At 54.5% G+C, this 57,671-nt stretch carries 51 protein-coding genes and 1 pseudogene (1 of these 52 running past the window's edge); 46 read left to right on the forward strand and 6 right to left on the reverse strand.

Annotation, left to right across the window (positions count from 1 at the left end; translation table 11 throughout):
* The first annotated feature begins 771 nt into the window (after window positions 1–771).
* The 6 genes from WEB64_RS06660 (at window position 772) to WEB64_RS06685 (ending at window position 7,979) form a co-directional block, all read left to right on the forward strand.
* Window positions 772–1,824 carry a type IV toxin-antitoxin system AbiEi family antitoxin gene (locus WEB64_RS06660; RefSeq protein WP_368057879.1) on the forward strand — a complete coding sequence of 351 codons (1,053 nt, stop codon included), beginning with the start codon at window positions 772–774 and terminating at the stop codon, window positions 1,822–1,824.
* Window positions 1,790–2,020 carry a hypothetical protein gene (locus WEB64_RS06665; RefSeq protein ID WP_368057881.1) on the forward strand — a complete coding sequence of 77 codons (231 nt, stop codon included), beginning with the start codon at window positions 1,790–1,792 and terminating at the stop codon, window positions 2,018–2,020. The genes WEB64_RS06660 and WEB64_RS06665 overlap by 35 nt, the downstream gene beginning before the upstream one ends.
* Complete coding sequence (locus WEB64_RS06670) at window positions 1,972–2,634, forward strand: nucleotidyl transferase AbiEii/AbiGii toxin family protein (protein ID WP_368058113.1); 663 nt, start codon at window positions 1,972–1,974, stop codon at window positions 2,632–2,634. Before WEB64_RS06665 ends, WEB64_RS06670 begins: the two co-directional genes overlap by 49 nt.
* Before the next feature lie 869 nt (window positions 2,635–3,503).
* Window positions 3,504–5,240 carry a DEAD/DEAH box helicase family protein gene (locus WEB64_RS06675; protein WP_368057883.1) on the forward strand — a complete coding sequence of 579 codons (1,737 nt, stop codon included), beginning with the start codon at window positions 3,504–3,506 and terminating at the stop codon, window positions 5,238–5,240.
* 292 nt (window positions 5,241–5,532) lie between these two features.
* Window positions 5,533–7,674, forward strand: a complete 2,142-nt coding sequence (gene ppk1 / locus WEB64_RS06680; protein WP_368057885.1) for a polyphosphate kinase 1 — start codon at window positions 5,533–5,535, stop codon at window positions 7,672–7,674.
* A gap of 101 nt (window positions 7,675–7,775) precedes the next feature.
* Complete coding sequence (locus tag WEB64_RS06685; RefSeq protein ID WP_368057887.1) at window positions 7,776–7,979, forward strand: hypothetical protein; 204 nt, start codon at window positions 7,776–7,778, stop codon at window positions 7,977–7,979.
* 297 nt (window positions 7,980–8,276) lie between these two features.
* Here the strand turns inward: WEB64_RS06685 and WEB64_RS06690 are convergent, their stop codons facing one another.
* Entirely contained in the window at window positions 8,277–9,149 is an 873-nt protein-coding gene (locus tag WEB64_RS06690) for a TauD/TfdA dioxygenase family protein (protein ID WP_368057889.1), read from the reverse strand.
* A gap of 67 nt (window positions 9,150–9,216) precedes the next feature.
* Window positions 9,217–10,236 (reverse strand): Bug family tripartite tricarboxylate transporter substrate binding protein, encoded by a 1,020-nt coding sequence (locus WEB64_RS06695; protein ID WP_368057891.1) that lies wholly within the window; start codon window positions 10,234–10,236, stop codon window positions 9,217–9,219.
* A gap of 334 nt (window positions 10,237–10,570) precedes the next feature.
* On the opposite strand from WEB64_RS06695, the gene WEB64_RS06700 reads away from it, so the two are divergent.
* From WEB64_RS06700 to pcaQ, 3 genes are read left to right on the forward strand one after another with little or no spacing between them, the layout of a single operon-like run.
* The gene (locus WEB64_RS06700; protein WP_368057893.1) at window positions 10,571–11,209 is read left to right on the forward strand and encodes a cysteine hydrolase; all 639 of its coding nucleotides are present in this window, start codon (window positions 10,571–10,573) and stop codon (window positions 11,207–11,209) included.
* 25 nt (window positions 11,210–11,234) lie between these two features.
* A complete protein-coding gene (locus WEB64_RS06705; RefSeq protein WP_368057895.1) occupies window positions 11,235–12,443 on the forward strand; it encodes a CynX/NimT family MFS transporter in 1,209 nt (402 codons plus the stop codon).
* An 18-nt stretch (window positions 12,444–12,461) separates the two neighbouring features.
* Entirely contained in the window at window positions 12,462–13,394 is a 933-nt protein-coding gene (gene pcaQ / locus WEB64_RS06710) for a pca operon transcription factor PcaQ (protein ID WP_368057897.1), read from the forward strand.
* A gap of 51 nt (window positions 13,395–13,445) precedes the next feature.
* Here pcaQ and WEB64_RS06715 read toward each other — a convergent pair whose 3' ends face one another.
* A complete protein-coding gene (locus WEB64_RS06715; protein WP_368057899.1) occupies window positions 13,446–14,396 on the reverse strand; it encodes an ABC transporter substrate-binding protein in 951 nt (316 codons plus the stop codon).
* Between the two features lie 112 nt (window positions 14,397–14,508).
* Window positions 14,509–14,808 (reverse strand): hypothetical protein, encoded by a 300-nt coding sequence (locus tag WEB64_RS06720; protein ID WP_368057901.1) that lies wholly within the window; start codon window positions 14,806–14,808, stop codon window positions 14,509–14,511.
* Window positions 14,809–14,972: 164 nt separating this feature from the next.
* Here WEB64_RS06720 and WEB64_RS06725 point away from each other — a divergent pair, with 164 nt between their 5' ends.
* The 25 genes and pseudogenes from WEB64_RS06725 (at window position 14,973) to WEB64_RS06845 (ending at window position 40,542) form a co-directional block, all read left to right on the forward strand.
* Window positions 14,973–16,082 carry a zinc-binding dehydrogenase gene (locus WEB64_RS06725; RefSeq protein WP_368057903.1) on the forward strand — a complete coding sequence of 370 codons (1,110 nt, stop codon included), beginning with the start codon at window positions 14,973–14,975 and terminating at the stop codon, window positions 16,080–16,082.
* Window positions 16,083–16,096: 14 nt separating this feature from the next.
* Window positions 16,097–17,125 (forward strand): GTP-binding protein, encoded by a 1,029-nt coding sequence (locus WEB64_RS06730; RefSeq protein WP_368057905.1) that lies wholly within the window; start codon window positions 16,097–16,099, stop codon window positions 17,123–17,125.
* Between the two features lie 26 nt (window positions 17,126–17,151).
* Window positions 17,152–17,838, forward strand: coding sequence for a 4-carboxy-4-hydroxy-2-oxoadipate aldolase/oxaloacetate decarboxylase (locus WEB64_RS06735; RefSeq protein WP_368057907.1), 687 nt, complete (start codon window positions 17,152–17,154; stop codon window positions 17,836–17,838).
* A gap of 34 nt (window positions 17,839–17,872) precedes the next feature.
* Complete coding sequence (locus WEB64_RS06740; RefSeq protein WP_368057909.1) at window positions 17,873–18,895, forward strand: amidohydrolase family protein; 1,023 nt, start codon at window positions 17,873–17,875, stop codon at window positions 18,893–18,895.
* A gap of 29 nt (window positions 18,896–18,924) precedes the next feature.
* A complete protein-coding gene (locus WEB64_RS06745; protein WP_368057911.1) occupies window positions 18,925–19,752 on the forward strand; it encodes a 3-methyl-2-oxobutanoate hydroxymethyltransferase in 828 nt (275 codons plus the stop codon).
* Between the two features lie 9 nt (window positions 19,753–19,761).
* Window positions 19,762–20,616 carry an alpha/beta fold hydrolase gene (locus tag WEB64_RS06750; protein WP_368057913.1) on the forward strand — a complete coding sequence of 285 codons (855 nt, stop codon included), beginning with the start codon at window positions 19,762–19,764 and terminating at the stop codon, window positions 20,614–20,616.
* A 446-nt stretch (window positions 20,617–21,062) separates the two neighbouring features.
* A complete protein-coding gene (locus WEB64_RS06755) occupies window positions 21,063–21,617 on the forward strand; it encodes a cupin domain-containing protein (protein ID WP_368057915.1) in 555 nt (184 codons plus the stop codon).
* A 36-nt stretch (window positions 21,618–21,653) separates the two neighbouring features.
* The gene (locus WEB64_RS06760) at window positions 21,654–22,244 is read left to right on the forward strand and encodes a cupin (RefSeq protein ID WP_368057917.1); all 591 of its coding nucleotides are present in this window, start codon (window positions 21,654–21,656) and stop codon (window positions 22,242–22,244) included.
* Between the two features lie 360 nt (window positions 22,245–22,604).
* A complete protein-coding gene (locus WEB64_RS06765; protein WP_368057919.1) occupies window positions 22,605–23,876 on the forward strand; it encodes a hypothetical protein in 1,272 nt (423 codons plus the stop codon).
* 327 nt (window positions 23,877–24,203) lie between these two features.
* Window positions 24,204–26,231 (forward strand): tripartite tricarboxylate transporter permease, encoded by a 2,028-nt coding sequence (locus tag WEB64_RS06770; RefSeq protein WP_368057921.1) that lies wholly within the window; start codon window positions 24,204–24,206, stop codon window positions 26,229–26,231.
* A gap of 42 nt (window positions 26,232–26,273) precedes the next feature.
* Entirely contained in the window at window positions 26,274–26,813 is a 540-nt protein-coding gene (locus tag WEB64_RS06775) for a cupin domain-containing protein (protein ID WP_368057923.1), read from the forward strand.
* 32 nt (window positions 26,814–26,845) lie between these two features.
* A complete protein-coding gene (locus tag WEB64_RS06780; RefSeq protein WP_368057925.1) occupies window positions 26,846–27,439 on the forward strand; it encodes a cupin domain-containing protein in 594 nt (197 codons plus the stop codon).
* Between the two features lie 72 nt (window positions 27,440–27,511).
* Window positions 27,512–28,507 (forward strand): tripartite tricarboxylate transporter substrate binding protein, encoded by a 996-nt coding sequence (locus WEB64_RS06785; protein ID WP_368057927.1) that lies wholly within the window; start codon window positions 27,512–27,514, stop codon window positions 28,505–28,507.
* Between the two features lie 117 nt (window positions 28,508–28,624).
* On the forward strand, window positions 28,625–30,130 hold the full coding sequence (locus WEB64_RS06790) for a tripartite tricarboxylate transporter permease (RefSeq protein ID WP_368057929.1): 1,506 nt from the start codon (window positions 28,625–28,627) through the stop codon (window positions 30,128–30,130).
* Window positions 30,117–30,593 carry a tripartite tricarboxylate transporter TctB family protein gene (locus tag WEB64_RS06795; protein WP_368057931.1) on the forward strand — a complete coding sequence of 159 codons (477 nt, stop codon included), beginning with the start codon at window positions 30,117–30,119 and terminating at the stop codon, window positions 30,591–30,593. Before WEB64_RS06790 ends, WEB64_RS06795 begins: the two co-directional genes overlap by 14 nt.
* Window positions 30,594–30,630: 37 nt before the next feature.
* Window positions 30,631–32,403, forward strand: coding sequence for a thiamine pyrophosphate-binding protein (locus tag WEB64_RS06800; protein ID WP_368057933.1), 1,773 nt, complete (start codon window positions 30,631–30,633; stop codon window positions 32,401–32,403).
* Window positions 32,404–32,420: 17 nt separating this feature from the next.
* Entirely contained in the window at window positions 32,421–33,914 is a 1,494-nt protein-coding gene (locus WEB64_RS06805; protein WP_368057935.1) for an aldehyde dehydrogenase family protein, read from the forward strand.
* Between the two features lie 87 nt (window positions 33,915–34,001).
* Entirely contained in the window at window positions 34,002–35,027 is a 1,026-nt protein-coding gene (locus WEB64_RS06810; protein ID WP_368057937.1) for a DMT family transporter, read from the forward strand.
* 48 nt (window positions 35,028–35,075) lie between these two features.
* A pseudogene (locus WEB64_RS06815) lies at window positions 35,076–35,495 on the forward strand (EamA family transporter); the annotation flags it as partial.
* Window positions 35,496–35,604: 109 nt separating this feature from the next.
* Window positions 35,605–35,766: an AgrD family cyclic lactone autoinducer peptide gene (locus WEB64_RS06820; RefSeq protein ID WP_368058115.1), complete on the forward strand. Its 162-nt coding sequence runs from the start codon at window positions 35,605–35,607 to the stop codon at window positions 35,764–35,766.
* A gap of 394 nt (window positions 35,767–36,160) precedes the next feature.
* Window positions 36,161–37,153 carry an ABC transporter substrate-binding protein gene (locus WEB64_RS06825; protein ID WP_368057939.1) on the forward strand — a complete coding sequence of 331 codons (993 nt, stop codon included), beginning with the start codon at window positions 36,161–36,163 and terminating at the stop codon, window positions 37,151–37,153.
* 46 nt (window positions 37,154–37,199) lie between these two features.
* Entirely contained in the window at window positions 37,200–37,556 is a 357-nt protein-coding gene (locus WEB64_RS06830; RefSeq protein WP_368057941.1) for a RidA family protein, read from the forward strand.
* 44 nt (window positions 37,557–37,600) lie between these two features.
* Window positions 37,601–38,566, forward strand: coding sequence for a tripartite tricarboxylate transporter substrate binding protein (locus WEB64_RS06835; protein WP_368057943.1), 966 nt, complete (start codon window positions 37,601–37,603; stop codon window positions 38,564–38,566).
* Between the two features lie 15 nt (window positions 38,567–38,581).
* Complete coding sequence (locus tag WEB64_RS06840; protein WP_368057945.1) at window positions 38,582–40,081, forward strand: tripartite tricarboxylate transporter permease; 1,500 nt, start codon at window positions 38,582–38,584, stop codon at window positions 40,079–40,081.
* On the forward strand, window positions 40,078–40,542 hold the full coding sequence (locus WEB64_RS06845; protein WP_368057947.1) for a tripartite tricarboxylate transporter TctB family protein: 465 nt from the start codon (window positions 40,078–40,080) through the stop codon (window positions 40,540–40,542). The genes WEB64_RS06840 and WEB64_RS06845 overlap by 4 nt, the downstream gene beginning before the upstream one ends.
* Before the next feature lie 33 nt (window positions 40,543–40,575).
* Here WEB64_RS06845 and WEB64_RS06850 read toward each other — a convergent pair whose 3' ends face one another.
* Entirely contained in the window at window positions 40,576–42,183 is a 1,608-nt protein-coding gene (locus WEB64_RS06850; RefSeq protein ID WP_368057949.1) for an ethanolamine ammonia-lyase reactivating factor EutA, read from the reverse strand.
* A 365-nt stretch (window positions 42,184–42,548) separates the two neighbouring features.
* Between WEB64_RS06850 and WEB64_RS06855 the strand changes: the two genes are divergently transcribed.
* The 6 genes from WEB64_RS06855 to WEB64_RS06880 all read left to right on the forward strand — a co-directional run bounded on the left by WEB64_RS06855 (window position 42,549) and on the right by WEB64_RS06880 (window position 50,420).
* Window positions 42,549–43,664, forward strand: a complete 1,116-nt coding sequence (locus tag WEB64_RS06855) for an ethanolamine ammonia lyase-activating protein (protein ID WP_368057951.1) — start codon at window positions 42,549–42,551, stop codon at window positions 43,662–43,664.
* A 469-nt stretch (window positions 43,665–44,133) separates the two neighbouring features.
* Entirely contained in the window at window positions 44,134–44,304 is a 171-nt protein-coding gene (locus WEB64_RS06860) for a hypothetical protein (RefSeq protein ID WP_368057953.1), read from the forward strand.
* Window positions 44,305–44,357: 53 nt separating this feature from the next.
* Entirely contained in the window at window positions 44,358–45,407 is a 1,050-nt protein-coding gene (locus WEB64_RS06865; RefSeq protein WP_368057955.1) for a Bug family tripartite tricarboxylate transporter substrate binding protein, read from the forward strand.
* A gap of 148 nt (window positions 45,408–45,555) precedes the next feature.
* Window positions 45,556–47,361 carry a thiamine pyrophosphate-binding protein gene (locus tag WEB64_RS06870; protein WP_368057957.1) on the forward strand — a complete coding sequence of 602 codons (1,806 nt, stop codon included), beginning with the start codon at window positions 45,556–45,558 and terminating at the stop codon, window positions 47,359–47,361.
* 2 nt (window positions 47,362–47,363) lie between these two features.
* Complete coding sequence (locus WEB64_RS06875) at window positions 47,364–49,427, forward strand: tripartite tricarboxylate transporter permease (protein ID WP_368057959.1); 2,064 nt, start codon at window positions 47,364–47,366, stop codon at window positions 49,425–49,427.
* A gap of 93 nt (window positions 49,428–49,520) precedes the next feature.
* Window positions 49,521–50,420 carry an AEC family transporter gene (locus WEB64_RS06880; protein ID WP_368057961.1) on the forward strand — a complete coding sequence of 300 codons (900 nt, stop codon included), beginning with the start codon at window positions 49,521–49,523 and terminating at the stop codon, window positions 50,418–50,420.
* Between the two features lie 80 nt (window positions 50,421–50,500).
* Here the strand turns inward: WEB64_RS06880 and WEB64_RS06885 are convergent, their stop codons facing one another.
* Window positions 50,501–51,400, reverse strand: coding sequence for a dienelactone hydrolase family protein (locus tag WEB64_RS06885; RefSeq protein ID WP_368057963.1), 900 nt, complete (start codon window positions 51,398–51,400; stop codon window positions 50,501–50,503).
* 295 nt (window positions 51,401–51,695) lie between these two features.
* On the opposite strand from WEB64_RS06885, the gene WEB64_RS06890 reads away from it, so the two are divergent.
* The 6 genes from WEB64_RS06890 to WEB64_RS06915 form a co-directional block, all read left to right on the forward strand.
* Entirely contained in the window at window positions 51,696–52,742 is a 1,047-nt protein-coding gene (locus tag WEB64_RS06890; RefSeq protein ID WP_368057965.1) for a Bug family tripartite tricarboxylate transporter substrate binding protein, read from the forward strand.
* A gap of 339 nt (window positions 52,743–53,081) precedes the next feature.
* Complete coding sequence (locus tag WEB64_RS06895) at window positions 53,082–54,128, forward strand: Bug family tripartite tricarboxylate transporter substrate binding protein (protein WP_368057967.1); 1,047 nt, start codon at window positions 53,082–53,084, stop codon at window positions 54,126–54,128.
* Between the two features lie 205 nt (window positions 54,129–54,333).
* Entirely contained in the window at window positions 54,334–54,876 is a 543-nt protein-coding gene (locus WEB64_RS06900) for a cupin domain-containing protein (protein WP_368057969.1), read from the forward strand.
* A gap of 60 nt (window positions 54,877–54,936) precedes the next feature.
* A complete protein-coding gene (locus WEB64_RS06905; protein ID WP_368057971.1) occupies window positions 54,937–56,448 on the forward strand; it encodes a tripartite tricarboxylate transporter permease in 1,512 nt (503 codons plus the stop codon).
* Window positions 56,448–56,954: a tripartite tricarboxylate transporter TctB family protein gene (locus WEB64_RS06910; RefSeq protein WP_368057973.1), complete on the forward strand. Its 507-nt coding sequence runs from the start codon at window positions 56,448–56,450 to the stop codon at window positions 56,952–56,954. The genes WEB64_RS06905 and WEB64_RS06910 overlap by 1 nt, the downstream gene beginning before the upstream one ends.
* Before the next feature lie 88 nt (window positions 56,955–57,042).
* Window positions 57,043–57,671 carry the 5' portion of a Bug family tripartite tricarboxylate transporter substrate binding protein gene (locus WEB64_RS06915; protein ID WP_368057975.1) on the forward strand. The gene runs 466 nt beyond the window's last position, so the window shows 629 of its 1,095 coding nt (coding positions 1–629); it begins with the start codon at window positions 57,043–57,045; the stop codon falls past the right edge of the window.

Here is a 57,671-nt window from a genome sequence, read left to right on the forward strand (position 1 = left end):
TTATTACCCTGGCATCACGGCGAAACCATTCCGGTGTAGTTCGTGGACCGCTTACTTTCTATCCAGAAACTGGGTAATGGAAAATTGAAGAGATTTACAGGATGTTTACAGAACGTCCAAAAATCAATGGACACAGAAAATAAAAAAGGCCTTCGTTCTCACGCAAGCCTTTGAAATATATGGTGCGCCCGAGAGGATTCGAACCTCTGACCTCTGCCTCCGGAGGGCACTGCTCTGGGGTGTTTTAACACGGTGTTGATTGGGGTAATGCGTGGCGGTTCAAACAGTTAGGTAGTGCGAAGGCGCTTCTGAAAAACCCTTTTTAAACCATTGGTTGCACGATTTAAACCGATTGTGGGCACAGGCTTGTCTGGTTGCGGTTGTCCCGAAAGTTACCAGTTTGACCTTTGCCTAATGTCCAGGTTTCTTAAATTTACTTACTTCTTCTGCGCTGGGCAATACATGTGATTTTGTCTGGTTCCGACTGTCCGCAATCGGACACTTTATGCGGTCTGACTGCAAATATCCTTGCTGCAATCAGCCCCCTGATCGCAGCCTTTCACCCCTTTTTGGCAGAAAAACGCTAGTTACACACGCACTGAATTGAGGGGGATGGCCGGAGAGCGGAGTCTTATATATGAGAGTTCCTCTATTGCGCTTGATAAATTCCGGCTTAGCCTTGCAATTCGTTCAATAAAGCAAGCTGTTCATTAATAATGAACGATTGTATTGTATGAACAATACAGAGTTGGAGCGTGTATGAGATCAGCTATGAGCGAAGCGTTGCTTCTAGACCAGGCTATTACTGCATTTAATCGAGAGACTGGTTTGGTCCTGAGCAAGTGCTGGTCCAATAAACGGAGTCCCGAGGACGATGATGCTGCTATCCAATTGCATACTCATGGAATTAAATACAATGTGGAGACCAAACGCTGGGTGCAGCAGGCAAGTGTGGGTTCTCTTTCGGCCCAGTATGGGCGAATGCCGGCGCCAGCTCTTTTGGTTGCGGACTATGTGAATCCCAACATGGCAGATCGTTTGCGTGATGCAGGTTTGCAGTTTATTGATACGGCTGGCAATGCCTTTCTCAATGAAAATAACCTTTTCGTCTTTATCAAAGGCAACCGAGCGCCAACCAGTCAATCTTCAACCCGACGGACAACAAGGGCATTCAACGCATCTGGCTTAAAGCTAATCTTCAGTTTTTTGTTGGAACCGGGGTTGGTTGGAGAAACTTATCGCACAATGGCGGCGGTCAGTGGCGTTTCTCTCGGAACCATTGGCTGGGTCCTGAGTGACCTTCAGGAAAAAGGGTATATACAGGAGCTGGGAAAAAAACACATAAAGTCGCTGGCAACTCCCATCGATCTGCTTGATCGTTGGGCCGAGGCGTATCCGGAGAAATTGCTACCTGATTTGGATCTGGGCCTATTCAAAACTCAATTTCAGATCCCCTGGAAGAACATAGAGCCATCAGTTCTCGAAGGTTGTTGGGGCGGTGAAGTTGGCGCTTCTTTACTGGATCATTATTTGTCGCCAGAGCAAGGCACGCTCTATCTGCCAAAGGACCGTGTCAAAGAATTGGTGATGAACTACAGATTGCAGCGTGTTACGAAATACACGACTGCGACGCCTGAGACCATTCGAATTTGTGAGAAATTCTGGAATGGTTTCCCGGAAATGTCAGATAACCACAGTAAACATTTTGACGCAGCACCAGACGTCCTAATCTACGCAGACCTACTGGCAAGTGGCGAGCCCCGAAACCTTGAAGCCGCGGAGCGAATTTATGGCCAGATTAAAGATCGGCTCCAAGTTGATTGATCCAATCCAGCTTGCGACTTACGAAGCAATCGCCCGGGTAGCTCTGAACCATCGAGTGCCATTCATTATCGTTGGCGCGTCAGCTAGGGACCTGGTCATGCATCATGCCTATGGCGCTCCTGTTCAAGAGCGACAAGAGATATTGATCTGGCTGTTCAGGTTCCAGACTGGAAGGATTTTGACCGTATCTGCTTGAGTCTGATGGAAGAAGGCTATGCAAAAACCGATCTCGTTCATCGTTTATCCAGTCCACAAGGAGTGCCGCTTGATATTATTCCTTTTGGTCCAATCGAGAGTGAGAATTCAACCATAGCGTGGCCGCCAGCCGGCGATTTCAAGTTGGGGGTTATGGGGTTTCAAGAAGCGCTAGAAAATGCAGACATCGTTGTCGTTGACCAGGCTCCAACATTGGAACTGGCGGTTGCAAGCCCTCAAGGATTGGTCCTGCTAAAACTGATTGCTTGGTCAGAAAGAGATGCACGCGACCGACGAAAGGACGCTACTGACATTCTGTACCTGTTATCAAATCATGAAAATATTAACGGAATGATGGACCAATTATATAATCAACATGAGGCTGTTCTTGAAGCATATGATTGGGATACCAGGCTGTCTGGAGCTCATGTGCTGGGCCTTAAGGTTTCCGGGGTTGCAAACGCCTCAACGCTGTCCTTCTTGGAAAATTTATTAGACGAAGATCGGATCGCCAATCTGGAGAGGGATGCGGGTTCCGATATAGACAATATGGCGGGGGAAGTCCTGGCGGCATTTTTCGAAGGACTTTTTAGCCGACGGAAGTCAGGTGCATAGAATTGATTCAGAGACTAATCGGTTTTCACCTTCCAATTTGAGGAATTTCTTAAGGCAAACCGCACGCCACATCTTTAGTGGTTCAATGATTCTGGACACCAATGCATTTGGTAATATTACCGCTAAAAGCAAGGTGTCTAAAGACCATAAAATGACGATCTATTACGCCGTAGTCCAAGCAAGATGCGGGTATCATTCTGGGTAGCCCGGAGTCAGGATCGCCGGGATACGATTTTTGAACTAGCCGATTTCACTGGGTTGGAGGCACGTATCTGCATAGAAGACGAGCTCGCGGCCATTGCACGAAAGTTATCCGAGCTTGAGAGGGAAAAAGCTGCCCTTCTCTCCCGGAGAAGTGAACTTCATGCCACCGCGCAACGAACCACAGCAACGCAATTGAGTCCCAATCAAAAGGCCGAGCTGTTCCGGAATCTCTTTCGCGGCAGACAGGATATTTATGCGGTTCGGTGGCAGGGGTCCGGCGGCCGTTCCGGCTATGCTGTCGCCTGTGAGAATGAGTGGGTACCGGGCATCTGTCAGAAACCCCGGATCAAGTGCGGGGAATGCCCGCACAAAAAATTCAAGCCTCTAGATTTCAATACGGTGTATGACCATCTGTCCGGCAAGCATGTGGCTGGGTTATATCCTTTGTTGCCGGACAGTTCCTGTTATCTTCTGGCCGTAGATTTTGATAAGGAGGACTGGCGGGCAGACGTTCGTGCGCTGGCCCAGGCTTGCCGTGATGAAGGCATCCCTTATCTTGTAGAGATCTCCGGTCCGGTGCGGGTGCCCACTTATGGGTCTTCTTTTCGGACGGCGTTCCGGCCTGGTCCGCGAGGGCCTTGGGGTTCAAGCTTCTGGATAAAGCCATGGAAGGCCACCCGGGCCTGTCATTCGAATCTTATGACCGGCTATTCCCCAACCAGGACACGATGCCCGACGGAGGGTTTGGCAATTTGATTGCCCTTCCGCTTCAGCATGAGGCGCGAAGTCGTGGATGTACTGTATTCGTCGACGATGAGCTAAGCGCACATCCGGACCAATGGGCTCTGCTCAGTCAGCAAAAGACCGTTTCGCCGGCTCAGCTTCGAAATATGGTTGGAAATGAGCCTGATTCCGATGCAATAGCAGATGTTGCGTTGCCGTGGGAGCAAGCTTTACCAGTCGACACAGAGATAATTTCAGGATGTCCGGAGAGCATCACGCTCACGCTGGCCAATCATATTTATATGAAGTTATCAGACATGCCGGGACCACTGGCTGCACGAATAAAGCGCATGGCAAGCTTTGCCAATCCGGTGTTTTTCAAAACCCAGGCACTTCGTTTCTCAACTCACGGCATCCCACGCTACATATCCTGTGCCCGGATTGAGCAAGGTTATCTCTCGGTACCAAGAGGTTGCTTTGATGAGCTTCAGGCATTGTTGCTGGAACAGGGAATAACGGTAGAAATCGATGACCGTAGAACCCGGGGCCAATCTCTGGACGCTACCAGCCTGAAAGCAACGTTGCGTGGTGACCAGAAGAAGGCTGTAAAGGCACTCGCCGGCCATGACACCGGAATACTTCATGCTCCGACCGCTTTCGGCAAAACCGTAACCGCCATTGGCATTGTCGCCAAGCAGGAGGTCAACACCCTGATCCTCACTCACAGTCGTCAGTTACTGGATCAATGGAAGGAGCGCCTGGAAACCTTCATTGAAGGTGCATCCGTAGGTGTGATTGGCGGTGGCAAGAAGAAACCGACCGGTCAGATCGACGTTGCCACCTATCAGAGCCTGATCAACAAGAAAGACAATACGGTCTCAAACCTGGTCCGGGAATATGGCCAGATCATCATCGATGAATGTCACCATATCTCAGCCCCCCGTTATGAGATGCTACTTAACGAAGTCAGCGCTCGATATGTCCTAGGCCTTACCGCAACGCCTGACCGTCAGGATGGTCACCAAAAAATCATGTTTATGGTTGCTGGCCCCATTCGTCACAAAGTCAAAGCTGAACATGGGTCCAGGTTTGTCCAACATGTCATCGTTCGGGAGCGTCACGAAACGCCCCCTACGGACATATATCAGAATAATGATGAACGACCACACATGGCATCGGTTTACCGTTGGCTCGCCAAGAGCAATGCCCGGAATCAGGACATTGTTCAGGATGTCGTACGCCGTGCAAAAAACCAGGCAAACTGCCTTTTGCTTACGGAACGACGAGAGCATGCTGAGACGCTGGCAACACTGCTGGACGCTGAATCCATATCGTCGGTTGTGTTGCGTGGAGGGATGCGCGTCAGAGAGCGCCGGGCGGCGGAATCACGGTTACAGGAAGCTCAGGTTATCGTTGCAACCGGGAAATACATCGGAGAGGGTTTTGACTTGCCTCGACTGGACACCTTGTTTTTAGCTCTACCTATCGCCTGGAAGGGAACGCTGGCGCAGTACGCTGGCAGGATCCACCGGGATGCCGATGGCAAGCAGGAAGTTACTGTCTATGACTACCTGGACACCGGGCTGCCCATGCTTGAGCGCATGTTCCGGAAACGTGAGAAAGGCTACAAGGCTATGGGGTATCAGTTTGTCTCTTCTGGGCAAGAACAATTGCTGTAGGTTCTAATCCTCACGATTGGAATTCAGAATTTTGAAGCTTTCGTTACCGCGAGTATCGCATTGAACCGTTTGCTGAGTCTGGTCGGGTAGTCTGGTCATAAAGGCAGTGGGTGTGCAGATCGATTCCAAAATAATGGAGGTGGGTGCTATGGTAAAACTTTGTGAGTCTTCTTTCCTGTACTGCTTGGTCGCCTTCCACCCTAGTTAAGGGGTAACCGCTGGACTCGGGAGAATGCTCGATCAGTATCAAGTCTTTCGCCAGTGATGGCGAACACACTGGAATCGAGGAATCATGACGACGGATACGACAAAGATTCAGACGGCAGGGGATGAGCGGAATGTGCCTGCACCGGTGGGGGTACCTCTCGTTGGTGAGGAAATCAACCTGGATGCCAATGAAAACTACTTCAACCGGGAAATTAGCCAGCTCCAGTTCAATTACCGGGTACTCAAGCAGGCCATGGATACCACTCACCCGTTGATCAATCGGCTGATCTTCTGCTGCTTCTTCAGCAGCAACATAGATGAGTTCTTCGAGATCCGTGTTGCTGGTCTGCGGCAGCAGATCAAATATGGTCGGGAAATCCTAGGCTCCGACGGTATGGTTCCTGAGCAGGTTTTGTGCGAAATCAGTCGGGTTGCCCACAAATACATTCGCGAGCAGTATGACATTCTCAACAACATCCTGATTCCTGAGATGGAGCAGGAGGGCATTCGCTTTGTCCGGCGCCGGGAATGGACGCAGGAACAAGCCGAGTGGGTGCGCACCTATTTTGAAGAAGAGATTCTGCCGGTTGTCAGCCCTATCGGACTGGATATCTCGCACCCGTTCCCGCGTCTGGCTAATAAAAGCCTAAACTTCATCGTCGAACTGGATGGCAAGGATGCCTTCGGGCGGGAAACCGGCATGGCGATTGTACCGGCTCCCCGCTCTCTTCCGCGTCTGCTCCGGCTGCCCGATGATGTCTGCAACGGCGGCGACAATCTCGTGTTCCTGTCTTCCATGATCCACGCCCATGCAGATGAACTTTTTCCTGGCATGGAAGTGAAAGGCTGCTACCAGTTCCGGCTTACCCGTAACGCCGATCTTCAGATCGAGGACGAAATGGAAGATCTGGCCTCAGCCCTGCGCGGCGAGTTGCCGAGCCGCCGGTTTGGTGATGGTGTGCGTCTTGAGGTTGCTGACAACTGCCCGGAAGAGCTGGTTCAGTTCCTGCTCAAGGAATTCGATTTGACCGAGCGGGAGCTATATCAGGTCCATGGGCCAGTGAACCTGACCCGTCTGATGGCCGTCGGTCGATTGGTGGACCGGCCTGATCTCATCTATTCCCGATTTTCTCCGTCGATTCCCAAGCAGATCCGTAACAAGGAATCGATTTTTGATGTCATCCGCAAGCGGCCGATCTTATTGCTGCATCCCTATGAGAATTTCAGCCCGGTGGTGGATATGCTGCGCCAGGCCGGGAAGGACCCCCAGGTTTTGGCGATTCGCCAGACCTTTTACCGCACTGGGGCTGATTCAGAGATCGTCGAGGCGTTGACGGATGCGGCCCGTCGCGGCAAGGAAGTAACCGTCGTTATCGAATTGCGTGCCCGATTCAGCGAGGCCGAGAACCTAGGGCTGGCCAGCCGGCTTCAGAAGGCCGGGGTTATTGTCGTCTATGGCGTGGTCGGCCACAAGACCCACTCCAAGATGATCCTGATTGTCCGTCGCGAAGAAGGACGGCTGGCCCGTTACGTGCACCTTGGCACTGGCAACTACCATTCCGGTAATGCCCGCCTGTATACCGATTACAGCTTCATGACTTGCGACGAGTCCGTCGGCGATGATGTCAGCAAAATTTTCCAGCAACTGACGGGGATGGGCAAGGCGCTGAAGATCAAGAAGCTATTCCACTCGCCGTTTACCCTGCACCCGCGCCTGCTGAGCCTGATCGAGCGTGAAGCCGGCTTTGGGGAGAAGGGTCGGATTATCCTAAAGTTCAATGCTTTAACGGAGATTCAACTGATCAAGGCGCTTTACCAGGCTTCTCAGGCCGGTGTAAAAATCGACCTAATCATCCGTGGCATCTGCTGTTTGCGTCCGGAGATGCCAGGTCTTTCCGAAAATATTCGGGTAACATCCATCATCGGTCGCTTCCTGGAGCATACTCGAGTGTATTATTTCGGTAATAATGGCCATCCGAATGTGTATTGCTCGAGCGCCGATGGCATGGAGCGGAACCTGCTCAGCCGGGTAGAAACCGCGTTTCCCCTTGATGATCCGGAGCTGGCTGCACGGGTACGAGTAGATCTCGATACATGCTTGGCCGATAATTGCCAATCCTGGGTGCTGCAGCCGGACGGCAGCTATATCCAGAATCGGCCGGGAGAAGACGAGGAGCGCTATGCCTCGCAGCTGGTTTTGCTTGAACGGCTCACAGGAAAGGCCTGATTTCTGAGCGAGAGAAAGTGTTTGAGCGCCAAATGGATGATTGATGGTGTGGTCGGCGGCCTGCCTATCATGCCAATGTGACTCACGACGTGACTGGCAGTATGATAAACCTAATGCCCGAACGTGGCTGGTCCATCGGGGAGACGATTGTTTACGTCGTGCGTTCTTCCGCGAGGCATCGTTTGATGGCCATCAATCTTTCGGTGGGGACGCGCCTACCGGTGGCCTTTGCCTCAACGGGCAAGGTCATGCTGGCACACCTATCTGACCAAGCGCTGTCACGGTCCATCGCCCGGTTGAGCTAAAGGCGTTCACCGGGTCGTCTATCAACCCATTGCACAGGCATTGAAAGGAGTGGCGGTCGCGGCATGGGTGCAGTGCTTTGCCATCGTGGATCAGGAACTTGATTCCTGACTTTTCTCTGGCGCTATGCTGGAATTTCCGGGAGCGAGGAACTGCTGGGCGGAATCAATATCAGCATGAACGCAGCTTCGGTCGATATAAACACGCTGTCGAAAGTCTAACCGCCACGACTCCATGACGCCGCTCAATCGGTCCATCGCTCCACTCAGTGACGTTCAACCCTGCTACGTGCCCTAATGCTAGGCTGTGTAAAAAGCCCTTTGCCCCACAACCGTGGTTCTGTGCAGCCGGCGGATATCGTCACGACCGTAGCCCCCTGTGGCGCGGTGCACGATGCAGCGATTATCCCAGAGCACCAGGTCGCCCGTGCGATAATAGTGACGGTAGTGGTACTTGCATTCTTCATCGGTAATGTAGCTGAACAGTTCGTCCAGCAGCGGTTGCGCCTCAGCGTCGTCCATATCTTCAATGCCCAGGGTAAATCGGGGTGAGACGTAGAGCGCCTGACGACCGGTTTCGTCGTGGGTGCGCACCAGGGGCTGACGTACCATGGGCCGTTCATTGGCCTGCCTGGCATAAAACTCTTTGGCCCCCGGGCGATTCTCCGAAATTTTCACACGTGGATTGAGCGCCTTGGACGCATGGTGAATGCCGTAACGTCCGTTAATTTTCTGCCGCGTTGCTTCGGACAGGGCGTTATAGACCGCGTACATGTTGCAGAAATCTGTGGCACCACCTTCAGATGGCGTGCGGATCGACATCAGAATGGTGACTTTCACTGGCTCCTCATGGTGTGAGGAATCCGAATGCCAGAAATCTCCCGCATCGACCACGCCCACAGCGGTGCCGTCAGGGCGAATTTCGTTGGAAAGAATAAGCACTTTGTCGTGATCCGGATGGGCGTACTTGACGTTTTCCTGCCATTCCAGTGTGCCGTAACGCTCGGTAAACTCTACCTGTTCCAGCGGGGTTAAATCTTGATCCCGAATCACCAGCATCTGGTGGTCAAGAAATGCCTGGTAGATGCGCTCGGTAACGTCGCTGGAAGGGTCCTTGAGGTCGACGCCGGTGATTTCGGCGCCAAAATCATTGGCAAACGGATTGATCTTCATGCTGATGGTCCTTGATAACAAGTAACGGCTTGCGCTTCGCGGGCGCAAGCCGTTGACGAGATACGACTTAGTTCGAGGTAGAGCGTTTGATGACATCTACCACGTCTGCTGGGTATTGGTAGGCTTCTTCCACAATTTCCTGAATCTCTTCGCCAGTCACGAAGTCGATGTCCAGACCCTGTTTCTGGGCGTCGGCCAGGAAATCAGCATCTTTGGTGGTGTCGAGCATGGCCTTGCGGAGAATGGCAACGCGCTCGTCAGGAACACCGGCTGGAGCGACAAACGGACGCCCCATGGTCTGGCGGGCGAACATCAGCCGCAACACTTCACGCTGTTTCTTGGTTTCAGCCAAATCAATGACCAGTGGAACGTCAGGCAGTTCGGGATGCTTTCGCAGGGACATCTGGAATAGGTTTCTCAGTTCGCCGTTTTCAATTGCGGACTGGCGCTGTTCCTTGCCACTGCTGTATGACCAGCTGCAGATGCCCTGGACTTCACCGCGTTCCAGCGCGAGGCGAATGTCGTTGCTGCCTGGGTAACCTGCGACCACTTCAAATTTAAAATCCAATACTTCGTTGAGGACGCGTGGAAAGACGTTAGAGTCACCGCCTGAGCCTGTTGCACCGACCAGTAGTGGGGTATCTCTCAGGTCCTGCCATTTCTGTACTTCGGCGTCTGTTGAGGCAACACACAGGCTGGTTTCATTGTTCAGGCTGCCGAGCCAACTGGTCTTTGTGGCGTCAAAACGGGCTTTCTCGTTGCCGAACAATGGCTCGAAGGCCAGGCCCCGGGAGACGGTGCCGAACACTGTGCCATCTTTTGGCAGAGTGTTCGCCAGTTGGTTCATCAGAACCAGGCTACCGGCGCCCGGAATGTTTTTGGTGATCACGTCAGGGTTGCCGGGAATATGCTTTCCGATATGGCGAGCCAGTGTGCGAGCGTAAGTGTCGTAGCCACCGCCAGCAGAATAGCCAATCATAAGTTGGACGGTTTTACCTTCGTAGAAATTTTGGTCGTCAGCGTGTGCCAGAGACATCGCGCCGAAGGTAAAGCAGGCGGCGAGTGTGGCGAGTTTTTTAGCGAGCATGTTTAATCGATCTCCGAGAGAGAAATGAGGGTTGTTTTAGTTGTTTACCCACCTCCAAGTCAGACCTTATTTGCGATTATATACAAATGAAAATTTGGAAATTTAGAATAACGAAATGGCGAGGATCGTTCGGCCGCGAAAACAGTGATGTCCAGAGATTTTATATTGAAAACGATATAGTTTAAGCAAATTTTAATTATTTGACATGGTTGGGCGTGATCGAAATAGTTGGTGATGTAATCAGAGAACAAGATCAACCAACGACCTCAATTTTTTGTGCTGAAGTACGCAGCTTCTCTGCACTTTTCTTCATTTTTAAAAGGTACCTTTCAATATGATCGCTGACACTTTGGACCCACAGAGGACTGCCATATTGTTTTTCGACATGCTTAACGGGCATGTAAAAAAAGACGATCCGAAAACCGAGGAACGTTACAGGCCGGTAGTCGCCGCTTCGGCAAAATTGATGCAGGGTGCCCGGGCTCACAACGTCATGGTTGCCTATGCCCACGCCAATCATCGGGCCGATAATGCCACCAGTGCCCACCTGATTCGAGACACCAACAACCGACTGAAACCCATTCCCGTTGATCAGCCCCCGGAGTTCAAGCCGATTGTGTCCGGCGGAACCTGGGAATCGCAGGTGATCGACGAATTGGGGCCGCGAGACGAAGATTATCTGATTCCGAAATACCGCTGGAGCGCGTTCTACCAGACCTATCTTGATCTGGCACTGCGGTCACGGAAAATTGACACGCTTGTCGTCGCCGGTGGTTCGACAGATGTCGGCGTGGCCAGTACTGCCTTTGCCGGACGGGATATGGATTACAATCTGGTGTTTGCACGAGATGCCTGTAGTTCGCCGGAAAAAGACAATCATGACCAGCTCATGGACCGGGTTTTCCCACGCATGGGCCGTGTGCGTAGCGTGTCGGAGATTGTCGCTATGCTGGATACTGGCGCCAAAGTCTGAACAGCTTCGTCGGTGGGCTGTGGCAGTGAATTATCGCCGCCTGGTTGTTTTTGCGTTTGCCGTCGGGTGGCTGGCGGCGGCGCAGGTTGGCAAGGTTCCGCCAGCTCTTTCATTGCTGGTGCAGGACTTGGATCTGACAATGGTCGAAGCAGGCTGGGTCGCTTCGGCGATTGCCTGCGTGGCGGCTTTGTTGGGCATTTTCGGCGGGTTGGCGGCCTCGGCTTTCGGTTATGGGCGAAGCCTGGTTCTTGGGCTTGGTCTGATAGGTGTCGGCTCGCTGCTGGCAACGGTAGCGCCGAACTTCGTATGGCTACTCGTTAGCCGCTTTCTGGAAGCCCTGGGCTTTGTGGTGGTGGTGGTTACTGTGCCTTCCTTTTTGGCCATAATGTTGGCCGATAAGCTGGCCTGGCGTCAGCGCGCGCTGGTTATCTGGGGTACCTACATGCCAGTCGGCGTCGCCGCCATGATGGTCGTAGCGCCCCTTGTGATGAGCATTTCAGGCTGGCGAGGGCTGTGGGTGCTGAACGCTCTGGTGTGCGGAGCGTTGATTCTGTTTGCGGTCACCTGGCGCCGACCACTGGCCAGCGTGGTCGTCCCCGGTGCCTTCAATATTCGGGTGCTTGGCGAAGGCCTGCGTTTGCCGGGCCCCTGGTTAATGGGACTGTGTTTTGGCTGCTACACCGCGATCTGGTTCATGCTTGTTACTTGGGTGCCCAGTTTTGCCGTGAGTGAAATGGGGTACTCTCTTTCTGCTGCTACCTGGCTGATGGCTGCTGCCGTCGTGTTCAATATCGCCGGCAATCTGAGTGCGCAGCTATTTTCGCTCGCCCGCGTTCCCCGCTGGTCTGTTTTGGCAGGTGTTCAGCTGTTGATGGGCGGTTTCGGCTGGGTGGTTTTCTCATCCGGGTTTTCAGACCTGGAGCGTGCCGCTTCAGCAATACTGGCCTGCGGGTTATCCGGAGCCTTGCCGGCTACGGTATTTTCAGCTATTCCTTTCCATGCCAAGCGGCAGGAACAATTTGCCGTGATTAACGGTATTATTATGCAGTGTGGGAGTCTAGGCACCTTTGCCGGGCCGCCTGCTATCGCCTTTGCGGTAACTCACTTGGGCGGCTGGGACGCAGGGAGGTGGTTGATACCCCTGCTGGCGATCGTCGGCCTCGGGGCCGCCGTTACTCTGCGAGGCGCTGAGCAACGAATGGCCGGGCGTAACCAGTCCCCGCCAATGACATGACGACCGGATAAGAAAATTATGTTGTACAACCGAATAAAGTTCAGGCATTTGCAATGCTTTCTCGAAGTGGCTCGTCAACGCAGCGTTGGCCGGGCCGCTGACGCCCTGTCTTTGTCCCAGCCGGCGGTGTCCAAAAAGCTCAAGGAGCTGGAGGAAATGCTGGGCGTAAGGTTGATGGAAAGAAGCAAGAATGGCGTCACGCTGACGGGTTTTGGCGTGGTTTTCCTCAAGTATGCGGGCGCTAGCGTGAACGCCTTGCGTGAGGGAGCGGACAGTGTCAGTCAGGCTCAAATGAAGGGTAAGACCCGGTTGTCGGTCGGAATTCTGCCAACCGTGGCAGCCAGTATACTGCCCAAAGCCGTCGATCGTTTTCGGACGTTAGGCATGGACGTGACTCTTAAACTGGTGTCAGCGCCCAATAACTTTCTGCTGGGCCAGCTGCGGGTGGGTGATCTCGATCTGGTTGTTGGTCGACTCGCTGAGCCCGCTCACATGTCAGGACTGTCGTTTCAGCACCTGTATTCGGAAAGTATCGTGTTTGCAGTTCGCAAGGGTCACCCTTTGCTGAGCAAAGAGCGACTGAGCTTTATGGATATACGCGACTACACCGTGCTGTTCCCTGTCGAGGGTTCGATCATTGCAAAAGCGGCTGAGGCAGTGCTGTTGGCCGAAGGTGTCGGGGAATTGCCGGACGTAATTGAGGTCATTTCTGGCGCCTTCGGCAAGGAATACGTCCGTCACACCGACGCCATCTGGATCATTTCCCACGGCGTCGCGGCACCACAGATCGGCATGGGAGTGATGGAGGCCTTGCCGCTGGACACCAAGGAGACGCTGGGCCCGGTAGGGCTGACGATCCGTGCAGATACCATCCCGTCACCGGCCATGCAGTTATTCATGCATGCGGTCCGGGATGAGGCGAAAGCACAAAAGCCGGGGTTTGACCGCTAAAGCATGTCATCCGTTGGTGAGCAGTAGCCCCGGTATTGGTGACTTGGGAGATTAGCCGATCAGGTCCCAGGTCGCCTCGGCGAAGACATCGTTCAGCTTAACCGGTTTGCGTAGAATCTGTTGGCGAGTTGCGTGGCCAATCAGCTCCTCAAGTACTTTTCGGTTGGGTTCGATGCCATAGGGCAGGGGGTCCCCGATGACCTCACTTACCTGGCTGTGCAGGCGGTCGATGGCCGTTGGTTTCTCAATGCTGCCAGCTTTGAGCTGTTCGAGGTATAACCGTTTGGATTCAGCAAACGCGTTGAACACCGCGACGGCAACGTCGGGGTTCTTGTTGAGCACATCGTTTCTGATTACCACCAGGTGATTGATCGGGTAGTGTCCGGAAGTGCGAAGCGTTTCCAGGCCAACTTCGGTGGCGTTGGCGATCAGCGGCTGAACGTCCGGATGATCTGAGCTCACACCAATGGCGGCGGGAAGTTCTCCGTTGGCCAGCATGTCCTCAATCTTCTTGCCATCTTCCAGCGGGATCACATTGCCCGGTGCCTGCCAGCTCTGCACGTGCTCGTCGCCGGAAAGAACCCAGGTGATTTTGTCCAGATCAACACCGTACTGGTCCTGAAGAATAGCCCGGGCCCAGACCCCGGTCGTTACCGTATAGCCACGGTTTACGCCGACCTTTTTACCTTCGAGGTCTTTGGGGGTGGTTATGCCAGCATTGACGTTCATCAGAATGGCTCCGTGGTGAAAACCACGCACCAAAAAAATGGGCAATGCCGTAAATGCTACCCCGTGTTCCCGGGCGGTAAGGTACGTGGTCAGCGCCATCTCGCTGACATCGAATTCCAGTTCGCGCACCATCCGTCGAAACGCTTGGGGCAACACCGGCACTTCCTCGAACTCAAAGGAAAACCCTTCGGGCTTGACGCGGCCATCTTTCAGTGCCGTGTTGTTGCCCTGGGTGCGTGTAACGGTTTTTAATGCGCGCGAGCTGTCACTCATGGTTATTCTCCCCAAATCTTGTTATGGCGAATGAATACGGCAAGTATTGGTCGGTTAGACTACACTAATTTCCTTCATAATAGGAACGCTGTTCCGAATGTTGCGAGAAGTGCTAGCAACAGTCACAGCCCAGGTCGTCTTCATCGAGCAGTGATGGCAGTAACCAGTTGACGGGCAGATCTTCTTCGACAACGTTGGCGACAGGCTTGAATATCTTGATTCGGTAACGAGTGTCTGAATCGGTCCAGAACGCGATCACGGTTTCTACCGGCGGGCAGCCTGGAACCTGGCAGTTCACCTCTGAGACCATAACAGTGGCATGGTGAGGGAGGCTGAATCTTGCTTTTGTCCAGTCGCCTACTTGCGCAATCGCCTTGAGCTCACTTGCTGATTTCTGGAACGACTGGAACATAACGACTTCTCCTGTTGCGCTGAGGGACTGTTTGGATCGCAGGTCTAAAGTCTGGCAAGTAAGTTTTATCATAACGTTCCTTTATGCGGAACATTGTTTTGCAAGAGTAAAGATCGCTTGGTATGCTAGCTCAAAATCTTCGCTGGGTTAAATGGAGAACCATAATGACAAATAAAGTACGGGCTGCGGTTCGCACCGCTGCGAACAAAACTGAAATTCGTGAATACCCCATGCCAGATGTGCCAGACGATGCGGCGCTTATGAAAGTTGAAGTTGCGGGCATCTGTGGCACGGACGTTAAATTGTATGGTAAGCCGCCGTCCGATGATGCGGTCATTATGGGCCATGAGAACATTGGTTATATCACTAATGCCGGCAGTCAGTTCATGGAGCGCAAGGGCGTCAAAGATGGCGACCTGGTGTTTGTTGAGCATTACGTACCGTGCTTCCAGTGTGAATGGTGCCACGCCGGTGAATACCGTTTGTGCCCAGCGACCGACTGGCGCGGCAACCCGGACGCTATCCGCTATGGCTATACCTCGGCCGAACGAGCGCCTTACCTTTGGGGCGGTTTCGCCGAGTACATGTATTTGCCGTGGAATGCGGTGATTCACAAGGTTCCGGAAGGTGTTTCCGCGGAGCTTGCGGGCATCGTGACGCCCATGGCCAATGGCATTCAGTGGGCTCTGTTTGACTGTGAGGTAGGTTACAACTCCAGCGTTCTTATTCAAGGGCCGGGCCAGCAGGGCCTTTCCCAAGTTGTTGCTTGTAAGCAGGCTGGCGCGTCATTAATCATCATCACCGGAACCTCACGGGACAAGGCGCGCCTCGAAACCGCCCTGAAATTGGGTGCTGATTACACCATCGTGGTTGATGAAGAGGACCCGCTGGCGCGCATCAAAGAAATTACCAACGGTAAAGGCGTTGATGTCTCGTTGGACTGCACCGCCGGCGCAGGAACCATTCCGGTGATGCTGGGTATTGAGGCGCTGAAGCGCAAAGGCGGCACGCTGCTGATTCAGGGCGAGATGGCCGACTTCCCGAACTTCCCGCTGGGCAAAGTGGCAACCAAGTACATCACCATCAAGTCGGCGCGCGGCCACAACTACCGGTCGTGTGAGCTGGCGCTGGAGCAACTGGCATCCAACCGCTTCCCACTGCACCTGCTAACCACACACCGTTACGGTCTGGAAGACACCGATAAGGCCATCAACGCTGTCGCTGGCAAAGGTGAAGAGGGCGTTGTCCACGTCTCCTTGATGCCCTGGAAGTGAGTGAGGGCGCATCTATGACGAGTGAGCGCATCCCGGTGACATTGCTCACCGGGTTCCTTGGTGCCGGCAAGACGACCCTGCTCAACCGCATACTGACAGGCGATCACGGGCGGCGTTACGCTGTCATCGTGAATGAGTTTGGCGAGGTCGGTATTGATATCGACCTGGTGCTCTCCTCGGACGAGGAGCTGTTCGAGATGAACAACGGCTGCGTGTGCTGCACCGTGAGGGGCGACCTGATCCGGACTCTCTACTCCCTGCTGGAGCGCCCGGAACAATTCGACGCCATCATCATTGAAACGACGGGTCTGGCGGACCCTGGACCCGTTGCCCAGACCTTTTTTGTCGATGCCACCCTGCAAGACCGGGTGGCCCTCGACAGTATTACCACGGTAGTGGATGCCAGGCACATTCAGGACACCCTGAAACAAAGCGCCGAGGCAGAAGAGCAGATTGCCTTCGCCGACCAGATGGTTCTGAACAAAGTCAGCCTGGTGTCGCCGCAAACGCTTAAAAGTGTTGAGCGTTCACTGCGGGCGATCAATCCGTTCGCGCCGATTTATAAGGTCGACAGGGCCGACGTACCGCTGGACAAGATCCTGGGCAAAGGCAGCTTTGACCTGGAGCGCATCACCGAACTTGAATCCGGATTTCTAAACCCCGGGCACGGCGAGCCCGGGCACGTGCATGACGAACATTGTCAAAGCCACGATCACCACGACCACACCCATGACGCCTCTGTGACCAGTCTGGTTGTCGAAAGCGATCAACCCATGGATGCCGAGCGGTTGTCTGACTGGCTCAATGAGTACCTGGCGGAGAATGGTCAGGATATTTTGCGGGCCAAGGGGATTATCGATGCCGCCGGAGAGGATCGCCGCCTGGTGTTTCAGGCAGTGCACATGATGGTTGAGGGTGACTTTCAGCGCCCATGGGGGCCGGATGAAGTCAGAAAGAGCCAGCTGGTGTTTATCGGGCGCAACCTCAATCGAGCCGAGTTACAAGCGGGCGTGATGGCCTGCGCCCAGAATCATCCAAGTTAGCTTGAAAAGCCACTGGAGAAAACACTGTGAAAAATGTAGTGATTCAGACTATCGACCGGGCCCAGGAAGCGCCCGCCTTTGCCGAATACGGCGTGGCCACCGTGCATGAGGCGCAAGGTCGCAAAGGGCTTTTGGCGCCCTACATGAACCCGATTTATCCCGGCGCGCACATTTCTGGCCCGGCAGTGACCGTATCGGTCGCGCCCTGTGATAACTGGATGATTCACGTGGCTGCAGAGCAGTGCCAGCCGGGGGATATTATGGTTGTCGCGCCGACCTCTTACTCGGACGCCGGTTATTTCGGTGACCTGCTGGCTACGCTGCTGCAGGCGCGCGGTGTGAAAGGCCTGATTCTGGATGGCGGCTGTCGCGACATCGCCGACCTGAAAAAGATGGGCTTTCCGGTCTGGTCCAAGTGTGTTTCGGCACAGGGCACCGTCAAAGAAACGCTGGGCAGCGTGAATATCCCGGTTGTGTGCGGTGGTCAGCTTATCAACCCGGGCGACGTCATTGTCGCCGATGACGACGGCGTCGTGGTCGTGGCCGGCGCGGAAGCCGCCGAAGTGCTCGAAAAATCCAAAGCGCGGGAAGAGCGGGAAGCCGAGATACGTCGTCGGTACGCTGCCGGCGAGCTGGGCCTGGATATGAACAACATGCGCCCGAGGCTGAAAGAAGAAGGCCTGGTTTATCTTGATCGTGCGCCGAAAGATTGACCGCCAATCCCCGATTGAAAAGAGGACACCCTGAATGATCATCGATTGCCACGGCCATTACACAACTGCGCCACAGCAGCTCCAGGATTATCGTGACGCGCAGATCGCTCACTTTAAAGATGCGTCAAATCCGCCACCGAATCTGGCGCACATCTCGGATGATGAGATCCGGGAATCCGTCGAAAAAAACCAACTGAAGGCACTGCGTGAGCGCGGCGCCGACATGACGATTTTTTCTCCCAAGGCGTCAGCCATGGCGCATCACGTGGGCGATGAGAGTGTTTCCAAGGTCTGGACGGGCATCAATAATGACCTCATTCACCGGGTTACTTCGCTGTTCCCAGACAACTTTATTGGTGTCTGCCAACTGCCTCAGTCCGTCAATGTTCCGATCAAGAATTCGATTAAAGAGCTGGAGCGCTGCGTGCTGGAGCTCGGTATGGTTGGCTGCAACCTGAACCCGGACCCATCGGGTGGTCACTGGAACGGGCCACCGCTGACCGACAAGGCCTGGTATCCGTTTTTTGAGAAGCTGGTGGAACTGGACGTACCGGCGATGATCCACGTATCCGGTTCCTGCAACCCGAATTTTCACGCCACCGGGGCGCATTATCTGAATGCCGACACCACCGCGTTCATGCAGTTTCTTCAGGGCGACCTGTTCCGGGACTTCCCGGATCTGCGCCTGATTATTCCTCATGGTGGCGGCGCTGTTCCCTATCACTGGGGCCGTTATCGTGGCCTGGCGGATATGCTGAATCGGCCGCCACTGACGGAGCACATCATGCGCAACGTCTTTTTCGACACCTGCGTCTATCACAAGCCAGGCATTGAGCTGCTGTTCAAAGTTATCGATGTCGAGAACATTCTGTTTGCGTCTGAAATGTTCGGTGCAGTGAAAGGGATAGACCCGGAAACCGGACACTATTTCGACGACACCAAGCGCTACATTGACGCGCTGGACTTGTCCGACGCAGACCGGGAAAAGGTTTTTGAAGGTAATGTTCGGCGGGTTTATCCGCGTTTGGACGCCACCCTGATGGCCAAAGGCCACTAATAGCCAGACACGATTCCAGAGGAACCGAAATGAGCGATAAAGTAACGATCCCGATGCTTCAGCAGAAGAAAAAAGCCGGGGAAAAAATAGTAGGCATCGTGGCCTGGGACTACCAGATGGCCAAAATCGTTGACCGGGTTGGCGTCGATATTCTGTCTGTGGGCGACACCGTGGGCATTAACCTTTGGGGCCAGGCGAATCCATTGGAAGTCACTATGGACCAGATGGTCACGGTGGCGCAGGCGGTACGTCGTGGAACCAAACGCGCCCTGGTCAGTGTGGATTTTCCTTACGGGCCCCTTCAGGAAGGCGTGGATGCCGCCGTGCGCGCGGCTATTCGCCTGGTCAAGGAAGCCGGCGTGGACATGATCAAACTGGACGGCGCGGCTGACTTTCCGGAAGCCGTGACAGCCCTGACCCGGGCGGGTATCCCCGTCTGGGCACAATTTGGCATCACGCCCCAGACGGCGTTGCAGTACGGAATGGAGTACTCGGCCATGTCCAAAGCTGGCGCTCAGGTACCGGATGGCATGATGGAGCGTCTGGTTGAGGAGGCCCGGATGTTGGAGAGAGCTGGCGCCGCATTGCTTGATTTCACCAACTCAGGCCCGGTTGTGGGGCCGGCGGCAACCGCCGCTGTGGAGATCCCTGTGATTGGTGGTTTCGGTGGCGGGCCGTGGCTTGATGGTCGTGTGCGCATGGGGAACGCAGCAATTGGTTACTGCGCCAAGCACCTGGACGACGACATCGAAACCTACGCCAATGTTGCCCAGATCACCTACGATGCGATCTCCGCATTCAGCGACGACGTCAAGGCAGCTCGCCAAATCAAAGGGGCGCCGCCCGTAAAGAAATGAGAGGTTACTATGCCTTCCGTTGTTATTGATGGAATAAAAACCGAATACGATGTGATCGGTAGTGGGCCACCCTTGCTGATGTTTGCGCCGGGTGGCTTTGATGCCTCCATGGATAAATGGTCGAATCTGGGGGTCTACGCCAAGATCAAACTCCTCGACCATTTGCCGGGCAAATATAGCTGCATCATTTTTGACCGCCGGGAAACGGGAAAGTCCGGTGGCCGTGTTGAACGAATCACCTGGGCGGACTACGTGGCCCAGGGCAAGGGGTTGCTCGAACACCTTGGCCACAAAGCGGCGCATCTGATGGGCGGTTGTATGGGCTGCTGCCCAGTGGCAGCTTTTGCCACCATGCACCCGGAGATGGTTCTCAGCATGGTGCATTACTGGCCTGTGGGTGGGGCCGGCTTCCGTATGAATGCGAGTCGCCGGTTTTCCATTCACCTTGCCTATGTGGAAGAACACGGGTTGGATGCGGTGGTCAAACTGGCCCGCGACACCACGGAGGGCTTCGGCAAGGACCCCAGAATCGGCCCCTGGGGGCCGGTGATTCGCACCGACGACGACTTTGCTGCGTGCTACGCCCGACATGACCTTAGCAACTACAAGCTGGTGATTGCGGGGTTGGCCCGCACGTTGATTGATCGCGATACCGCGCCGGGAGCTGAGCCCGAAGACTTGATGCAGTTGAACATCCCTACGCTGATTATTCCTGGCCGGGATGCAGCGCATTCGATGTCAGCGGCCCGCTATCTTGAAGAGTGTTGCAGAGGTTCGGAATACTGGGATGTGCTGCCCGATCAGCAGACCGAGGACACTGCCCCGGCTCGTATCCTGGAATTTCTCGGCAAGGTGTCGGGCTAGCCAGAGTATAGTTTTTTAAATCTGGCAGGACAGACGGGGGAGAGGATGCTGGCCGCTCCTCTCTCGTCTTTTATTGCTGTCTTTCCATTACTTTCTTTCACTCCCCACTATCAGGCTTCACTGCGACTTTCCACAGACGCTCTCCCGTCGCTTTTGGTGCAGCTTTCGGAGGTGCACTCGCTGCGTTCTGAGCCAACGGATGACCTGTCGTGTCTTTAAAGAGTTTGCATGCCGTTTTGGGCATAAGAAAACAACAAATCGTCAATTTACATACCGAAGCGTGTATTCGATATTGAATCAATGATCACAAGATCACTTTTTAACCAGATTTAGAAAACAAAAGATCTTGTTCTGTTATATGGAACGGTGTACCGTAAATAACAGCGTGTTTATATATGCGGTATCTATGACGCGTACACACCAGCATAGAGAAATAGGAGTAAGTGATGAGTGATTCGAGCACAGAACAAAAGCAAGAAGTCTCCTGGGAACGATGGACAAAGAAAAGAACCTTTGTTCGTGCACTGGAAGGTACCTACGGCGAGTTGATGTCAGAGCTGTTCAATCAGCCGCGAATCTATCCGACTCAGGACCTGAAATGGAAAGGCGGGCCGCAGAACTTCGGCAAGAAGGTGATCAACCCGCAGGCAACCAGAATTGCCCAGTCTATCGAGACGCATGTGGATGCCTTCGCGCCCGGCGGCCATGGGCAACGGCATGGACACATGAACAGCGCCGTGTTTTTTGTTCTCAAGGGCAAAGGCCACGACGTTCATGACGGTCGCCGCATCGACTGGGAAGCCGGCGATGCACTGATTGTGGAAAACGGCTGCGTACACCAACACTTCTCAGACGACACAGAAAACGAGTCCATCTGCCTGATCATGAAAGCGAAGCCGCTTTTCCTTTTCATGCATCTGATTTTTCAGGAAGTGGTTGAGTTTCCGCCGAAGGAGCCAGTACCCGGGCAGGAAAACTACACTCCACCCGCGTCACTTTGAGCCTGAATCAACTCGTCAATTATGTGAGGAAGTGCAATGAGTACAGATACGCCATTTGTTTCTGATATCGAGCGCCAGCGTGCGCGCTCAGGCATCGACGCTGATTTCTACGCCAAGGCGCTGGAAGCCTCCAAAGAATTCCGTCGCGAATACCAGGAACGCAAAAACGTTGTCAAGCACAGCGAAATGCCGATGGAGCGCTCGGCCGATGGCCTGATCAAACACATCATCAACGAAGGCATGAACACCAAAGAGTGCGCGATTGACATCTACATGCAGTTCATCGCCGCCAACAAGGCAACCGGTACCAGCCGTCACCTGACAGAAGAAGTGGCTTTCGTGATCGAAGGCAAGGGTTACGACTTGCACTACGACGTCAAATTCCGTTGCGAAGAGGCCTTCGTCTGGGAGTGGGATACCGAGCCCAAGAAATTTGAATGGGGCCCGGGTGACTTTATCTACATCCCCCCTTACTGCGCCCACAAGCGCTTCAATACAGATCCTGAAAACGAAGCCAGGGTCGTGGTGATCAACAGCCGAATGATGAGAGCGATCGGCTTTGACTGGTTCGACCAGCTTGAGCCAGCCGAGGGTTTTGAAGACCTGTGGGTGCCGCCTGAAGACTAGAAATATTCTCAATATGGGGGCTGGCCCGAAGTGCAGGCCCCCTGATAAAAACCCATACAATTACAAGAACGAGTCAGTCATGACGCAGGATTGCTTGTCAGTTGTTCCGCCCCCTTGGTACTTGCCTTTTTTAGTTTCATTGCCCCAGCCCCTTCCGGTAACTCCGCCCTGAGGAGGTTCTGCATAAATGTAAGACCGGTGTAAACACGGACGAAGTATCTGAGCCAGGGAGGATGTTTTGCTCAGCCGCTTTGTGGGTGTAGTGGGATCACGGATCCTCGGCGGCCTGCATTGCTCGTTAGATGGAATAGTCGGGCCTGATGCCCAACAGACAACAAAACAACAAAGAGAGCGCATCGCATGAAAGTACTAAAGAGATCGGCCCTTGCAGCCGCAGTGGCCTTTGGCTCAGCAGCACCTGCCGCTTATGCGGAGGTTGATATATACGAGAATGAGGACCTGAAGGTTTACCTGCATACCGCGATAGAAGTAGAGAAGATGTTTTTCCGGGACGATCCGGCTGATGACGGTGAGTCTATCGATCAATTCGATAATGAACTCGAATTCGGTGTTGGTGCAGAGTTTGACGACTACTGGACAGCCTACTTCGAGATGGAGATCGACAACCTCCGCGATAACACTAACTCCAGGGTTAGGGATGGAGAGCGCGGTGACCTCGAGATAACCTCTGCTTATATTGACTACGGGGACGCTAACAACGCCGGCCTCCAAGGCCGGGTCGGTGTTTTCCGTGACGACTTGGCTGGCGGTACGCGGCTCTGGTTCCGTGAGCATCTGGTCGGTGCTAGGGGTCGGTACAACGTCTCGGATGACCTGCAGTTGGAAATCGGCACGGGTACGCTTGAAGAGGAGGGCGACGACTTCGGTCAGGATAGGCAGATTAGCTGGGTATCTGCAGCCGGGAAGAATTTATACAGTTTTGTGGGTGTGATTCAGGATGACGCCCCGTCAGGCACCCCTTCGAGTGACCTCGGTTTTGACCCTGGTATTGATGATGAATTCGGGGACCTTGGCAACGTAGCTATAGGCTGGTCAGGAAAGCTGGGGAATATCGGTGTTCATGCGGAATACAACCAGAACTTTGGTAACGCGGCAGATGGTAAGGACTTCAAAGGCCGTGCTGCCTATGCTGAGTTTGATACTAAAATGGGCGCACACAAGCCCCGCCTGCTCTTCGCCTGGGGTTCCGGCGACGATGATCCGAACGATAACGATGTTGAAGAGTTCATGGAGGCCCGTGGTGACTTTGAACCGACCAAGCTGTTCATAACTGAAGGGGCTATCGAAAACACCACCACCGGTGGAACCGGGGGTATTGAAGATGCGGACGAGGGAATTGGTAACATCACGATCGCCCAAATCGGTAACACCTTCCAGGTTAATCCGGTCTGGCGTGCGGACCTCTCCGCGAGTTATGTCGCCCTTAGCGAAGAAAACGAGGATGGCGACAAGTACCTCGGTACTGAACTCAACTGGATTAACCGTTGGGAACATGATACCAGCGTCGGCCGGGTACGGCTGTATGTGGACCTGGGCTACATCTTTTCAGCCGATGCGTTCGGTCCTGATGATCTCTGGATAATTGAGCCAGGTATACGAGTGGAGTTCTAGTACACATCGACTGTGTGCTTAGAGCAGGCATCGCCTGATCTAAGCAAACTGTCGAATGACTTGCGGAGTCGCCACGCCAGCCGGGGCGACTCCGAATCACAGGTTATTGCACGGAGCTATTCGTAATGAATTTTAAAGATACGATTAAAGCTTGGGTATTTCCTCTGTGCTTACTCGGAATACTTGCTGCGACAGTGAGTATGGGGACAGCCAAGGCGGATCCAACTGACGCCCCAACGCTTAAGAGTATTTTGAACACTTAATCAATGTGATCACGACCGCCGAGTAGCGGAAAATCACTAAACAGATGTAACAAGGATTTTTCTCATGTTTGAAGCAGCGTTTGGCGCACTCGAGATGGTCCTGGATCCGACACGCCTTATGATTCTTGGCGTTGCGGTCCTTCTGGGGCTAGGCATTGGGGTTATCCCAGGGCTTGGCGGTATTGTTGGTCTGGCAATTCTTATCCCGTTCACCTACACAATGGATCCGCTGGCCGCCTTTGCTTTTCTGATAGGGATGGGTGCGGTTACGACCACTTCGGATACGATTCCTGCGGTCCTGTTCGGCGTGCCGGGCACCAGTGGCTCGGCGGCGACCGTGGTAGATGGGTTCCCCATGGCCAAAAACGGCGAAGCTGGTCGGGCGTTTGGCGCGGCGTACATGGCGTCTCTTATCGGTGGTGTTTTCGGGGCAATTCTGTTGGCCTTGTCGATTCCGGTCATTCGTCCGATGATGCTGCACTTCGGATCGCCTGAACTGTTCATGCTTACGATTCTCGGTTTGACTATGGTTGCCGCCCTGAGCGGAAAAGCACCCATGCGGGGCATTGCAGCGGGCGCTATCGGCCTGGTGATCGCGATGATTGGCCTGGGCAGTCAGGGCGGTTCGCTGCGCTGGACGTTCGACCAGTTGTACTTTTGGGACGGGCTGCCCCTGGTGCCTTTGACGCTGGGCCTGTTTGCGTTGCCCGAACTGATCGATATGGCGATTGCCCGCACCAAAATTGCGCGAAATGAGGACACTGCTAAATCCAGCCACAGCGGCCAGATGCAGGGCATTCGCGACGTGTTCAAGAACTGGTGGTTGACGCTGCGCTGCGGTGCTTTGGGTGCGGGGTTGGGTGCGGTTCCCGGGCTTGGTTCTGCGGTGGTTGACTGGTTGGCCTACGGCCATGCCAAGCGCAGTGAAAAAAATACCGAACGTTTCGGTTTCGGTGATGTTCGCGGCGTCATCGGTCCGGAATCTGCGAACAACGCCAAAACCGGTGGTGCACTGGTGCCCACTCTCGCCTTCGGCGTGCCGGGAAGCGCCTCCATGGCTCTGCTTTTGGGCGCATTTCTCATGCATGGCCTGGTTCCTGGCCCGGAAATGCTGACCACAAATCTTGATATCACCTACGGCATTATCTGGAGCCTGGCGTTAGCGAACATATTGGGCGCTGGCCTGTGCCTGATTTTTGCAGACCAGTTCGCCAAAGTGGCGCTGATACGGTTCGGTATTCTGGTTCCGGTGATCAGTGTGGTGGTGTTCCTGGGCGCGTATCAGGGCTCTGCAAGCTGGGGCGATATTATGGTGCTGCTGGGTGTGGGTGCCGTAGGCTGGATTATGAAGCAGCTGGACTGGCCCCGCCCACCGCTGTTGCTTGGTTTTGTGCTGGGTGAAATTTTCGAGCGTTACCTCTGGATTTCCGTCAACACGTCCATGGCCACATCTGAGACCGGTTCGGCTTTTGAATGGATCACTCGTCCGCTGGTGGTGGTGTTGATTGCTTTGACGGTGTGGGGGCTCTTCCAGGGCGCTCGTCCCTGGCTGAAAAAGACCTTCATGCAACGCGGTGAGACCACCGGCAGCATAACCTGGTGCGCGCCCCGTGTAACACCGAACTCACTGTTCTCTGGCGCATTGCTGATCTTTTTTGGTGTGCTTTGGGTTCAGGCAGGTGAGTTCTCGTTCAACGATCGGGTGGTACCGCTCTCGGCACTGGGTGTTGCCATCGGCTGCACGGCTTTGTCCTTTATCGCCTCAACGTTCACCCGGCAGGTGGGTGGCACCGCAACTATTGGTGATGTTCTGGGTGAGCAATGGGTGCCTCGTCTGATCAAGGTCGTCGGCTGGTTGTTGGGCTTCACCGCTTTGATCTGGCTGATTGGCTTCTTGCCCGCCATTTTTGTGTTCATTTTTGCATTCACTGCGTTCGAAGGAAAAGAAAGCTATCGCCTTGCGTTCTTCACAGCGTTGGGAACTGCGCTGTTCTCTTACCTTGTATTCCATATGGGAATCAACGTGAACTGGCCGAACTCGGTCATTGGGGATGTGATCCCGGCGTTGAGAGATTTGACGCGGTTTCTGTGAAGCGGCCCGGATGACTGACGTGACAGACATAAGGACGAAATTATGAGTATTGAAGACCAGTACCACAGCAAGAAAGACCGGATTTTTGTTCGCGGCATTCAGGGTCAGTACAGCCTGACAGAGGAATTGGCAAAGCTGCGCGCGCAGCCGCGGGTCCGCAAGGGCAGAGAAATCTCGTTCGTCGACGGGCCCCAGTGTTTCAGTAAGCACTATGTCGAGCCGAAAGACGAGATTACTCAAACCTTTCATCTTCACCTGGAAGAGTATGGCCCGGGCGCAATGTCGCAAAAGCACGGGCATGTGAACGAAGCTGCCTTTTATATTCTTGACGGTAAGGGTTACGAAGTCCACGACAACGTCCGCTACGACTGGGAGGCCGGAGACGTAGCCATTGTCCACAATAACTGCGTGCACCAGCACTTCAATGCGGACAAGAACCTGCCCGCACGAGCACTGGTGATCAAAACCAAGCCGATGTACATGTTTATGAACATGCTGTTCCAGAAGCAAGTCATTCCCCGCCCTACGGAACCGACACCTGAAGGTGCGGGTTTTGAGGCGCGCGAAGAAGGCGATAAGTAACCGTTAACGTTTTATTGTTTGGAGTGAGTGTGATGGCGTGGGATGAAGCAAAGAAATGGGCTCAAGGCGATCTGACACAGCCGCTGTATCAGCATCTGCTTGACGACGCGATGGAGAAACCGGAGCGGGACAGTCACCGCAAGAAAATTGTAAAACCCGCTGAAATGCCATGGGAGATGTCTCGCCAGGGCCTGTTGAAACATCTGATCAACGAAGAAATGAATACCCGCATGGAGACGGTGGACGTTTACATGCAGATCATCCCGCCAGGGAGTCGTTCGGGCAAGCACCGTCATTTGGCGGAAGAGTGTCTCTATGTTCTTGAGGGCGAAGGCTACGATCTGCACACCGACTGCGACGTGGAAATCACCGACACCTATCACTGGCGGCCCCAGGAAGAAGAAAAGCGCTTTGACTGGGAAGCCGGGGATATCATCTACATTCCGCCAAACACCATTCACCAGCACTTTAATGCCAATCCAGACAAGCCGGTTCGACTGATCTCGGCCATTAACCGGATCTATAAGTATTGCGGTTTGAACGACCTGGAGCAGATTGAAGATGCACCGGAATATGATCCCTCCGTGGTCCTGAATACAGAGACTCTTAAAAAATACCTGGGCTAGCGTCGCTTTATATCCGCGAGTGTACGTTTGGCAAGGTGTTCAGCCAAAACCGAAAATAAAAAGGCAGAGCTCATGAAAACACCGATGTTTAACAATCCGCTGCGCGCACTTTCTTGTGCTGCCGCTCTCACAGCCTCAGTGGCAGCCGGCGCAGCGATAGCGCAGGACAGCTTCCCCCAGCGCGACATTGAACTGGTTGTCGGCTATAACGCCGGCGGCGGCTATAGCAGCTGGGCACAGGCATTGGCTCCGGTACTCGAAGAACAACTTGGCGGCGACGTCAACGTGCTGGTCCGACACATGCCGGGCGCCGGTGGTGTTGTGGCGACCAACTATGTCTATCGTGCCAAGCCCGACGGCTACACCATTGGCATTTTCAATCTGGGGGGGTTGGCGGCAACGCAGACCGCCAGTGAGGTGATGTACGATCTGACCAAAATGTCATGGCTGGGCCGATTATCCCTGGATCCCACCATTATGGTCGTGGGGTCGGGCTCTGACTTTGCTGAACCAATTGATTTCAAAGGCCGTGACCGGACGGTGGTGTCCACCAAAGGATTAACCGCCAACGCCACGATTACCGGCGCGGTCACGTTTGATCTATTGGACGTCGACTGGCAGCCGCTGAACCATTCGGGAACCAGCGAGGCGATATTGTCGATCATTCGCGGGGATTCCCATGTGTCCTGGGGGTCGTTCGACAGCCTTAAACAGTACATCGAAAACGGCGATCTCAAAATGTTGATGTACTACGACGCCGAGCGAAATCCTGCCTATCCAGACGTTCCCACGCCGTCCGAAATCGGCTTGCCGGAAGAAATCAATGAAGCGTTCAACACCAACCGCATTCTGGGTGCACCTCCTGGCACTCCTGGAAGTGCGATAAAGACGCTGGAAGTTGCCATTGCGCAAGCGGTGAAAGATCCAGCGTTTATTGAACGTATCGAAAAAATGGAAGTCTCGGTGCAGTATCTCGACGGCGCAGCCACCTCCAAAGTGGTAAACAGCGCGGTTAAGGGCTTCACCGACTACAAGGGTACGATTTCAGAGCTGCTGGGAAGCAATTAATAAAAAGTTGCTGGCTAGAAATTAACAGAAGACCGGCGAGGGTCCCGCGTTCTCAGGCAGGCCCTCGATCCCACCGTCAGTGTTTTAATGTTCCGACTTTTTTTCAGGGGTTATCCTTTGGAACTTCTCAACGAGTTCGTCACGCTACTATCGCAACCGTATCTGATGTTGCTGATGCTGGGTGCGGTCGTGCTTGGACTTTTGATCGGCATCCTTCCAGGCCTGGGTGGCAGTGTTGCGCTTGCGCTGCTTATACCGCTGACGTTCAGTTTGGGGCCTGATGCGGCCATCGTATTGTTGATATCGGCTTACGGCACTGTGACTTATGGTGGTGCCATCACATCGATTCTATTGAATACCCCGGGCGAAGCCACCGCCGCAGCTACCACCTTTGACGGTTACCCGTTGGCCAAACAGGGCAAAGCAGGGAAAGCCATCACCGTGGCTGTATTGGCGTCGGCCATCGGGGGAATTTTCGGGTTTCTGGTGCTTTACCTCGTGCTACCGCTGGCGCGAAGTCTGGTGCTGGCGTTTACCTACCCTGACTTCTTCATGCTGGCGATCTTTGGCCTGACGGTCATCGCCGTGGTCACTCAGGGCAGTGCGTTTCGCGGGATTATTTCCGCGTTGGTCGGCTTTATGCTGGCATTTATTGGCACCGACCCTTTGATGGGGTCATCACGGTTCACTTTTGGCTCTTACCACCTTTGGGACGGGGTTGGCTTGGTGCCAGTCATCATTGGCCTGTTTGCGATCACCGAAGCGTTCCAGCTCTATTATCAGAAGTCTTCCATCGCTGGCGAGTATGACCATGAGATAAAAACCGACTTTCTGGAAGGCCTGAAAGACTTTATTCACCATCGCTGGTTGTTTTTCAGGTCGTCACTGATCGGAATTTTTTTGGGCATGATACCCGGTGTCGGTGGAGCGGTAGCCAGTTTTATGGCTTATGGCTCGGCGGTGCAGACGTCCAAGAACCCTGAACGCTTTGGCAAGGGTGCCATTGAGGGCGTGTTGGCACCGGAAGCGGCGAACGATGCGAAGGAGGGTGGCGCCATGTTGCCGACCCTCGCGTTTGGTATTCCCGGCAGCGCCGCCATGGCGGTGCTGATCGGCGGGCTTATTATGCATGGGCTGACGCCGGGCCCGGAAATGCTGACCACTAATCTCAACATGACTTATTTTCTGATTGCAGTGGCAATCGTCAGCAAACTTGTTGCGTTGCCGGTATCGCTTCTGATCGGCCCGCGCATGGCGATCGTGACCAAAATCCCCGGCACTCTGATGGCACCCGGAATTGTCGCGATCTCGTTCGTGGGTGCCTATGCGGTTGAAGGTTCCTACTGGGACGTGGTCATTGCGTTGCTGTTCGGGCTGATCGGCATCTTGATGAAACAGTTCGGTTATTCCCGCATCGCTCTGATTATTGCTCTGGTTCTTGGTGGGCTGGTGGAAGCCTCTTATCACCAGACCATGGCGGCTTTTGGCTGGGAGGCGTTCTTTAATCGTTCCATTTCAATCACCCTGCTGTGCCTGACTGTGCTCTCGCTGCTGTGGCCCTGGTTGCGGACGTCAAAGATGTTCCAGCGCGTACTGGGAGGCGGCGGCCATGGTTCAGCTTAACGCCAGAACGGTGTTTTCATTCCTGGTTTGTGCGTTTGCGGCCGTGGTGCTGTTTCAGACGCTCGATCTCAGGTCGGATGCTGCCCTGGTACCTCGCGTGATCGGAGTGCCCCTGTTGTTTCTTGCGGGGTTTCAGTTTGCCTGTGACCTTTTCCCCGCCCTCGGAACGCGCTTGTCCTTCGCTGGCACTGACAAAGGGGGGTTGGACAACACACCGGACAATGAAGGGTTTGGCCTTAAAGGCAATTACCCGTTTGTCGCCTGGATGGTGCTGTTTGTGCTGGCCATTTACTTCACCGGTGTTATTGCTGGCATTGTGATCGCGTTTTTGCTCTATCTCAAACTTCTGATCAAGCAGAGCTGGATGCTGTCCGTTCTGTACTCGTTGCTCTTTGCTCTCAGCGTTTACCTTATATTCGTTCAGGGCATGGGAGTTTATTACTTCACTAGCCCGGTGGGATAAGGGCTGGCTGCTACCTACTTATCGAAAGGTATCGAAAATGACAGACAATAAAACAGTACGCTATGGCTCAGATCTGATGGCTGAGCTCATTGCCAATCTGGATGTGCCCTTCATTGCCCTGAATCCTGGAGCCTCCTTTCGGGGACTTCACGATTCGTTGATCAATCATCCGCATCGTGAGATGCCAGAGCTGATTACCTGTACCCACGAAGAAATATCCGTGGATATTGCCCATGGCTACGCCAAAGCAACGGGTAAAGTGATGGCTGCGGCAATTCACAACGTCGTCGGTCTGCAGCACGCCACCATGGCCATTTATGATGCCTGGTGTGACCGGGTGCCGGTGCTGCTATTCGGTGGCACGGGCCCGATGCCGGTAGAAAAGCGCCGCCCGGGGTCAGACTGGCTGCATACCGCGCTGGTGCAAGGCAATCTCATCCGGGACTTCGTCAAATGGGACGATCAGCCTGCCTCAGTTCAAAGCCTGAGTGATTCCATCTATCGCGCGCATCGTTTAGCGGTGACCGAACCTGCGGGACCAGTGTATGTCTGCTTTGACGCGATGCTGCAGGAAGCGCCGATTGAGCAGGACGAACTGGATGCCGTGCCCGCTCTGGTAAATCCGCCAGGGCCTGAGGCCTATTCTCCGGGAACACCCCCGGGCCCCTCCCCAGCCGTCACGGCACGGTTGGTGGAGGCGCTGGAGGGCGCCCAATGGCCGGTCATCATTGCCGACTACACGGCGCGGTCGGATGAGGCCTTTCATACCCTGGCGCAGCTTGCGGAAGAGTGGGCCATTCCGGTGATTGATCAGGGCAGCCGTTTCAATATGGCCACGGATCACCCGATGAACCTCAGCGGCGCCAATTTCGACGTTCTTGAGCGGGCCGATGTTGTGATTGCGATGGATATGAAGGATTTATACGGGTCGCTGTCGCGGATTGAGCGAACTATCCGAACCACTGAACCGGTTCTGCAGCCGTCGGCACGAGTATTTGCCGTCAGCCTGATGGATTACACCACCCGGGCGTGGTCCGCTGACTTCCAGCGCCTTTACCCCACTGAAATGAACATTCTGGCAGACACCCAGATTTTGCTACCAGTCCTGCGGGCGGCCCTTGCTGAACGGCAGCGTCCGGCGGTTGTCGAGTCGCGGCGTAAGCGGGTCACCGAATGGCACCACAACCTGCGAGAGGAATGGAAACAGGCGGCTGTTAAGAAGCGCTCGGAAACGCCCATTGCCACGGCGGTGATGGCGGACGAACTCTGGACCTTGTTGAAGGATGAAGATTTTGTGCTGGCCAATGGCAACCTGAGGGGCTGGGTACAAAAAATCTTCACTATGAGCTCGCCCCGTCAGTACCTCGGTGCATCCGGTGGCGGTGGCCTGGGCTACGGCATCGGCGCAACGATCGGTGCCTGCCTTGCTCATCGCGACTCGGAAAAAATTGTCGTTGATATCCAGTCCGATGGCGACCTTCTGTTTACGCCTGGCGGTCTGTGGACTTTGGCACACCACGACCTGCCGGCGCTGATTGTAATGTTCAACAACCGCTCCTATTACAACTCGGAAGAGCATCAGATCAGTATTGCCCGTCACCGTGGCCGCAACGTAGAGCGCACGGCGATTGGCACCACGATTGTTGATCCGCCGGTGGACTTCGCAGCCATGGCGGAGTCGATGGGTGTGGCCGGTATCGGTCCGATTGAAAAGGTCGAAGATATTGCACCCGCATTGCAGAACGCACTCGCGATCGTGAAAAACGAGCGGCGTTCGGTATTGGTGGATGTTGTAACTCAGGTTAAATGACGAAGGGGAATAAGCTGATGGCGAATGATCTGAAAACCTATGGCAAGACAGTATTAGACGACGCAGAAAAAGAAACCGAAGGATGGCAGATGACCATCAACGGAAAGTTTGTGAAGAGCCAGTCGGGTAAGACCTACACGACGGTAAACCCTTCAACGGACCAATCGTTGGCCGATGTGCCCTTCGCCACTGCGGAAGATGTGGAGTCTGCTGTTGCCGCAGCCAAGGCGGCGTTTCCTGGCTGGAAAAAACTCCACGTGGATGAACGTGGCAAAATGCTCAAAGCGCTTGCCCGCGCTGTTCGGGAACGGGCAGAAATGTTCGGCATGCTCGACGCGCTGGATTCCGGTAATCCGTATCAGTCCATGGTGGACGATGCGAATAAGGGTGCTGGACTGCTTGAGCACTTCTCCAACCTGGGGATGGAACTGAAGGGCCAGACCGTGCAGACCCCAGGCGGTGGACTCAACTACACCCGCCTTGAGCCCTTCGGTGTGGTTGCCCGGATTCTTCCATTCAACCATCCGATTTCCTTTGCCGTGGGCAAAATTGCCTCTGCGCTCATTGCGGGCAACACCGTGGTGATGAAAATTGCAGATCAGACGCCCCTCAGCGCATTGCTGTTTGGCAAGCTGATTCAGCAGCATTTGCCGCCAGGCGTGGTCAACATCATTACTGGCGATGGCGCCACCACTGGGGCGTCTCTGGTATCGCACCCGGATATTCATCGAATCGCATTCACCGGCTCGGTAGCGACCGGCAAACTGATCACCCAGCAGGCAGGTATTGCCGTGCTGAGCCTCGAGTTGGGTGGTAAAAACCCGCTGATCATCTATCCAGACGTTGATGTACAAAAGGTGGCCGATGCCGCCGTTGACGGTATGAACTTCACTCGCTGCCAGGGGCAGTCCTGTGGTTCCAATTCCCGGGTGTTCGTCCATCGCGACCTGCACGACGAATTTGTCAGGGAGGTTGTCAAGCGGGTGGAAAAAATCAAGGTCGGCCCTGCGGACGCCGACGACACCGAAATGGGGCCGGTGGTATCACGCCAGCACTACAACCGGGTCATGCACTACATTGAATCGGCTAAATCTGAGGGCGCCAAACTGGTTGCCGGTGGCGGCCATGCCAAAGGTGAGGAGCTGGCCAACGGCTATTATATCGAGCCAACGGTGTTTGACGAGGTCACTCACAGTATGACCATCGCGCGCGAAGAAATCTTCGGCCCGGTGATGAGCATTCTGGTCTGGGACGACGAGGCCAGCATGATGGAGCAGGTCAACGGTGTTGAGTACGGTCTTTGCGCTAACATCTGGACTAACGACATTTCGACGGCCCTGAGGATTGGTGATGATATCGAGGCGGGCTACGTCTGGATCAACGGCCACGGTGGCAAACGCTTCAAAGGTGCGCCCTTCGGTGGCGTGAAGAACAGCGGTATTGGCCGTGAGCATGAAACCGGCGAAATCCACAGCTTTACCCAGGAAAAGAACGTTAACGTCCGTTACTGATTTCCTCCGTGTAGTGGAAGAGCAGTAACACGCTTTGCCCGGCGGGTCGACTCGTCCCGCTGGACATCATGGATCAAGGAGAGAGTTATGCTGGGTGGTGTATTCGCGATCTTGGCGGCAGCCAGTTTTGGATTTAACAACGCGGCCTTGCGGCGAGGCGTTTTGAGTGGCTCCGTGTTTCAGGCCCTGGCCATCACGGTACCTATGGGTGTGCCGCTGTTTCTGCTGGCAGGTATCGCCACCGGCCACATCGACAAACTCTGGTCGTTTCCTACCGAGGCTTACTTCTGGCTGGCAGCGGCGGGGGTCATGCACTTTGTCTGGGGCCGTTACTGCAATTACCGATCAACGAAAGCCATTGGCGGTAATCTGTCCGGTCCCTGGAAGCAGGCGCAGCTGATTATCGCTTTGATTCTGGCAATAGTGCTGTTGGGCGAGACGCTTACTCCGCTCAAGATTCTGGGCATCGCACTGATCGTTGGCGGGGTGGTGGCCACCAGTCGCGCGAAACACAAGAAAAAGCCCAAAACCGAGGATAGCACTGAGGACAATAGCGAGTCGTCGGACAAGCCGAAGCGGTCAAAGCTTCCGGATTTTGAACCCAACTATGCGGAGGGTTACACCTTTGCATTGCTGTCTGCCACCGGGTACGGCATCAGCCCGGTATTGGTGCGTATGGGTCTGGAGAATCAGGGGCCGGGCTTCAGCATCGCCGGCGGTCTGATTTCCTACACCGCCGCGGCCCTGGTTGTTGGCGTCATCATCCTGGTTGGCCGGCAGTGGGGGCACGTCCGATCCATGCAGCCGGTGGCTGCAAAATGGTTCTCCCTTGCGGGCGCTCTGGTTGGTCTTTCGCAAGGGCTCAGGTACACCGCGCTGGCCATTGCACCGGTAACCGTGGTCACGCCCATCCAGTCTACTTCTGCGGTGTTCCGCGTGTTGTTTGGCTGGCTGATTAACCGCGAACACGAAGTGTTTGGTCTCTGGGTCTATCTTGGGGTTCTGCTGTCCATGGCGGGTGTTGTTGCATTGACGCTCAGCACTGAAATCATCGTTGCACATGTAGACCTTCCGCAGGTGCTGGTCGATATCGCCGGTTGGCAGTGGCCATAATGCGGGCATTAACGGCCCGAGGTCACAGCCGGTTGGGTGGATATTCCGATGTCTGATCCGCTCACCGGACAGCTGCTAGCCCTGCTTTCGGCGGTAGCCTTCGCGTTCAGCAACGTGTTTATTTCCAAGGGCGCGAGCGGTGGTGGTGACCGGGGCGTGATGTTTTCTGTGCTGGTCACTATGGTGTTTTCCGGTCTGCTTTGGCTGACGCTGGAAGGTGGAAGCCTCGGTGCCAGTAATCCTGACGAGTGGTGGGCCGGTATTGGCTGGTTTGTTCTGGCGGGCATATTGGCCATGGTGTTCGGGCGTACGTTTCTGTTCGCTTCGATTCGCAAGTTGGGGGTAACCCGCGCGAGCGCCGTCAAGCGGTTAAACCCGTTCTTCTCTGTGCTGTTGGCCTTTGTCCTGCTGGGCGAGCCTGTTACCGGCCTGGACGGGCTCGGCATTGTCGCTATTGCACTGGCGTTCGGGTTGCTGATCCGGCGGTCATTCCAGGGCAGTGCGGCGAAGGTGGAGGCGCAAACGGCGCCGCCCTCGCTGGTAAGCTACGGTTGGGGAGTAGGCTCGGCGCTGTCTTATGCGTTTGCCTACATCACTCGCAAATACGGCTTGCTTCTGGTGGCTGCACCAGCCTTTGGCACTATGGTCAGTGCGGTTTCGGGCTTCACCTTTTTCGTTATTGCATCCATTTTCGTTGCCCAGTATCGAGCCAACTTCCGCAACATGTTCCGCAATTTGAACGTTTGGCTGGTGCTGGCGGCTATTACCGTTTCTCTGGGGCAGATTCTTCTGTTTGCGGCGCTTTTCTACGAGAAGGTATCAACGGTGGTCATGATTGCGTCTCTGGAAATATTCATTGCCTCTTTTCTTTCCGTGGTGGTGTTTCGAACCGAGGCACGCCCAGATCTGGAAACCTACATCGCTGCCACGATTGCGACGACCGGTGTCATTGCCATTGCCTGGAACTGAGTTATGGGGCTGAGTGCGACCATTGGGCATATCGCTTTTGATATAAACTTGGGCTCAAAATCGATCGGTATCGCCATAAAAGCTGTGTGATACTACAATTCTTAATGTAGGAACGGCGTTCCCCAAATGGGGTTTGGCGCCTCAATCACGTCAGGAGAGGAACTATGCCAAAGCTCAGGCTATCGCTCGGGTGTTGGGATTACGATCGAACGCGAGCGCTGATGGATGGAAGTGTTCAGCCAGACGGTATCGATCTGAACTATCTGAACATGCCGGTCGAGGAGACGTTCTTCAGAATGTTGCGCCACCGGGAATTTGATGCGGCGGAAATGTCGCTGTCGTCCTATGTGGTTTCGCTGTTTTCAGAAGATCGCCCGTTTGTTGCGATTCCAGTATTTCCTTCCCGTTTTTTCCGCCATTCGTCCATCTACGTCAATGTAGATTCAGGCATTCGCAAGCCCGGTGACCTGGTCGGCAAGCGCATTGGTACGCCGGAATATCAGATGACGGCCCCGGTGTGGATTCGCGGCATTCTGTCAGACGAATACCAGGTGTCGGTAGACAGTGTGCTGTACATGACCGGCGGTGAAGAAGAGCCGAACCGCCCGGAAAAGCTGAAGCTAAACCTGCCGGAAAACATCCGGGTTGAGCGGATCGGGCCTGATAAAACACTCGCGAAGATGTTGCTGGACGGCGAAATTGATGCGCTGCATACCGCGCGAGCGCCATCATCCTTCTACGACGGCAGTGGTCGCGTTGTGCGACTGTTCGAGAACTATCCCGCCGTTGAGCTGGAGTATTATCGCCGCACCGGTATCTTCCCGATCATGCACTGCGTGGTGATCCGTCGCGAGGTCTATGAACAGAATCGCTGGGTTGCACAGTCGTTGTTCAAGGCCTTTAAAGAAGCCCAGAACAAAACCTATCAGGACATGCACGAAACTGCGGCCCACAAAACCATGTTGCCCTGGCTGTCTGCTCACGTTGAGGAAGCGCGGCGGGAATTGGGGAGTGATTTCTGGTCCTACGGTTTCAGTGAAAACCGGGACACGATTGCCACCTTTTTGCGGTACCACCATGAGCAGGGTCTGTCGAAGCGCCTGTTAACGCCCGAGGATCTCTTTGCACCGGAAGCTTTGGAATCATTTGTGATCTAGTCGCACGGCAATCAGAACGGTTGCCACTCTAAAAAAGGAGCACAGTATGACCATCAAACGGATACACAGCGGAAAGCGCATCAGCCGTGTTGTTGTTCATAACGGCATCGCTTATTTGGCGGGGTTGCAGGCGTTGAAGAGTCGGGGTGGGACCGTTGCCGAGCAAACCGGGGACGTGCTCGGGATGATCGATCGGCTTCTGGGCGAAGCAGGTACAGACAAACGGCACCTGTTGACGGCCACCATCTGGCTGGCGGATATCAGGACGGCCGAGGAAATGAACCAGGTTTGGGATGAATGGATGCCCGAGGGCTGCTCGCCCGCCCGTGCCACTGTTGAGGGAAAGCCCGCCTCGGCTGAGCACAGTGTGAAAATTGCCGTCACAGCGGCGATTATCGATTAGAACGGCAGTGCACACATAACGACAAAAGAGAAAAGGTACCTCCAATGAAACTTACAACAAAAATTCTGAGTGTTTTATGTCTGGCCGTGGGGTTGTCTTTCAACGCCCACGCGTTCCCCGATGAGGACGTGTCGATTGTCATTCCTTACAGCCCCGGTGGCGGTTTTGACCGGGCCGTCAGGGCGTTCGCACCACAATTTGGTGAGCACCTTGGCGCCGACGTAACGGTGTTACCGCGCAACGTTCCCGGTGCTGGCGGCCGCCGTGGCACGACCATGGTTTATCGTGCCGACCCCGATGGTTACACCCTGGGAATCATCAATTTGCCTGGCTTTGCTTTACCGCGAATTCTGGGTGAGCCTGCGGAGTATGATCTGCGGGAAATGAGCTGGATTGGTCGAATAGAAGCCCAGACTTACGTCCTGCTGGTATCTGGAAGCTCTGACATCAACTCGGTCAAAGACCTCCAGGCGCTCGATGAAATCACCTTTACCTCCACCGGCTACGGCTCAACCGTATTGGCCGCAACCCAGATCGTTGCCCGAGGGCTTGGACTGCAAGAAAAGGATCCGATCTACCTGGCTGGCTATTCCGGTACGTCTGATTCGCTGGTCGCCCTGGTTCGGGGAGACGGCAACGTGTCCATGGCGCCCATTTCATCCGCTGCTAAGTACGTGGAATCCGGCGACTTGAGAGCGCTGGCTGTGACCGGTGATTCAAGCCCGTTTGAGGGCGTGCCAACGTTCGCCGAAGCCGGCTACCCAGAACTGACGCCGTTGGATCTTCAACGTGCATTGGCAGGGCCTCCTGATATGGACCCCGAGATTCTGAAGGCGCTTCGTGAGGCGTTCAATAAAACCGTGAAAGATCCGAAGTTCCTCGAAGCGGCCCAGAAAGCCCGTATGGATGTGGTACCACTGGACGGTGAAGCGACCGCGAAGTCCCTTAAAGAGTCCTTCGAATTTTATGAAAAATTCAAGGCAGATCTTAAGAACCCCAACGCTCTATAAACCGGCGTAACGTGTATGTTTGATTCAGTCTTTACCGCCGCGAGTTATCTCGCGGACGGTATGAACCTTCTGTTCCTGATGCTTGGGGTTGTTGTCGGCATTATCTTCGGCATCATCCCGGGTCTTGGGGGAGCAACGGCCATCGCGCTGTTGCTCCCGCTGACGTTCGGCATGCAGGCGGAGCAGGCGATCACCCTGATGGGTGGCGTTATGGGGGCGGTCACGATTGGCGGCTCCATTACGGCGATCCTGCTGAATACCCCAGGCACTGCGCCCAATGCGGCCACCTGTTTTGATGGTTATCCGCTGACTCGGCAGGGTAAGGCCGGCATGGCCATCGGTGCTGCGGTCACTGCATCGTCAGTGGGCGGGGTGATTGGCGCGTTGATTCTAATCATGCTGTTGCCCGTTGCCAAAAACATCATTCTGTTTTTTGGCCCGCCGGCTTACTTCATGCTCGCTTTGCTGGGATTGACCGCATTGACCGCCGCCAGCAGCAACTTGCTTCGGGGGTTAATCGGCGCCTGTCTGGGTCTGTTTATCGGTTTCGTGGGGTATGACGATCTGGGCGGGGTTACCCGCTATACCGGTGGCGTGGATTACCTTTGGGATGGCCTGTCTATCGTGCCGGTGTTGATCGGCCTTTTTGCCATCGCGGAGATGCTGAAACTGTATGTTGTGGGTGGGTCGATCGCGAAATCCGACGGCGCGACCAGTGTTGGAGTGTCGGGAACGTTTGAAGGCATCAAGGCGGCGTTTCGCCATTTTAAGGTGATTCTGAGCGGTTCAGCCATTGGGTCGGTCATCGGGACCGTGCCGGGTGTCGGTGGCACCGTAGCCTCGTTTCTGTCCTATTCGTTTACCGTTCAGACCAGCAAGAACAAAGACGAGTTTGGCAAAGGCGACATCCGGGGTGTGATTGCGCCGGAGGCGTCCAACAACGCCAAAGACGGCGGCGCGCTGATTCCAACGCTGGCATTCGGGATTCCCGGTAGCGCTGAGATGGCTCTGTTTCTGGGCGTTCTGGTACTGCACGGCATGGACCCGGGACCGATGCTGTTGCTTGAGCGGGAGTTCACCATCTTTGTGCTGATCCTTGCACTGTTGGCCGCGACTGTGGTCAGCGGAATCATCGTACTGTTGACCGCTCGCTACCTGATCAAGGTCACGTATATTGATTCCTCGATTCTTATTCCGTCTGTCATCGTGGTGTCCCTGGTGGGCGCCTACGCGTTGCATAATTCGATTGGTGATGTGTTTGCGGCCGCGTTTTTTGGCGTGTTGGGTTACCTTATGCACCGCTTTGATTACCCCCGAATCACGTTGGTAATTGCGCTGGTGCTTGGTGGGCTGATGGAAAGGAACTACTTCCAGACCTCTCTGATGTACCGTGGGGATTGGTCCAAGGCCTTTGGCGACACGCCGTTTGTGATTCTTTTGGGGCTGATTGTGCTGGCACTGCTGATGCCGTTGATCGCCAAAGCAATTAAGCGCAAAACAGGACAAAAAGCATGATGGCAAGGCTATTGAACTCGGGCCTTGTGGTGGCTGGCCTGATAGCGGTTTGTGCGGTATGGGTGCTGATTGCAGCCTATTCTTACCAGGGTATCAGCGGGACCTTTCCGCAGCTTGTAGGCTGGATATTCCTTGGCCTGGCGCTGCTTGAACTGGCCGCGCAGGTTAGCGCGGTGATTCGCCCTGCCAACCCCGGCAGAAGCGCCGACGAGCCTGAAACCATCAGCGTGGTAAAGGAGCTCAAGGGGTTTGGCTGGCTGGGAATTCTGCTGCTGGCTCTATATCTGGTGGGATTTCTTATCAGCACGCCGCTTTATGTGTTTGCTTTTCTGAGGTTGTCCGGGCGGCTGAGCCTGGTGACGTCGTCCACCATTGCGGTTGGCGCCACGGTATTCGTTTACGTAGTTTTTGTTCAGCTACTGGAATACAAGCTGTTCCCGGGGGTGCTGTTGATGGGGTAATTCGACCCCATCCTCGCCCCCGGCAACCGCTTATTATTGCGCGGGCTTGTGGTGAATGCGTTCGGGCGTTTTCGCGCCTTCCATCGTATCGTTAAAAATCAGCGACTTGATGGTGACGGGCATCGTGTTGGAGGGCTGTCTCAGGCGGCCAACGTCAATGTAGTCGAAATCCGACAGCGCGACCCCGTCGATAACCAGGATGTCGTTCCGGATGTGCAGATCCTCCTGAAGAACAGCACCGAGGTTGAGCGCGATGTCGGCATCAAGCACGATGAACAGGGGTTTGCCACTGGCAATACGCTCAGTGGCGCCCTGACGGATACCGTCCGCCAGCGCCCTGATTCGCCGGTACTCCGGGCTGCCATCCCAGTGAAACGCCAGAACCAGATCATCGCTGGCAGCATCAATTTCGAAAGCTTCGATGTGCCGCCGAAGGGTTTCGCCCAATTCGTCTGCGCTGAATCTGTCCGAAAAATTAAACTCAGGCCTGAGCACGGGAATATTGCGTTTTGGCAACAGCGCATCGTAATCCGTCGCAAAGCAGGTATTGCCGCTGAGCTGGGTGGTGTACTCGGATGCGCCCAGTGCGGTGGAACGAATACCCTGACTGTCGGGAAGCAATGCCCAGGGCAGGTCGCCTGAATCTACCCGGTCGCGTAGCGCGTGGCCCAAGTGCTGCCCGAGGTCGCCGAAATCCCGCTCCTCGCGACGATACACAAACTCAGCCACGCCCCCGGAAAACACCATGCTCTTTGCCCGCCGAAGGAGTTCGTCTGGTATCGGGTCGGTCAGATAAAGCTCTGCGGCCTCAGGCGGAACGGGACTGGCGGCCAGAATCTCAATCAGCGTGTTGGCCATGGTCTTGGCGACGTGATCAAGCTGTCTGGATTCGACCTGGTCACCCACCTTCCAGTTAAAACCGGCTCTGGCGGCATGGGTCCGCCCGGCAGGATCGATGCGGGCAAGGGTCAGATCGGTGGCGGTGGCCAGAAGCCTTCCGCCAATGTGAACCGCACCGGTTGCCAGTACTTTGCCGTTTTCCAGCACGCTGAGTTTGGTGGTGCCGCCGCCGATGTCGATGTTCAGGATGCACTCGTCGCGATCAAAGGAGGCTCGGGCGGCACCGGAACCGAACGCGGCAAGGCGGGCTTCCATGTGGTGGCCCGCTGTTGCACACACCAGATCGCCGCATTTCTCCGATAAAATACTGGCGATCCGGGGCGCATTTTCTCTTCGCAGAGCCTCCCCGGTAAGGATGACCACGCCGGTATCAATATCTTCCGGGCGAACGTTGGCAAAGTTGTAGGCGTTGTCGACAATTTCCCCCAGCGCCCGGTCGTCGATGAGGGTTTCACTCTTGTACGGGGTCAGGCTGACCGGCGATTCGTAGACGGTCTCGCGGTCTATGATGATGTAGCGGCTGGAAAGGTCGACCGATTGGCGCTGCAACTGGATTCTCGAAAACAATACCTGAGTGCCCGCCGACCCTATATCAATCCCCACGCTCCACAGTGTCACGTTATCCCGTTGCCACAACGGGTTTTCCTCAATGGGGCTTTCAGCTTCCGGATAGTGGTGATCATGGTCTTGGTGATGGCTGTGACTGTGCCCATGATGATCGTGCCCGTGGTCGTCGTGCATTAACTGAACCCCTTTCAGCAACAAAAGCGTGTCTTGTATTTTCGGAAAGAGTTTATCACTCGCGTTATATTTATGGAACGATGTTCCTTTATATGGAAAATATTAGATTTTGATATTTTGGCGGCAGGCCTTGGTATCAGTGGCTTTACTCTGTTTGACGAAGCAATCGACCCTAGGAATAGCCTCTCTGATGACTTGACGATAAACGATTCTCTGTGGGATATTCCGTATGAAGGACCGGCGTTCCGTTAATCGGTTCAACTGGACAGTGCGGGGGAGCAAAGTTATTTTCACAGTGCGCCGCAGCACTCTTTATAAGCAGCTTATGAGCCGCAACCACTATAAGACTTAACGAGGTCGACACAATGGCGAGAAAAGACGCAATCGTCTCTGACGAAATTGCCAAGAAATTCGCGACAGAAAAAGAGACGCCCTACACGCGCTGGGTCGCAGACCAGGGGCTGGAAATCATCGACGGTGTTTACGTTCCCGATCTGAACACGGTAGAGCTGAAGCCTTGGGACAGTCGTGGCGGTAAAGGCGTCTTTATCAACCATGACGCGTCCAGAACCACAAACGACTGCTATGTGTGCGAAATTCCGGCGAGCGGCAAGCTGGCCCCACAACGCCAGCTGTTTGAAGAATTGATCATGATTCTGGATGGTCGTGGTTCTACCACCGTCTGGAATGATGCGGGACAGAAAGTAACGTTTGAGTGGGAAGCTGGCGCGCTGTTTGCTGTTCCGCTGAACACCTGGTTCCAGCATTTCAATGGTTCAGGCCAGAAGCCCGTGCGCTTCGTGTCAGTGACCAACATGCCACCGATTATGAATCTCTACGAGGAAAATAACTTCATTTTCAATACGGAATACGACTTCAAGAGCCGTTTCTCCGGAGAGTCTGACTATTTTGCACCAAAGGACGAGTTGAATGGTTTCCGTCTGGAGACCAACTTTGTTGCCGATGCGGTGAACCTGCCTTTGGTTGAGGCAAAAGAGCGTGGCGCTGGCGGCGGGCATATTCGCTTCAACCTGGCAAAGAGCTCCATGAACGCGCACATTTCCCAGTTCCCGATAGGTACATACAAGAAGGCCCACGCTCACGGCCCCGGCGCCCACGTTATCATTCTGGCCGGCGAGGGATACTCGTTGATGTGGCCGGAGGGGGAAGAGCCCAAGCGTTACGATTGGAAGCCAGGCACTCTGATCACGCCGCCGAACATGTGGTTCCATCAGCACTTCAATACCGGTGACGCCCCCGCGCGCTATCTGGCGTTCAAATACGAAGGCGTCGCCTTCCGTAATTCTCAAGGCGTTCCCAAGGCGTGGATCAGTCGTCGTATTGGTGGTCATCAGATTGACTATGCGGACGAAAGCAACACCGTGCGCACGTTGTTCGCTGATGCGCTCGCCGAGAAGGGGCTGAGCTCTCAGATGGAGTCCGCTTACGAGGCGGAAAAAGAGAATCTGCCACCGCTTTAAACTGGCGGAATAAGGCGCGCTCCTGGAAAGCAGGGAGTGCGTCTGGCAAAAACCGGCAAGTATTACGAAAACGTGTTTTCAGGAAGGCCCCGATTGGGCCCTGACTTAATTTCGGGTCCAATCTGGGTCTCCTTGTTTTTTTTGCGCTTGTTTTGGCGCGGGATGCCTTGTGATCGCCAGTTAGGTCCAAGGTATCCGCTTCTTCCCAGCGATTGATCAGATTTTCGTTGCCCTCCGTTATACCGCTGTTGGACCCCCACTTTCTCTCGTTAATCCCTGGCCTTTGATGTGGCTGGATCGATGGTGCCTGATGTTGGCGATATATTGATCTGGCTATATGAAATACCTGAAAAGCTATTGGTTCGCCTGCAGATTAGGTGTTGTATTGGTGATCAGGCTGGAAGAACTTTATACATGAACAAAAACAATTCCTACTCCAGGAGCCAGCCCAACCTCCCAGCGGATCGCAATGCTGCGGACTGCGATTGCAAAAACGGTCGAAGATCCTGAGTTTCTGAATGATGCTGAAAACCAGAGCCTGAGCATCAATTTTGTTGCCGGTGAGGAGAATCAGACCGTTGTGCAGGAAGCCTATGAATATCCCGATGACGAGATCGTGGTGACCAAAAACGCTAATTAAGCATAGCAGACAGCCTGTGGCTAACATATGGCTGATAACAAGAGGAAAAGATTATGCTAATCACAACGCTAAAAAAAACCGCAAGCATGGCATTGATCACCGGTGCTATGGCGTTGGCCATGAACAGTTTCGCTCAGGCTGACCCTGTGGCAGATTTCTACAGCGGCCGCACCGTTACAGTAGTGGCGCCATCGGGTACGGGCGGATCGATCTACCTGTACGCTCTGTTGGTGTCCAATCAAATCGGCAAACACATTCCGGGGCAGCCCGACGTTGTCGTCGAGTCGAGAACTGGCGGTGGCGGGATCAGTGGGGCGAATTACGTCAACCAAATCGCGCCCAAAGACGGCACAGTGATTGGCGAACTTCACCCGAGTTCACTGTTGGCACCCAGCTTTGAGCGCACCACCGCAACGACGCAATACAACCCGACCGAATTTCAATGGCTGGGTTCTGCAGTTGCTCGCACCTACGTTGGCGCGGCATGGCATGACGTTCCGGTGAATTCACTCGAAGAAATGCGCAATACACCGGTACGCTTTGGTGCTAATGGTCGCGGTTCAGGGTCGTATCAGAACCCGACTTTCATGGCGCATGTCACCGGTGCACAGCTGGAAATTTTTACCGGCTACTCCAGCGGTGGTGAGACCAATCTGGCTATTGAACGCGGAGAGATACAGGGCCGAGGCAACTATTACACTGGCTTTCTGGCCACCAACCCGGATTGGATTCGCGATAATAAGCTGAAATTCGTCTTCAAGATGGGGCCGGACCATCCCGATCTCGCAGACGTACCGGCGGCGACCGATATTGTGGCAGCGACTGGCAATGAGGAATACATGCGGATGTTGAAACTGCTGGAAGCGCCGCTGAACGTCGGTCAGGGTTTCTATGTAGCAAACGAAGTTCCTGCCGATCGCGCCAAGGCGCTGCGTGAAGCTTTCGAAGCTATGGTGCAGGATCCTGAATTTCTTGCCCAGGCTGAAACGTTCGGGCTGGAAATCAGTCCAGTCTCTGCGGACGTCATATCCGACATCATGGAGGACCTTGCCTCCACGCCTGCAGGCCTTGCCAACCGGCTTGACCAAATCATTAGTGATTGATCAATTGCCTTAAGAGCAGCCCGTTTTTACGGGCTGCTTCTCGCGATAACCTTGATTCGAAACCAATGGTGCACCCGACGCTACAAATCGGGTAAGAACCGGTGCACAGGATATTGTTTAACCAGATCGCCTTCATCAGGAAACCAGCATGGCAGACAATAAAAACCTTCCCAGACTGACCGAAAAAGATATTCCGCAAGAACCGCTGGACGAGACGGTCAGTTGGGGTAGCGACGTGGCAGCACAAATGCTTCGTCAACTTGATGTGCCCTACGTGGCGCTGAACCCGGGTGCCAGTTACCGCGGATTACATGACAGTCTCGTGAACCACCTTGGCAACCACGCCCCGGAAATGCTGATGTGTCTGCATGAGGAGCATGCTGTGGCCATTGCCCAGGGCTTTGCCAAGGCCACCGGCAAACCTATGGGTGTCGTGCTGCATGCGAATGTCGGCTTGATGCACGGCACCATGTCAATCTTCAATGCCTGGGCGGACCGACAGCCCATGTTAATTCTGGGAGCTACCGGGCCGGTGGATGCAGCCATCAGGCGCCCATGGATTGACTGGCTGCATACATCTCAGGATCAGGGCGCGCTGGTGCGCAACTTCGTTAAATATGACGACCAGCCAGGGTCGATCGAGGCTATTCCAGAGGCCATGCTGAGAGCCTGGCAACAAACCACAACCAAGCCATCAGCACCTGTCTATGTTTGCCTGGACGCCGCGTTGCAGGAAAAGAAAATTGAGGAACCCATTCAGTTCCCGGACCCGTCCCGCTTTAAGGCAAGTGCCCCGCCACGTGCTGCCGCAGATGATCTCGCCTCTGCCGTAACTTTGCTGAAGAACGCGAAAAACCCGGTGATCCTGTACGGGCGCTGCGAGCGGACACAATCTGCCTGGGACAACCGACTGGAGCTGGCAGAGCGCCTCGGCGCAAAAATGCTTTCCGACCTCAAGGCCGGTGCCATGGTGCCAACCAATCATGAACTTCATGCGGCAGTGCCCTTTACCGGGCTCAATCCGGCAGGCAAAGAAGCGCTGCGTAACGCTGACGTCATTCTGAGCATTGGCTGGATCGACCTGGGCGGCATTCTGCGACAGGCTTTCGGCGCTTCACCGGTGACCCCCAAAGTCATTCATGCCAGCGTAGATGCACAGCTGCATAATGGTTGGGGCAAGGAAACCTTCGGCCTTCCCCCGGTTGACCTCAATCTGATGGTAGACCCGGACCAGGCAGTCGCGGATTTATTGGCGGCAGTGCCTTCCAAAAAGGCAAAAACCTACCAATTATTGCCGCCCAGTACTGACCGACCCGGAGATGACGAGCCAATGAATATTCGTCACGTCGCTTTTGCGCTGCGGGATGCGGTAGGCCATGACAAAACCAGTTTTGCTGCTTTGGCGAGGTCATGGCCGGTCGACGTATTTCCACACATCCACCCTCTGGCTTATCTGGGCAAGGACGGCGGTGGCGGAATTGGTTCTGGGCCGGGTCTGGCCATTGGTGCTGCTCTGGCACAGAAACACAGTGACCTGTTCTCAATCGCAGTGCTCGGGGACGGCGACACCGCCATGAGCATCAATGCGCTCTGGACAGCGGCAAAATATGAAATACCCACATTGATCGTCATTGCTAATAACAGGTCTTACTTCAATGACGAGCTGCACCAGGAAGGTGTGGCCAGGACTCGCGGGCGCAACCCGAATAATCGTTGGGTTGGGCAGCAGGTCGACGCGCCAGCTCCTGATCTGGCCAAGTTGGCTGAAGGGCAAGGCGTCAAGGGCATTGGGCCGATCACTGATCCCAAAGCATTGAAGGCAGCCATTGACCGGGCTGTGGCCGAGGTCCGTTCCGGAAAGCCCTGCCTGATTGACGTACATATCGACGCGGAGTTTGGTCGTCACGTTCGTGAATCGAGTACTGATCGTTCTATGGCCAAAGAGGTCAAATAAATATGGAAGTGAATCTGCTGGAAATGGCGATGGAGGCGTTGGGGATCGTATTCGACCCTTCTCGCATGGTTTTCCTGTTCCTGGGGGTTATCCTGGGGCTGGTCTTTGGTGTTATCCCCGGGATTGGCGGACTGGTAGGCCTGTCGTTGCTGCTCCCGTTCACTTTCGCCATGGAGCCATTCTCCGGCCTCGCCATGCTGATCGGATTAGGTGCCGTCATTTCGACCTCAGACTCCATTCCAGCGATTCTCTTCGGTGTGCCTGGTACTTCAGGCGCGGCCGCAACGGTCATGGATGGCCATCCCATGGCACGGAATGGCGATGCCAGCCGTGCCTTCGGCGCGGCCTTCACAGCATCCATGCTGGGGGGGCTTTTCGGCGCCCTGATTCTTGGTTTCAGTATTCCGTTTCTGCGTCCCGTCATGCTCAGCATTGCCACACCAGAAATGCTGGCCCTGATCATCTTCGGTTTGACCCTCGTAGCCACCCTGGGTGGAAAGAACGCCGCCAAGGGTATGGCAGCGGCCTGTATCGGGCTGTTTCTGGCCACGATCGGTGAGGAATACCAGATGGGTGAATGGCGCTGGACGTTCGGCTCTCTCTATCTATGGGAAGGGCTGCCGATTGTGCCCGTCGCACTTGGTTTGTTCGCCCTTCCAGAGTTGGCAGACCTTGCCATTCGACGGCAGAGCGTGACCACGAATGTCACTGCTGCGAAGAACTCCACTAAATTTCAGGGCGCCATGGACGTTCTGAGAAACCCTTTTCTGACGTTGCGTTGTTCCGCCATCGGTAGCCTTATTGGCGCTATACCGGGGCTGGGCTCTGCGGTCGTTGACTGGATTGCCTATGGGCATGCCATCCGGACGGAAAAAGGCGCAGACAAGACATTTGGCACGGGCGATGTGCGCGGAGTTATTGCCACTGAGACTGCAAACAATTCCAAAGAGGGTGGTGCGCTGGTTACCACCATTGCATTTGGTGTGCCCGGGTCGGCTTCTATGGCTCTGCTTCTGAGTGCATTCGTAGTCTATGGCATTATTCCCGGGCCGGACATGTTGAGCAAGAATATCGATGTCACCTATACACTGGTCTGGAGTATTGTTTTTGCCAATATTTTTGGTGCTGCTCTGTGTTTCCTGTTTGTCGGGCAACTGGCAAAACTGGCTCTGGTCAGACCCGGAATACTGGTACCTATCATTCTCGCTATCGCCATAATTGGCGCATACCAGTCCAGAACTTCCTGGATCGACATATACGTACTGCTGAGTATGGGTGTGCTCGGCTTTGTCATGAAGCGTCTCGCCTGGCCCCGCCCGCCTCTGTTACTGGGCTTTGTTCTGGGAGCCATCTTCGAGCGCTATATGTTCCTGTCAGTGAACATCTATGGCTTCGAGTGGCTGACCCGGCCCGTTGTCGTAGTGGTTCTTGCTCTGGCAGTCTATGGTTTACTGGTACCGCTCTACAAGAAATGGCTATTCCGTCGCCGTGAGAGACAGCGGGGTTACACCATTAGCTTGAAGTTCGGCCGCAACACCAATGCTAATTATTTTGATCTCGCATTTACCAGTCTGTTTATCGTGTTTTTCACTATCACTTTTTTCGCGGCAGCGGACTGGCACTTTGACTCCCGTTTGGTGCCGCAGTTGATTTCGGTCAGTGGCGCCCTGTTCTGTCTCTTCCTGGTAGTGTCCCAGCTGTTCATGCGAGTTGAGTCAGACTCACCTAATGTGCAAACCATTGCTGCAACTGACCTGTCGGGTGAATATGAAGGCATGGAACGGTCGGTCATTTTCAAGCGGACTGCCCAGTTTTTTGCGGGTGTCTGTTTCTACCTTGTAGCGGCCTGGTTGATTGGGCTTCTTCCCGCTATGGCGGCATTCGTAGTGGTTTACATGCACTTCATAGGGAGAGAAAGCTGGCGGTTGTCGCTACTCGTCGGCGTGATAATGTTTACCTTTACCTATCTGTTATTCCATCACGTTCTAAACATCGTATGGCCTCAAGCACTCATGGGTGAACTGTTGCCATTGTTCAGAGAAACGAAGGCACTGAGGCTGATGTGAGGGGCAGGCAATTCTATAGGTCCGTATTTCTGGCAGCCTGTCGCACTCAGTATCGTTAGGCGATGGCAGACAATATGGAAGGCTCGCTATTCAATGCTTAATGTATTCCTCAATGTCATCTTTCCGATTTTGATCATAGCCGGGGCGGGCGCTGGCCTTAAGCGATGGCGCGACCTCCCAGCGGCTCCTTTCAACCAGGTCATGCTTTACCTGCTTTCGCCAGCCTTGGTTGTGGACTCTTTGCTGAACGCCGACTTGCCTCTCGAGGTTTCTGGTCGCGTCCTCGGTGCGGTACTCCTCATGACCCTGAGTCTGGTGGTGCTTGCCGCATTGGTTAGCCGTTTACTCGGTCACGATCGACCGATGCAAAGCGGATTCATCCTCTCCACAGCCTTCCCCAATGCCGGAAACATAGGACTGCCAGTGGTCCTGCTCGCCTTTGGTGAGCAAGCTCTCGCTGTCGCGGTCATCATCTTTGCGACCCAATCCATCCTTGGCTGGTCATTGGGGGTTTTTATCGCAGCGCGGAGTCATCATGGAGGCTTGGCCTCTCTCATGCAGACACTGAAGTTGCCGGTTGTGTGGGCCATTGTCTTGGCCTTAATCCTGCGGGCAACGGGTATTTCGCTGCCATCGTTCCTGGCGGAACCCATACACATGCTGGGCCAGGCGGCCATTCCGGTTATGCTGCTGATCTTGGGGTTTCGACTGGAGTCGGGGGTGATTCGTGAGGGTCGGTTGAGTTTGGGTGCTGCCCTCGCCGTGAGGCTCATCGGCAGTGTATTCGTGGCGTATTTTGCAAGCGTATTGTTGGGTCTGGAAAAGGTTGCGCAGCAGACTTTCATTGTGGTGGCTGCGATGCCCACGGCTGTGTTCACGACCATCTTGGCGACGGAATTTCATGCTGCACCACGCTTCGTCTCCAGTATGGTGATCTCCAGCACCCTCTTGGGCTTCCTCACCTTAACGGTACTGATCACCATAATTCTTTAGGACTGGTTTCAAGCGTGAGTTCAGGTAATAACTCCCGCATTTTCTTGACGTTGGACGGACGCGCCAATGTGCGTATGCCACTATCTCAGATGCTTTTCAAAGAAACCGAGAGTCCGCGACCATGCCAGTTCTGCTTGCTCTTCCGCATAACGTCCGGTGGAGTCGTTGTGGAATCCATGGTTGACGCCCTGGTAAATATGAGCAACATAATCCGCACCATTGGCCTTCAATACTTTTTCATATTCGGGCCAGGTATCGTTTATGCGGGTGTCCAGACCCGCGAAATGAAGCATCAGCGGACCTTTCACATTGGCTCGTAATTCTTCGGCCGGCGGAGAACCGTAGAAGGGTGCGGCTGCGTCAAGTTGGTCGGGAATGGATGCTGCCAGCATATTGACAATATAACCGCCATAACAAAACCCTACAGCGCCAAGTTTGCTGGTGGTTGATTCGTGATCCTTCAGAAATTTTGCGGCGGCGATAAAGTCGTTTTCAAGTTTGGCTTTATCCATACTGGCCTGCATGCTCTTGCCCTCATCATCGTTACCCGGATAGCCACCCAACGGGTGCAGGGCATCGGGTGCAAAAGCCACAAAACCGGCCTTAGCCAAGCGACGTGCAACATCTTTGATATACGGGTTGAGGCCGCGGTTTTCGTGGATCACCAATACAGCGTGCGTTTTGCCGTCGACGTTGGTGGGAGATGCCAGATAACCCTGGCATTCCGCGTGGCCCTGGGGCGAGATGAAATTTTCGTAGGTGGCTTTGATTGCCGGATCGTTAAACGATACCTGCTCTGCCTGTGCATAATTGGGCAACAATGCACTGGTCAAGACACTCATGCTGAGGCCAAGCGAGGCCAGGCTGGCAAGACGCGCCATGAAGGTCCGGCGATCAATCAGGCCGTGGGCATATTCGTCGTACCAATCAAATGCTTCCTGAGGAATGGGGCGAGGTTCTAAACCTTGTGTCGATTTCATGATGGCTTCTTATATGGTTATTTCTTGAATATAGGGTTTGGCATTTTATTTTGCCAATGTTTTCGATTGCGCCCTTGGCTGTCGGTGCTCAACTCAAGCTGATAGCGTTGCGTTTTCGGTAGTCAGCCTGAATAAGTGGTTACGTTACAGAGATAGGCTCATACCAATCCAGTTATATAAAAAACCTGAAATGCTATTTGTTCTTATCTGTATTAGGTGTTGAATTGATAAGACCGTAAGTAAAAAAACTTTATATCGGTACAACAAAAACAACGAATATATAAAGGGGAAAATTATGTTCCATTCCATTGTTCGGACCACCGCCGCTCTCGCGCTGGCCATGTTCACGTTCGCCAGTTCGGTTCATGCTCAAGGTGACGAGGGCGAATTCTATAAAGGAAAAACCATTTCATTTTTGAGTGGGCATTCCGCTGGTGGCGGATATGATACCTACGTGCGAACGCTTGCCCGCCACCTTGGTAAGCACATCCCGGGTAACCCCCAGGTGATTGTGAAGAACGTTCCTGGTGCGGGAAGCCTTGTACTAACGAATCAGGTGGCCAACACGCTGGATTCTGACGGCACGGTCATCGCGAGCGTTGCCCGCGGTATGGCTTTCGAGCCACTGTTTGGCAATGAGCAGGCGCTTTACAAGCCCGGCGAGATGAACTGGCTGGGCAGCCTCAATAACGAAACAAGCCTTTGTGTGGCCTGGCATGAGGCGGAAGTCAAAACCTGGCAGGACCTCCGAAGCGAAGCGTTGTCGGTAGGGTCCACCGGCGCCGGTGCCGATACCAACCTGTTCCCCAAAGTCCTGAATGAATTGTTTGGCTTCAAGTTCAACATCATTGCCGGTTACCCGGGTGGTAACGACGTTATGTTGGCCATGGAGCGAGGAGAAGTTGACGGTCGTTGTGGCTGGTCGTGGAGCAGCGCGAAATCGACTCGCGAGGAGTGGATCGCGGAACTGAATGAGGGTATGGAACAAGGTAAGATCAATATTCTGTTTCAGATGTCACTCAAGAAACACAGCGATTTGCCAGATGTCCCGCTGGTGACTGAATTTGCTGAAACCGAAAAGCAGCGTCAGGTTCTGAACCTGCTGTTTGCACGCCAGGTCATGGGGCGTCCGGTGGTGGCACCTCCTGGTGTTCCTGAGGCGCGGGTGGCGATGCTGCGCAAGGCCGTTGCGATGGCGGCTCAAGACCCGGAGTTTCTGCAGGATGCCAAAAACCAGAGCCTGGGGATCAACTTTGTCGACGGTGAAGAGATTCAGGCCATCGTTGTGGAGGCCTATGAGTATCCTGAAGACGTGATCGCGGTTATAAAAAACGCGATGTAAGAGAGCTCAGATAAACCGCCCTCCGACGGCGTCGGGGGGCACTCAGGACACACCGATTGGCTCCTGGGAGGTCCGGGAGTCAATCGGTGTCTCCTGAGAGAGTGGCGCTTAATTCAATTGGCGCAGGGTACCGGGTAGCTTACTTATCTGCCCCGATAGCGGGCGTTTTCGACGGTACCTCTTTTTTCAACCTTTCATTTATCTTCCCGCCCATTCCAGACGCCTTTCATACCGAATCGGCTATATGAAAAAGCAGAACTGTCATTGGCCGACCTGAATAACAGGTGCTTGCATAATAAGTGAGAACAACAACAAAACGGCAATGTAAGGAGATGACTTGTGAAAAGATTCGTTAGTAGGACATTAACTGCCTTCGGTCTGGCAATGATGGCCAGCATCCCAATGGTGCAGGCTCAGGACAGCGCCGACACATTCTACGAGGGCAAAACGCTCACGCTTTTGATTGGCTATTCCGCCGGTGGCGGTTATGACACGTATGCCCGGACATTGTCCCGGCATTTGGGCAAACACATTCCCGGCAACCCGAATGTGGTGGTGAAGAACGTTCCTGGGGCCGGCAGCCTGGTGCTGACCAATCAGGTCGCCAACACGGCCAAACGGGATGGTTTGGAGATCGCAACAATCGGTCGTGGCATGGCATTTGAGCCTTTGTTCGGCAACCAGCAGGCTCAGTTCAAGCCGGGTGAAATGAACTGGCTGGGCAGCCTGAATAATGAAACCAGTATCTGCGTTTCGTGGCACGAATCCGGGATCGAGCAGTGGCAAGACCTTAAAGAGCAGTCCATGACCGTCGGTGGAACCGGCTCTGGCGCAGACACTGACCTGTTTCCGCGGGTACTCAGCGACATTTTCGGCTTCAAGCTCAACGTGATCTCCGGTTATCCGGGCGGCAATGACATTTTGCTGGCGATGGAGCGGGGGGAAGTGCAGGGCCGCTGTGGCTGGTCCTGGAGCAGCGCCAAGTCCAGGCGCGCAGACTGGTTTGCCGAGCTGAACGACGATACGGACGAGAGCAAGGTCAACCTGCTGTTCCAGATGTCGTTGAAAAAACACAGCGAACTTCCTGATGTGCCGCTGGTTACCGAATTCGCGGAAACGAAAAAGCAGCGCCAGATCCTCAACCTTATGTTCGCAAGGCAGGTGATGGGTCGTCCTTACGTTGCGCCCCCGGGTGTTCCAGCGGACCGAGTGGCCATGTTGCGGGATGCGATGGCGAAAACCGCAGAAGATCCTGAGTTTCTGAAGGACGCGAGCAACCAGGACCTGGGTATCAATTTTGTTGCCGGCGAGGAGATTCAGACCATTGTTCAGGAGGCTTACGAGTCCCCGGACGACGTGATTGCGGCGATCAAAAACGCCAACTGAAACAGATTGCAAGCCCGGCACACCTTTGTGTCGGGCTTGCGTCCGTTCGGCGAGCAGGATCTGAAAGCCGATTCATATCAAACCAGTTATACAAAATACCTAAAACGCCATTTGTTCTCATTCAGATTCGGTGTTGAATTGATGTAGGGCTGAACGGTTTTTATACAGCGAGTAATTCCAATTTTTGTATAGAGATGATTGCACTATGCCAACAACCATCAATACCCCACAGACCAGAGGCCACGAGCGCTCGAATCTGGATACCGGAAAGGGCGGTCTGGAGTCGGCTCTGGAGGCGCACCTTGCAGAGCACGACTTAAGCGTGCCACAACCTTTCCGGATGCAGGTACGGTTGCCGACGAAAGGTCGTGGGTCAGCGTTGCTGGCAGCAACTGATCGCATGTGGCTAAACCTGAAAACCTACGCCGAGGGCGGAGAGAACACCCTTCATGCCCACTCCAATGAAGACCACACCTTCATTGTGCTGCAGGGCCGGGCAACGTTTTACGGCCCGGAGGGCGAGGCGGTCACTTTCTCTCGCAACCAGGGCATTTTGCTTCCGCGGGGGTGCCGCTATTACTTCCACGCCGAGCCTGGCGAAGCCTTGGTTCTGCTCAGGATTGGCTGTGTGGTTGATACGGACAAAGCTCCCTGGGGGCGCACGGGAGCCTTGGGTGAGCCGCTCCCTGGTTCGAGTAAAGAAAACAAGTCGGTGCCAACTGAATTCAGCGATGAGTACTTTCAATAACAACAAGACTGCAAGACCGGTTATTGAGCCGGTATGCAGCGTGCAGGGGTGGAAATTCGTATGTCAATGTTAGACGCGGCTTGGGCAGGTCTTCTAGGCATCATGCACTGGAAAGCTTTTCTGTTGATGATGGTGGGCATTGTTATCAGCTCCACGCTGGTTGCCATGCCGGGTGTGGGCAGTAAAACGGCCATTGCGCTGTTGCTTCCGTTTGCCTTTGTGCTGGAAAAGTTTGAAGCCGTCGCATTGATTGTCAGCATTTGGGCAGTCAGCAATACGGCGAATTCGATCACCGCGATTATGTTTTCGGTCCCCGGGGGTGGCGGGTCACAGGCCACCATCATGGATGGTTACCCGATGGCTCAGCGGGGTGAGGCGGCCCGGGCACTGGCTGCCGCGTTTACAGCATCGGCGCTGGGTGGAGTTATCGGCGCGATAGTGCTGCTTGCAGCCATACCCGTGGTGCGGCCCCTGGTCCTTCTGATGGGTGCTCCAGAGTTTTTCATGCTGACTATGATGGGCGTCGTCATGGTGGGTTCTCTGAGCGGTAATGCGCCGCTCAAGGGCATCGCGGTAGGTGCGCTTGGCCTGGCAATTTCGATGATGGGCATCCATTCATTGAGCGGCGTGCCACGTTATACCTTTGATTCGATTTATCTGTTCGACGGGATCGGGCTTGTACCCCTCACTATCGGATTGTTTGCCATACCGGAACTTATTTTTATGGCGTCTCGGGGTCAGGGTGTTTCCAATGTGGAGTTGGGAAACCTGAGTGAGGGCCGTCGGCAGGGAATCAAGGATGCGTTCACACACTGGTGGCTGGTAGTGCGCAGCGCATTCGTCGGGGTGTGGGTTGGCATCATCCCGGGGCTGGGATCTTCCGTAGCCGATTGGTTTGCCTATGGACATGCCAGGCAGACCTGCAAGGGTGCCCATGAGACCTTCGGAAAGGGCGATGTAAGGGGCGTTATCGCGGTTGATGCTGCTACCAATGCGAAAGAGGGTGGTGCTCTGATTCCAACGCTCGCGTTCGGCATTCCAGGCAGCAGTACTTTGGCATTGATCTTCGGGGGGTTGCTCATTGTTGGCATCAAGCCGGGTCGGGAGATTCTGACGACCCAACTTGATGTCACGTTTTCCATCATCTGGCTACTAATTATTGCATCAATCATCACCACTTTGTTGTGCCTGCTGTTCACCCGGCAGCTTGCGATGGCGACCATGTTGCGGCCGAGTGTTCTTGTCCCTGTGATTCTGGCGATGGCTGTGTTGGGCAGTTTTGCCAACTCGAACCGTATCGATGACGTTGTCGTCATGATGGGCTTCGGCATCGTGGGGTATGTCCTTCGAGCCGGGGGCTGGCCGCGCCCGCCGCTGCTGCTGGGGGTGGTGCTCGGGCCGCTGGCGGAAAACTTCCTGTGGACATCCTTCCAGGTTTACGGCTTTGGTTTTCTGGTCAGGCCGGGTGCGTTAACGCTCATGGTGGTTTTGGTTGTGATCGTGGTGTACCCGTCTCTGATGCGCCGTTGGTACGCTTCAAGGAACAGCCGTGATCCAAAGGGGGCCAACTAATGAGCTATCTACCGATATCTTCACTGTTAACACTGACGCTGCTCGTGATTTTTGGCTATGTCGTCTTCGAAGCGGCTGGCCAACCAATGCAGGCAAAACTCTTTCCCATGACGGTTGGCATTCTTGGATTTGTGCTGATCTCGCTCCAGCTTGGGCGCGAGCTTTGGACGGCGTGGACCACAGACGATACAAAACCGGTCGAAAAAATCAATCAGCAGGACGGCGCTGCCGATTTTGCGATAACTGACGTGGAACAGTCGCGTATCGGACGGCTAAGAGCCGCTGAACAGTTTGGCTGGATTGCGGGTTTGCTGGCCGGTTTGTTCCTGATTGGCTTTTATATTGCAGTGCCGCTCATGGTTGGGCTCTACCTGTGGCGGCACCAGGAGCGCCCAAGGTTCGTTCTTATCATGACGGTCGGTACTGCCGTAGTGGTATGGGGGCTCTTCAACCAACTGCTGAATTTGCCTTTTCCCCAGGGGCTGATTCAGCAATGGCTCTTCTGAGAGGCACAAACCATCCGACTGAATTCGACGGGTGATGTATGGGGGGTAGTGTTTGGACCGCGGTGCAAACGCCAGAAAGGAGACAAAAATGAAAGTGCTAACGAGTAACAACAACAAAACCGATAGAGAGGACCCAACCATGGGTAAAACGACGAATCGATTCACTGGTTTTCTTTTTGCAATGATGGCGCTGGTGGCGGGCGGCGGAGCTTTTTCGTCATCAGCACTGGCTCAGGATGACAGTGCGGTTGCCGATTTCTATGAAGGCAAAACCGTATCGGTTGTGATCCGGTCGACTGCCGGAGGTGGCTACGACTTTTACGGCCGGCTGGTCGCCCGTCACATCGGGCAATACATTCCGGGCAACCCGGATGTGATTGCCGTCAACCGCCCCGGTGCGGGCGGTCTGGTGGCTACTAACTACATGTTTAACCGTGCGCCGAAAGATGGCACTGAAATTCTAATTCCTGCGCGTGAATTAGCCGTTTCGGAAAGGCTCGGGGGGGACGAGATACGCTATAAGACCCTGGAATTCGGACCTCTGGGCAGTGTCTCCAAATCCACCAGGGTGTGGTTGGCGGGTCCCAATGTGCCCGTGGACAACCTTGAAGATCTTATGAACTACCGTAAAAACCACGGCCGCGATTTCAATTTTGCCGTCAGTGGCAGATCCGCGGGCTCCTACCAGTTGGCTTTGATGCTGCAGGAATCCGGATA

This window comes from Marinobacter sp. (genome assembly GCF_040882185.1).
GTDB lineage: Bacteria > Pseudomonadota > Gammaproteobacteria > Pseudomonadales > Oleiphilaceae > Marinobacter.

Excerpts from the sequence above, each read along its gene's own strand:
- WEB64_RS06660 (WP_368057879.1), top strand. The coding sequence starts at position 772 with ATGAGCGAAGCGTTGCTTCTAGACCAGGCTATTACTGCATTTAATCGA.
- WEB64_RS06665 (WP_368057881.1), top strand. The coding sequence starts at position 1,790 with ATGGCCAGATTAAAGATCGGCTCCAAGTTGATTGATCCAATCCAGCTT.
- WEB64_RS06675 (WP_368057883.1), top strand. The coding sequence starts at position 3,504 with ATGGAAGGCCACCCGGGCCTGTCATTCGAATCTTATGACCGGCTATTC.
- ppk1 (WP_368057885.1), top strand. The coding sequence starts at position 5,533 with ATGACGACGGATACGACAAAGATTCAGACGGCAGGGGATGAGCGGAAT.
- WEB64_RS06685 (WP_368057887.1), top strand. The coding sequence starts at position 7,776 with ATGATAAACCTAATGCCCGAACGTGGCTGGTCCATCGGGGAGACGATT.
- WEB64_RS06690 (WP_368057889.1), bottom strand. The coding sequence starts at position 9,149 with ATGAAGATCAATCCGTTTGCCAATGATTTTGGCGCCGAAATCACCGGC.
- WEB64_RS06695 (WP_368057891.1), bottom strand. The coding sequence starts at position 10,236 with ATGCTCGCTAAAAAACTCGCCACACTCGCCGCCTGCTTTACCTTCGGC.
- WEB64_RS06700 (WP_368057893.1), top strand. The coding sequence starts at position 10,571 with ATGATCGCTGACACTTTGGACCCACAGAGGACTGCCATATTGTTTTTC.
- pcaQ (WP_368057897.1), top strand. The coding sequence starts at position 12,462 with ATGTTGTACAACCGAATAAAGTTCAGGCATTTGCAATGCTTTCTCGAA.
- WEB64_RS06715 (WP_368057899.1), bottom strand. The coding sequence starts at position 14,396 with ATGAGTGACAGCTCGCGCGCATTAAAAACCGTTACACGCACCCAGGGC.
- WEB64_RS06720 (WP_368057901.1), bottom strand. The coding sequence starts at position 14,808 with ATGTTCCAGTCGTTCCAGAAATCAGCAAGTGAGCTCAAGGCGATTGCG.
- WEB64_RS06725 (WP_368057903.1), top strand. The coding sequence starts at position 14,973 with ATGACAAATAAAGTACGGGCTGCGGTTCGCACCGCTGCGAACAAAACT.
- WEB64_RS06730 (WP_368057905.1), top strand. The coding sequence starts at position 16,097 with ATGACGAGTGAGCGCATCCCGGTGACATTGCTCACCGGGTTCCTTGGT.
- WEB64_RS06740 (WP_368057909.1), top strand. The coding sequence starts at position 17,873 with ATGATCATCGATTGCCACGGCCATTACACAACTGCGCCACAGCAGCTC.
- WEB64_RS06745 (WP_368057911.1), top strand. The coding sequence starts at position 18,925 with ATGAGCGATAAAGTAACGATCCCGATGCTTCAGCAGAAGAAAAAAGCC.
- WEB64_RS06750 (WP_368057913.1), top strand. The coding sequence starts at position 19,762 with ATGCCTTCCGTTGTTATTGATGGAATAAAAACCGAATACGATGTGATC.
- WEB64_RS06755 (WP_368057915.1), top strand. The coding sequence starts at position 21,063 with ATGAGTGATTCGAGCACAGAACAAAAGCAAGAAGTCTCCTGGGAACGA.
- WEB64_RS06760 (WP_368057917.1), top strand. The coding sequence starts at position 21,654 with ATGAGTACAGATACGCCATTTGTTTCTGATATCGAGCGCCAGCGTGCG.
- WEB64_RS06765 (WP_368057919.1), top strand. The coding sequence starts at position 22,605 with ATGAAAGTACTAAAGAGATCGGCCCTTGCAGCCGCAGTGGCCTTTGGC.
- WEB64_RS06770 (WP_368057921.1), top strand. The coding sequence starts at position 24,204 with ATGTTTGAAGCAGCGTTTGGCGCACTCGAGATGGTCCTGGATCCGACA.
- WEB64_RS06775 (WP_368057923.1), top strand. The coding sequence starts at position 26,274 with ATGAGTATTGAAGACCAGTACCACAGCAAGAAAGACCGGATTTTTGTT.
- WEB64_RS06780 (WP_368057925.1), top strand. The coding sequence starts at position 26,846 with ATGGCGTGGGATGAAGCAAAGAAATGGGCTCAAGGCGATCTGACACAG.
- WEB64_RS06785 (WP_368057927.1), top strand. The coding sequence starts at position 27,512 with ATGAAAACACCGATGTTTAACAATCCGCTGCGCGCACTTTCTTGTGCT.
- WEB64_RS06795 (WP_368057931.1), top strand. The coding sequence starts at position 30,117 with ATGGTTCAGCTTAACGCCAGAACGGTGTTTTCATTCCTGGTTTGTGCG.
- WEB64_RS06800 (WP_368057933.1), top strand. The coding sequence starts at position 30,631 with ATGACAGACAATAAAACAGTACGCTATGGCTCAGATCTGATGGCTGAG.
- WEB64_RS06805 (WP_368057935.1), top strand. The coding sequence starts at position 32,421 with ATGGCGAATGATCTGAAAACCTATGGCAAGACAGTATTAGACGACGCA.
- WEB64_RS06810 (WP_368057937.1), top strand. The coding sequence starts at position 34,002 with ATGCTGGGTGGTGTATTCGCGATCTTGGCGGCAGCCAGTTTTGGATTT.
- WEB64_RS06820 (WP_368058115.1), top strand. The coding sequence starts at position 35,605 with ATGCGTTTGCCTACATCACTCGCAAATACGGCTTGCTTCTGGTGGCTG.
- WEB64_RS06825 (WP_368057939.1), top strand. The coding sequence starts at position 36,161 with ATGCCAAAGCTCAGGCTATCGCTCGGGTGTTGGGATTACGATCGAACG.
- WEB64_RS06830 (WP_368057941.1), top strand. The coding sequence starts at position 37,200 with ATGACCATCAAACGGATACACAGCGGAAAGCGCATCAGCCGTGTTGTT.
- WEB64_RS06835 (WP_368057943.1), top strand. The coding sequence starts at position 37,601 with ATGAAACTTACAACAAAAATTCTGAGTGTTTTATGTCTGGCCGTGGGG.
- WEB64_RS06840 (WP_368057945.1), top strand. The coding sequence starts at position 38,582 with ATGTTTGATTCAGTCTTTACCGCCGCGAGTTATCTCGCGGACGGTATG.
- WEB64_RS06845 (WP_368057947.1), top strand. The coding sequence starts at position 40,078 with ATGATGGCAAGGCTATTGAACTCGGGCCTTGTGGTGGCTGGCCTGATA.
- WEB64_RS06850 (WP_368057949.1), bottom strand. The coding sequence starts at position 42,183 with ATGCACGACGACCACGGGCACGATCATCATGGGCACAGTCACAGCCAT.
- WEB64_RS06855 (WP_368057951.1), top strand. The coding sequence starts at position 42,549 with ATGGCGAGAAAAGACGCAATCGTCTCTGACGAAATTGCCAAGAAATTC.
- WEB64_RS06860 (WP_368057953.1), top strand. The coding sequence starts at position 44,134 with ATGCTGCGGACTGCGATTGCAAAAACGGTCGAAGATCCTGAGTTTCTG.
- WEB64_RS06865 (WP_368057955.1), top strand. The coding sequence starts at position 44,358 with ATGCTAATCACAACGCTAAAAAAAACCGCAAGCATGGCATTGATCACC.
- WEB64_RS06870 (WP_368057957.1), top strand. The coding sequence starts at position 45,556 with ATGGCAGACAATAAAAACCTTCCCAGACTGACCGAAAAAGATATTCCG.
- WEB64_RS06875 (WP_368057959.1), top strand. The coding sequence starts at position 47,364 with ATGGAAGTGAATCTGCTGGAAATGGCGATGGAGGCGTTGGGGATCGTA.
- WEB64_RS06880 (WP_368057961.1), top strand. The coding sequence starts at position 49,521 with ATGCTTAATGTATTCCTCAATGTCATCTTTCCGATTTTGATCATAGCC.
- WEB64_RS06885 (WP_368057963.1), bottom strand. The coding sequence starts at position 51,400 with ATGAAATCGACACAAGGTTTAGAACCTCGCCCCATTCCTCAGGAAGCA.
- WEB64_RS06890 (WP_368057965.1), top strand. The coding sequence starts at position 51,696 with ATGTTCCATTCCATTGTTCGGACCACCGCCGCTCTCGCGCTGGCCATG.
- WEB64_RS06900 (WP_368057969.1), top strand. The coding sequence starts at position 54,334 with ATGCCAACAACCATCAATACCCCACAGACCAGAGGCCACGAGCGCTCG.
- WEB64_RS06905 (WP_368057971.1), top strand. The coding sequence starts at position 54,937 with ATGTCAATGTTAGACGCGGCTTGGGCAGGTCTTCTAGGCATCATGCAC.
- WEB64_RS06910 (WP_368057973.1), top strand. The coding sequence starts at position 56,448 with ATGAGCTATCTACCGATATCTTCACTGTTAACACTGACGCTGCTCGTG.